Origin of the sequence: Pseudomonas sp. MAG002Y, assembly GCF_019400845.1 — a bacterium.
Taxonomy (GTDB): Bacteria; Pseudomonadota; Gammaproteobacteria; order Pseudomonadales; family Pseudomonadaceae; genus Chryseomonas; species Chryseomonas luteola.
Map to the genome: position 1 here is coordinate 1 of NZ_WOEJ01000001.1, position 56,674 is coordinate 56,674.

The following is a 56,674-nucleotide window of genomic DNA, read 5'->3' on the forward strand; positions in this document are numbered from 1 at the left end:
ACCATGGCTAGCACGGCCGAGGTTCTGAACTCCTTGAGCGGGGCGTAGGCTTTCTCTTCATCAACCATCAGGCCCAGATACCAGTTGACCGATGGCAGACCGGTGACCGGCTTGAAGACCATAAGCTGAGGCTTGCCGTCCAGCTCGACCCGCTTGAGCGCGCCATCCAGTGCAGGCGCACCGGCGGGAAACAGCTCAGCGAGGTTTTTCATCACCTCCTCTTTTCTGGGACTGACCAGTACCTTGCCTTCGCTATTCACCAGAATCGCATGACCGATACCGCCCAGGTCGAGCGAATTGACGATACCCACCATCGTCTGCAGACTCAGATCGCCAGCCAGAACACCCGCCAAGGCGCCGTTCTTCATGACAGGCGTAGCCAGCGTCATTACCAGCTTTCCATTACCCACATCAACATAAGGCTCCGTCAACAAGGATCGGCCCTGCGACTGAGCGGCAACATACCAATCACGGGTACGGGGATCATAACCGGCAGGCATTTCATCGTAAGGACGGATGGAAAATTGACCATCGGCGTGTCCCAGATAGGTGAATTCGAAGCTGGAGAGATAGGCCTTCTGCTCAAGGGTGGAAAACACTCCTTCAGGAGAGGTATTGTTCTGGATAGACTGGGCCTCACCTTCAAGCAGAGTGATTCGGCCATTGAGCCAATTAACGATATTTGCTGATGCGCTGGAGCCCAACTCGTCCAGGCGTGACGACAAATCCTGTGTAATAGCCTTTCGCTGCAGATAATCGTTATAAACCATGAATAATGAAAAGGCGACGATCAGCACAATAGAGGCCGTCGCTAAAATCTTATGGCTAAATTTCAAACGTTGGAGCATAGCGCAGCCTCTGGACAACATATTTGGCAAGCCGTTGAAATGGCATGAATGACCAAATCTTATCGACCGTTATCGTGATAACTTTAAGGGTAAAAAGAGAGCCGGATGCGCCTGCGCTTTAAAGGGAGGGTAAGCCCTGGCGGCCGACAGCGACGTTGAAACCGCCAGGGAGACACTGGAATAACCAGAGCCTATTCAAATGACCACCTCGGCAATGCAAAAAATCCTTTTTTGGTCGCCGTTCATCGCGCTCGTCCATACAACAGGATACAGGCCGCATTTCAGTTATTTAGCGGTTGCTTGCGATCAAGCTCCATATCGTTGTCGATTTTTTGCCTTTCTCGCGCAAGTGGATCGCTTCGGATAGCGCCTTGGTTAACCCTGTTCTCCGGCAGTTCGACGCCTCGCTGACTTTGCTCGGCCTCCTGCACATCGGGTGAAATCACCTCGACATGCCGTGGATCGTGCTCGGCGTCCTGAGGAGTACGGCCTGATTCAGCCGTTTGAGCCATGGCTAGCGGTGACAGTAAAACCAGTGCCATGGAGGTGTTTATCAGCCATTGAAGTTTCATTTCGGCACTCCAATGAAGGGATACCCTCTTTAGGCAATGCGCTACCTATAAAGGTGCATTCATAAGTCCTCGTGATAAGGCTTTCAGCAAATCATTGTCAGCATTGAATTTTTTGTTGACATCATTTTTTAAACCCGTATACTGGCCACATCAGAAGCGGGGTGGAGCAGTCTGGTAGCTCGTCGGGCTCATAACCCGAAGGTCGTAGGTTCAAATCCTGCCCCCGCAACCAAATTTAAAAAGCCACTCAATCGAGTGGCTTTTTTGTTTGTGTCGAATTTTTATTCCTTTTAGCCTTCAATATTCAAAGAGTTTCCATTTTTTTGATACATAGGGCTTGGCAAAAGTCTGTATGTGACTAATCTGACGCGCAGTTTCCCTGAGGGGCTTTCATGAGCGCCAATGATCCTGTAAACAAATCTGCTGTTTCTTCATCCGATTCTTCGTCTTCATCTTCGCCTTCTTCTCCTCCGCAAGCATTGCCCTGGCGCCTGCTAGAGCGCATTACGGCCTATAAAGAACCTCTTGAGCTGGGCCTGACACTGCTCCTGTTTGGCGTCGCCCTGCTTGTGTGCTGGCATCTGGTCAGCAGTATTGATCTACCCTCTCTCCACACTGCACTGCTGGGTATCCCCTCGCACGCTATTATGGGGGCCGTCGCGGCAACGGCTGTGGGCTTTCTCATTCTGCTTGGCTACGAATGGTCTGCCAGTCGCTTCGCCGGCGTTCATCTACCAGGCAAGACCCTGGCGCTGGGTGGACTTACCGCCTTCGCCATTGGTAATGCAGTTGGCCTGTCCATGCTGTCTGGCGGCTCGGTTCGTTATCGTCTCTATGCCCGCCAAGGCCTGAGCGCCATTGAAGTGGCGCAGATGACTTTCTTTGCCAGCCTGTCGCTGGGAACGGCATTGCCCCCTCTGGCTGCGGTTGCAGCATTAAGTGATTTGCCTTCGGCTTCCACAGCCCTGCGTCTTTCACCTACTCTGGTAGCTGGCATTGCAATTGCCATTCTCTCGATCTATGCCATAGGCATTGTATTCCTTCGCAAGCGAGCCCTAGACGAGCAGCCTTCGCCTGATAGTCGCCTGTTCCGCCTGGGCCGTAAGACCCTGCGCTTACCCACCTTCAAGCTAAGCGCCCTGCAGTTGGTGATCACAGCCCTGGACGTCATGGCTGCCGCCACAGTGCTGTATCTATTACTGCCCGAGGCACCACCGCTGGGTGCATTCATGCTGGTGTATCTGCTGGCACTCGCAGCAGGTGTGCTTAGCCATGTTCCGGGCGGCGTTGGGGTATTTGAAGCCGTTTTGCTAGCCGCTTTTTCGGACAAGATCGGGACAGCTCCCCTAGCAGCGGCCCTGCTGCTGTACCGGATCATTTATGTATTGCTTCCCCTGGTCATCGCTTGCCTTGTCCTGCTGCTGACCGAGGGAAAGCGCTTTCTATCTGGCAGCTCGGCCATCCGCGTTGCCTCTGGCCTTGCAGCCCCCGTTCTGTCAGTCCTGGTATTTTTCTCAGGGGTCGTACTGCTCTTTTCAGGCGTTACGCCAGAGATCGATACGCGCCTGAAGGGTATCGGATTCCTGCTGCCACAGCGTCTTATTGAAGCCTCGCATCTGGGAGCAAGCCTGATCGGAGTTGTGTGCCTACTCTTGGCTCAAGGCCTGCGGCGGCGGCTCTCGGCCGCCTGGGTACTGACCCTGGTGCTGCTGCTGGTAGGCTCCCTGCTTTCTCTACTGAAGGGCTTTGACTGGGAGGAGGCATCGATTCTGGCGATTACGGCTGCCCTCCTGGCTACGTTCCGCCGCTCCTTCTACCGCCGGAGCCGCCTGCTAGAGCTGCCCTTTTCACCCCTGTACGTCGTTGCAAGCCTGTGCGTCGTGGCGGCATCTATCTGGTTGCTCCTGTTTGTTTACCAGGATGCGTCCTACGACAACCAGCTCTGGTGGCAATTTACGCTGGAGGAAGGCGCCCCGCGAGGTGCACGAGCAGCCATGGGCAGCGTGGTGCTACTACTGGCCCTGTCACTCGGCTGGCTTTTGCGGGCTGCACCGCCAGAAATTACGCTGCCTACCACAGAAGATCTGCAAAAGGCATTGGACGCCGTCAAAGCATCTGAGCAGCCTGATGGCGGCTTGGCCATGACAGGCGACAAGGCCTTGCTGTTTCATGAAACGGAAAATGCTTTCCTGATGTATGGCCGTCGTGGCCGTAGCATGATCGCCCTGTTTGATCCCATCGGCTCCGCTCAGACACGAGCCGAGTTGATCTGGAAATTCCGCGATCTGTGCGACATGCACCATGCACGACCTGTGTTCTATCAGGTTCGTGCCGAGAACCTGCCTTTCTACATGGACATCGGTCTCACCGCGCTGAAGTTGGGTGAGGAAGCCCGCGTCAATCTCAAGACATTCGATCTGGACAGCAAGGGTAAGAAAGACCTGCGCTACACCTGGAACCGAGGCCAGCGGGATGGACTGCTCATCGAGTTCCATGAGCCGGGTCAGGCACCTCTCGAAGAGCTAAAAGTTATCTCCGATATCTGGCTGGAGAGTAAACATGTCCGCGAGAAGGGCTTTTCGCTTGGCCGTTTTGACCCGGAGTACTTGCAGCACTTCCGCATTGCCGTCGTCCGGTTTCAGGGGAAAGCGGTAGCGTTTGCTAATCTTCTGGAAACCGATCGGCCAGAGCTGGCCAGTATCGACCTGATGCGAGTGGCAGCTGATGCGCCCAAACTGACCATGGAGTTCCTCATGCTCGGCCTTATCCTGCACTTCAAGGAGCGAGGCCTGGAACGCTTCAGCTTGGGGATGGTGCCATTGGCAGGACTGCATCCACGCCGTGGTGCTCCTCTGACCCAGCGTCTAGGGGCCATGGTGTTCCGACGTGGCGAGCAGTTCTATAACTTTCAGGGCTTGAGACGGTTCAAAGATAAGTTCGATCCGGAATGGGAGCCTCGCTATCTGGCCGTTCCAGCAGGACTTGATCCCTTGGTCGCCTTGGCTGACACCGCTGCGTTGATCGCGGGCGGTATTACAGGACTGGTAAAACGTTGATGACTAGACGTAAACGCGGGTTGCTTTTTCTTCTATTGATCATTGTCATTGCCGCAGCGGCACTGTGGTGGTGGTTTCATCGCTGGCCCAGTACCGCCAGCCTTGAGGTACACGTACAGGACGATCAGAGCGTCGTAACCGTCGCAAGGCCTGCCGGCAAGCCACTGGCCCGAGTCGTTGTTGCAAACCCCGCTGAACAGCAGTTATCCGACGCTGACCTGCTAACCCTGGCCAAAAACACCAAGGCCATGCTGGTCCAGTATGAGTTGCCCGAGAGCAAGGCATGTGCCGCGCAACGCGCCAGCCTGGAAGACGCCATCAGCCATCTTGGCGGAGCACCTACCATGGTGGCAGGCATCGATGCGGGTGGATCATTGGCCTGGCGCTGGCTGGCCGGGCAAGAGGATGACAAGGTCAGCGCCCTGTCGGTCGGTACAAAGCTCGACGAGCCCGACTGCTCTGATCCGCTGCCGCAGAAAGCCGAACACGGTAAATGGCATCTGGCCTGGAACGATAACCCAGGCGATGAGACTGCTCGTTTTGTTCGCGGCCAGGACAATGCCGATACCACTATCAGTGATTACGGCACACCGCTGGTTACGCTTTTACGTACTCAGCTTCAACGTCAGCTGCTCGGTCAGGGTGGCGATGTCCCTGTTGTAGAAGTCCCGGCTGAAGAGCCGGCCGCGCACAAGGATACAGTGACGTTTTTTTATTCCGGTGATGGTGGCTGGCGTGATCTTGACCGTGATTCGGCACAGACCATGGCAGAAAACGGGTGGCCTGTTGTAGGTATCGATACCTTGCGCTATTTCTGGGAACACAAAAGCCCGGAACAGGTGGCGACAGACTTGTCCCATCTGATGCAGACATACCGTGAGCGTTGGGGCGCGAAACGCTTCGTCCTGGCCGGCTACTCATTTGGCGCGGATCTGCTTCCGGCGGTCTATAACCGTTTACCTGCAACAGATCAGGAACAGGTATCGGCCATGGTGCTGCTGGCCTTTGCCCGTAGCGGTGATTTTGAAATCCAGGTTGAGGGCTGGCTGGGCAAGGCTGGTGACGAGATGCAAACCGGACCGGAGATGGTCAAGGTGCCTGCCAGCAAGATCTACTGCATTTACGGTGCGGAAGAAAAGGACGAGAGCGGTTGCACGCAGCCTGGAGCCAATTTCGAAAAGCTTGAGTTACCCGGTGGTCACCATTTCGATAATGACTACGACAAGCTTGCACGCCACATGATAAACGCCATCGAGGCTCGTACACGCACACCGTAACCAGGACGCCCAGCCGATGGATCACCTCCGCGGCTGGAGACGAATGGTCGGAAAGAACGCGTGCGATCAATGGTCTACCGGCTCTCAACCTTTGAACGAGGACGCCCATGACCACTCCCCTTTCGCTGGATGCTGCTGAAAAACTGGTTGTAGATGCCTTTACTCCGCTGGGCTGTGTTATTTCAGCCAACCCCCAGGCTGACAGCTTTGGCTTCAGCGTAATCGGGCAAGAAGGAGAGGAGGTCTTGGCAGTCCCTGAGGTGACTGCTGCACAATACAGCGATCCGCTGCAGCTTAAAGGCTTTATCGAGCATGTTCGGCAAGAGCTTTCCCAGCAGGGTCAATCGCTGGACCCATGGGAGATGCCGTTCATTACCGACCCGGATGCCCTGCCTCCACCTGTATTCAACTGATCCCAATAAAAAAGCCGCCCCAAGGCGGCTTTTTTATATCTGCGACTTGGCTGCTAGATCTCGATCTGAGTACCCAGCTCGATTACCCGGTTAACCGGCAGATTGAAGAAACGCAGGCTGCCGCTGGCATTCTTCATAAGGAAGGCAAACAAATTCTCTCGCCAGCGAGCCATTCCCAAGCGATTGTTCGACGCAATGACCGTTTCACGGCTAAGGAAGTACGTCGTCCGCATGGGCGTGAAGTCGAGGTCCTCCAGGTGGCACAATGCGAGCGCAGCCGGCACGTCGGGCTCGTCCATAAAGCCATAATGCAAGAGAACACGGTAGAACCCATCCCCGTAACTGTCCACCTCGAAACGGCGGCTGACAGGAACCCGCGGCGTATCTTCATAGATAACGGTCAGCAGCACTACCTGCTCATGCAATACTTGGTTGTGCAGCATGTTATGAAGCAAAGCGTGTGGAACGGCATCCTGCCGCGCTGTCAGAAAGACGGCTGTCCCCTTGGCACGGAAAGGCGGATTGGAGCGGATGCTGCCGATAAAGATCGGTAGCGGTAGTGCCCCTTCATCCAGCCGTTCGGCCAGGATCTGCCGGCCGCGCTTCCATGTGGTCATCAACGTGAACAGGATGATGCCCGCAATGACGGGAAATGCACCGCCTGCCACGATTTTTGGAACGTTGGCTGCAAAATACAGCGAGTCGACAATGAAGAATCCAATGAGCATCGGAATGGCGAACCAGCGAGGCCATTTCCATAGCAGCAGCGCTACCGAAGATACCAGGCAGGTCGTGATCAGCATCGTTCCCGTGACGGCAATGCCGTAGGCCTCGGCCAGGTTGCCAGAAGATTCGAACCCGATAATCAACAGGATAACGCCTGTCAAAAGGGCCCAGTTCATGGCAGGAATATAAATCTGGCCCTGTTCATGACTTGAGGTATGCAGGATTTGCATACGCGGTACATATCCCAGCTGGATTGCCTGACGGGTAATGGAGAACGCACCTGAGATGACTGCCTGTGAGGCAATGACCGTGGCAAAAGTCGCCAGGACGACCATTGGGATCAATGCCCATTCAGGTGCGAGCAGGTAGAAAGGATTGCGTACGGACTCTGGGTCGATCAGAACCAAGGCACCTTGCCCGTAGTAATTGAGTACCAATCCGGGCAGCACCAGGAAGAGCCAGGCGCGCGCGACAGGTTTGCGGCCGAAATGGCCCATGTCGGCATACAGCGCCTCAGCCCCTGTCAGCGCCAGCACAACAGCGCCCAGAATAGCGATGCCAAGTCCGGGGTGTACAATGAAAAAGTTGAATGCCCACCATGGGTTCAAAGCCTTGAGGACTTCAGGCGCCTGCAGAATACCATAAATACCCAATGCGCCTAGCACGGTGAACCAGAGGACCATAACCGGACCGAACAGCTTGCCAATCTTGGCAGTACCGCCCCGCTGTAGCATGAAGAGTCCGACCAGGATAACGATTGCCGCTGGCACCACAATATGATCAAGCCCGGAAAAGGCTACTTCCAGGCCTTCTACAGCAGACAGTACCGAAATGGCCGGTGTAATCATGCTTTCGCCGTAAAACAGCGAGGCACCAAATAACCCCAGCAGCACCAACACCATTTGCAATTTTGGAAACGGTGCGGACGCCCGCCTTGCCAATGCAGTCAAGGCCATGATGCCGCCCTCGCCCTGGTTATCCGCCCTCAGAACGAAAAAGACATACTTGATCGTCACGACCCAGATCAACGACCAGAAGATCAGGGACAGGATACCCAGGACGCTATCGTGGGTAGGCACCAGGCCATACGTAGGAGAAAACACCTCCTTGAGGGTATACAGCGGGCTGGTACCAATATCGCCATAGACGATACCCGCGGCCGCGATGGCCATACCTATGGCCGAGGCTCCCTTTTCACCATGGGCCTGGGAAGCAGCTTGACTCATGCAAGACTCCGGGTTTATCGAAACGGGCGCATCCTGCTCCGATGTGGCGGCAGGATCAAGTACGGATTGCCAAGAATATGTGTGCACAACGCAACCAAGGCATGGTCATTACCCTACCCGGCGTATTGAATTCTGCTTAAAAGTGTCCACCGATTACCTGACACTTTACTGGAAATATTCTGCGATGCGCTTGCGCATGGACTCATCGGGCAGCTCACCGGTTCCGGCCAGTGCATTTTCCGCCATATGGGCCGGGTTTGAGGTCGCCGGAATGATGCAGGTAACTGCAGGATGCGAAATTGAGTACTTGATCATCAACTGCGCCCAGGAGGTACAGCCGATATCGGACGCGAATGCCGGAAGCTGCTTGCCTGCTACCTGGTTGAACAGACGGCCGTCCAGGAACGGGCGATTGATCATGACCGCCACCCCCTTGTCCTGACACAGAGGCAAGAGCCTTTCTTCGGCTTTGGTATCTTGGGGATTGAGGTTGATCTGAATGAAGTCCATCGGCTCCAAAGCGACTAGGTCAATCATCTGGTCCTGAGCCATTTCTGAGTGATGGGTAATCCCTACATATCGAATCATTTTTTGCTGCTTCATCTCTCGTAGCAACGGGAGCAGCGTCTTGTAATTGATCATGCTATGCACTTGCAGCAGATCGATGGGAGCGCCCTTGAGGTCTGCCATTTCCTGCTGGATCTCTTCGATACTGCTCTCGCGCCCTTCTACCTTGGTAGCCAGAAACGCCTTTTCAGCACGCCCCTGCTGCGCCAGCAGCGTACCAATGACACCCTGGGATTTCTCGTAACTCGGTGCCGTATCAATAACAGTGCCTCCCGCCTGAAATAGACGGTCAAGCACGTCGGCCAACGGTTTCAGAGCGTGTGGAGTGCTTTCGACATTGAAGGAATCGGCGGTTCCCAGGCCAATGACAGGGAGTTGCTCGCCAGTAGAGGGAATCTGCCGCCTCAGCATGCCAGCCTGTGCAAGCACAAGACGAGGCAAAATGGCTTCCAAGAGCAGCGCCGACGAGGCGCACAGGGAATATTGCATGAAGCGGCGGCGAGTCGTCATTGTTTTCTCCGGATTCAAGCAAGAGCCGTCCTAAAGGGACGGCTCTTGTGATTCAGGAGTTCCATCTGCCACGCCTTGTTACGTGGCTGAATGAAACGAAGCCCGTTACTCACCTTTCATGGCTGCAACCATCTTATTGACGTTGTAACGGAACATCTTCAGGTAGGTAGGCGTAGGCCCGTCCGCCTTGGACAGCGACTCGACATATAACTCGCCACCGGCACGAGCCCCGGTTGCCTGGGCAATCTGCTGCACCAGACGCGGATCGTTCGAGTTCTCGATGAAATAAGCCGTGATGTGCTCCTCCTTGATCTGACGGATCAGATTGGCCACTTTTTGGGCAGACGCTTCAGATTCGGTAGAAAGATCCAGGGGAGACAGGAATGTCACACCGTATTCATCACCGAAATAGCCAAACGCGTTATGGGAGGTAAGCACCTTACGCTGCGCCTTCGGCACGGCTTCGATCTGCTGCTTGGTATATGCATCCAGCGCCTTTAGCTGATCGATATAGCGTTGACCATTGGCTTCGTATTGATCAGCGCCTTCGGGGTCTATGCGCTTGAGGGCCTTGATGATGTTTTGAACATAAACAATACCGTTGGCAGCGCTGTTCCAGCTGTGGGGATCCACTACGGTCTTGCCGTTCTTCTGCCGCATACGGGTCTTGATACCGTCCGAAAGCTCGACAGGAGTACCGTTGTATCCTGACGCCTGGATCAGACGATCCATCCAGCCTTCAAGATGAAGTCCATTGATAAATACTACATCGGCAGCTTTGAGTGCCTTGGCATCATCAGGCGTTGGCTCATAGGCATGCGGGTCGCCGTTGGGCCCGATCAATGAGGTGACATGAACCCGCTCGCCCCCTACCTGGTGAACCATATCAGCCAGGATCGTGAATGACGCAACGGCTTCTACCGGCTTGGCTTGGGCAAAACTGGAAAGTGCTGACAACAGCAAGGCAGCAGCCCCGCTCCACAACGTGAGACGCATGACATGACTCCTTTCAACGGGATAGATGGGGTTTAGGGAAGAAACGACGAACGACGCCCAAAGGGCTGAAGATCAACGAGAAGATGTAAAGCGTACTGGCCGTCAAAACGATGGATGGGCCCGAGGCCACGCCCAGGTGGTACGAAACAACCAAGCCGATAAAGCCGGACAGCATGGCAACCAGACTCGCTACCAGCATCAGTCCAGGCAACGAGCGAGCCCAGAAGCGCGCTACGGTGGCGGGCAACATCATCAGGCCGACCGCCATAAGTGTTCCAAGCGCCTGAAAGCCTGCGACCAGGTTGAGCACGACCAGCAGCAGAAACAGGAAGTGATAAAGCGAGCCCTTGCCACCTACGGCCCGCAGGAATCCAGGATCGAAACACTCAAGCACCAGCGGACGATAGATAATGGCCAGCAGGAGAAGCGTCACAGAGGCGATGCCCCCTACGAGATAGAGCGCGGCATCATCAATCGCCAGGATCGTACCGAACAGGACGTGCAACAGGTCGATATTCGAGCCTCTTAGCGAGACGATCAAGACACCCGCGGCGAGAGAGGTCAGGTAGAAGCTCGCAAAACTGGCATCTTCACGTTGCGAAGTAAAACGACTAACCAGCCCAGACAACAGGGCTACGGCCAAGCCGGCTACCAACCCACCCAGGCCCATGGCTGGCAAGGAAAGCCCAGCGACCAGAAAACCGATGGCAGCCCCCGGCAGGACCGCATGACTCATGGCGTCCCCTACCAGACTCATGCGCCTGAGCATGAGCAATACACCGATCGGACCTGAGCCCAGCCCTAGCGCCATGCAGGCGACCAAGGCGCGACGCATGAATCCGAACTCGACAAACGGCTCGAACAAGGCGTGATACAACATCATGCGCGGCGCCTCTCATCACAGACGTCGGCCTGTTCATCCCAGTCCTCAGCCATATTCCGGGCACGCCGCAGATTCTCCTGGGTCAGCACCGTTCGGGTATCCCCCCAGGCAATGGTTTCGCGAGCCAACAGTAATGTACTGGGAAAATGCTGCTTTACCTGCTCAAGATCATGCAGAACAGCGATGACGGTGCGCCCCTCACCATGCCAGCGCCGAACCAGATCAAGCAGATCGCGGGTCGTGCGTGCATCGATGGCATTGAACGGCTCATCCAGAAGGATGACTGACGCATCCTGCAGCAGGAGCCGTGCGAACAGTACGCGCTGGAACTGGCCTGCCGACAGGGAACCGATCAGGCGGTGCCCAAAACCTTCCAGCCCGACGGCAATCAGCGCCTCATGGGCTTGCTGCAGCTGGCCCCGGCTCATTCCACCGAATATGCCGATGCGTCTCCAGGCGCCCATGGCAACCGTGTCGAGAACCGTCAGCGGAAAGGTTCGGTCAATTTCAGCCGCTTGGGGCAGATAGCCGATGGCCGAGGCAGACAAGGCCTTTCGATCGACGCCGCCCCCTACTGGTCGCAGCATGCCGACCATGGCCTTGATCAGAGTCGACTTGCCTGCGCCGTTAGGGCCCACAATAGCGGTCAGGCTGCCCGCTTCAAAGCAACCCGACACATGATGTACGGCGGGATGACGCTCGTAGGCAACCGTTAAGTCATTTAATGAAATACAGGCACTCATGGGATGGACACCGCCCAGTGGATAGCAGCCCATAGCAGTAGAAGCAGCACGATCGACACCCCTAAACGGGCCCAGGCAGACTGGGTCAGAAAGGACGGCTTGAACGTAAGGGAAGGATTCGATGACATATAAACTACCTCGAAATTGTTACTTTATAACATAATAAATACCCTATCACTAGTTATGCCTGTCTAGCGGTTCAGCCTCGGGCAAGCCAAACCCGATAACTGACGAAGCGCAGGTTAATCCGAGTAAAAGCGCCAAATGCCTCTTCTCAGTCCGGGCGCGCACCGCTAAAATCGCGCGTTTTTTGATCATCAGCGCGTTCTGCGCACCTCCTGAGGTTAGCCATGTCCACCCCCGCTACGCCTAAAGTCGGCTTTGTCAGCCTCGGCTGCCCTAAAGCTCTGGTCGACTCCGAACGCATCCTGACCCAGCTTCGCATGGAAGGTTATGAGGTTGTTCCCACGTACGAGGACGCCGACGTGGTGGTGGTCAATACCTGTGGTTTCATTGACAGCGCCAAGGCCGAGTCTCTGGAAGTGATCGGCGAAGCCCTGGCTGAAAATGGCCGGGTCATCGTGACCGGCTGCATGGGGGTGGAAGAATCTGCGATTCGTGATGTACATCCGAGCGTACTGGCGGTAACGGGTCCGCAGCAGTATGAGCAGGTGGTGACCGCGGTCCATGAGGTAGTGCCGCCAAAGCGCGAGCATAATCCGTTGGTCGACCTGGTACCGCCGCAGGGCATCAAGCTCACCCCCCGCCACTACGCCTATCTCAAGATTTCCGAAGGCTGCAACCATCGCTGCAGCTTTTGCATCATCCCGTCCATGCGTGGCGATTTGGTCAGCCGCCCGATCGGCGATGTGCTCGATGAGGCTCAGCGTTTGGTCAAGGCCGGAGTCAAGGAGCTGTTGGTCATCTCCCAGGACACCAGTGCATATGGCGTCGACCTCAAATACCGTACCGGCTTTTGGAATGGCCAGCCGGTCAAGACTCGCATGCTGGAACTATGCGAGGCGTTGAGCAGCATGGGCGTCTGGGTACGTATGCACTACGTCTACCCCTACCCGAACGTGGACGACATCATTCCGCTGATGGCCGAGGGCAAGATCCTGCCCTACCTGGATATCCCCTTCCAGCATGCCAGCCCCAAAGTTCTCAAGGCCATGAAGCGTCCTGCCTTCGAGGACCGCACCCTGGCCCGTATCAAGAAGTGGCGTGAGATCTGTCCGGAGCTGACCATTCGCTCCACATTCATTGTGGGTTTCCCTGGTGAGACGGAGGAGGATTTCCAGTACCTGCTGAATTGGCTGACCGAAGCTCAGTTGGATCGTGTGGGCTGCTTCCAGTATTCCCCTGTGGAAGGCGCACCGGCCAATGAGTTGGAAGGTGCCGTACCGGATGACGTGAAGCAGGATCGCTGGGAGCGCTTCATGGCGCATCAGCAGGCCATTTCTGCGGCTCGCCTGCAATTGAAGGTTGGAAAGGATATTGAAGTGTTGATCGACGAAGTCGACGAACAAGGCGCCATTGGCCGCTCCTATGCCGATGCCCCGGAGATCGACGGCAATGTGTATGTCAATAGCGAACACGACCTGAAGCCAGGCGACAAGGTATGGGTACGCGTAACCGACGCAGACGAATACGACCTGTGGGCCGAGACACTGTAACGCAGCCACAACCTCGAAAAGCCCTGCGATTGCAGGGCTTTTTTATGGGTGCCCTATGCCGACCGGCCTACCCTATCGTCTGTGCACTCCTGGCACATGGTCATGCCCCGCATGGCTACAGGCCTCCTCGATCGCTGAAGGTCCAGCGGGTTGTTGCAGCTCCCGAATGATGCCGCATACATCGCTGGATACCTTGCCTGAGCATTGCTGACGCAACGCCATGAGCTGTCTGCGCAGTTCAGTCAACTCTCGAATGCGCACTTCCACATGATGAATATGGTCCTCGATCAGATCATTGACCCGACAGCAGTCCGGCTCAGGCTGATCCCGCAATTGTAACAGGGAACGGATCTCGTCCTGTGTCATGTCCAAAGAGCGGCAATGCCGAACAAAGGTCAATCGCTCCAGATGGGCCTCGCTGTATTGACGGTAGTTTCCCGCGCTGCGAACAGGCGCTGGCAGCAGTCCCTCACGCTCGTAATACCGAATGGTTTCCACGGAACATCCCGTTCGGCTGGCCAATTCACCTATTTTCATAACGCCTCCTTGACCCTGTAGTAGCTACAGGGTGTGCAATGACAACCCAAACGTCAATGGAGGTTGTCATGGCGCATGATTCATCCTGTTGCGGACCCAAACCATCGTCCTGCTGTGAGCCTCAGGTAAAGACCTGCTGCGACAGTCACACAAAGATTTCGCTTGAGTCCAATCCTCTACCGGGCGTTACCGAGCCCGAGGTGCTTGATCACTCCAAGTGGACAAGCCTGCGTATCGATGCCATGGATTGCCCGACTGAAGAGAAGCTGATCCGTGATGCATTCGCCAAGCTGAAGGCGGTCGAAGCACTGGAATTCAACCTGATTCAGCGCAGCCTACGCGTTCGCCATCGCTACCCCGATGCAGAACCGCTAAAGACCCAGATCAATCGGCTGGGCATGCAGGCTGTTGAACTGAAAGGTGATGAGCAAGCCCCTGCAGTACCAGCGGCAAAACCCTGGTGGCCGCTGGGCCTGGGCTTGGCTACCGCCCTGGCAGCCGAAGTCGGTGAGTGGTTGGGTACTGTGCCTGAGTTCGCTGTAGCATTCCTGGCATTGGCCGCCATTGCCCTGGCTGGTCTACCGGCGTATCGCAAAGGTTGGATCGCTATCAGGCAGCGCACTCTTAACATCAATGCATTGATGAGCATTGCGGTCACCGGCGCCCTGTTAATTGGCCACTGGCCTGAAGCGGCCATGGTCAGCGTACTGTTTGCCATCGCTGAAGTGATCGAGGCACGCTCACTGGACCGTGCCCGCAATGCCATCCAGGGATTACTGGCATTGACACCAGAAAACGCGACCGTACGACAGGCGGATGGTACTTGGGCAACACTGCCAGCCAAACAGGTCCAACCCGGCGCGCTCATCCGGGTAAGACCGGGGGAGCGAATTGCATTGGATGGAGAGGTGGAATCCGGTCAGTCAGGTGTCAACCAGGCGCCTATTACAGGCGAAAGCCTGCCGGTCGACAAGGCTCCCGGCGATACCGTGTTTGCCGGCACCATCAATGGTGAGGGCAGCCTGGAGTATCGTGTTACCCATCGAGCCAACGAAAGTACCCTGGCTCGCATTATCCACGCCGTAGAGCAGGCTCAAGGCGCCCGCGCACCTACCCAACGATTTGTAGATCGCTTTTCCCGCCTGTATACGCCAGCGGTTGTTCTCATTGCCGTTGCGGTTGCCCTGTTGCCTCCCCTGCTGGGTTGGGGAGGTTGGCTGGAGTGGTTATATAAAGGGCTGGTATTGCTTGTTATTGCCTGCCCATGCGCCTTGATCATCTCAACACCGGTTACAATTGTCAGCGGGCTTTCGGCTGCTGCACGACATGGCATCTTGGTGAAAGGTGGGACATTTCTTGAGCAAGGCCGCCAGCTTGAGTGGATTGCCCTCGACAAGACCGGCACGCTTACTGAGGGTAAGCCGCAGTTGGTCGACCGCATCGTACTCACCGGACAGAAGAGTCAGGCGTTGGAATGGGCGGCCAGTTTGTCCTCGCGCTCAGACCATCCCGCTTCACAGGCTCTGAGCCATGCTCTTTTGCAAGAAGGTACTGCCTTAAAGGACGTACAGGATTTCTCGGCCCGGGCAGGACAAGGCGTGCAAGGCCGTATAGAGGATCAGCTCTACTTTCTGGGTAATCGCCGCCTGCTGGAGCGCGAAGGGCTGGCCTCCGAGAATCTACGGCACCGTATCGAATCGCTGGAGCAGACAGGTAAAAGTGTGGTGGCGCTTGCCAGCCAACAGGAGGTACTGGCGCTGTTCATCATTGCTGATCAAGTAAAGGAAACCAGCCAGAGCGCTGTCGCAGCACTTCATGCGTTAGGCATAAAAACCCTGGTGCTCAGTGGCGACAATCCTCACAGCGTAGACCGTATTGCCGGTCAGGTAGGCATCGATGAAGCGCATGGCTCGTTACTGCCCGAGGACAAGCTTGCGATTTTGGAGCAAAAGCAACGGAGCGGTGCTGTAATCGGTATGGTTGGCGATGGCATCAACGACGCCCCTGCTCTGGCTCGGGCTAATATCGGTTTTGCCATGGGCGCCGCCGGTACCGATACGGCTATCGAAACGGCAGACGTGGCGCTGATGGATGACGACCTGCGCAAACTGCCGGACTTCATTCGCCTCTCCCGTAACACGCACCGTATTCTCATGCAGAATATTGCACTAGCCTTGGGAATCAAGGCGATATTCTTGACGTTGACGATCATGGGCGAGGCCACGCTCTGGATGGCTGTCTTCGCCGACATGGGTACAAGCCTGCTTGTGGTTGCAAACGGCCTGCGACTGATTCGACACCATTGATGGATGACCGCCGACACGCTGTTGGAACTCACCTACCGATAGAGCGCTCTGCATAAGGTCTGTCAGCAGGAATGTTTCATGGATTACATCGATTTATTGCAATGGCCAGCCATGGCCGTGACCCTGATCGCGGCGTGGCTGGTTGCTTCCCAACGTGAAAACCGCCGAAACCTTGGATTCTGGTGCTTTCTTGCCAGCAATGGATTATGGATCACCTGGGGCCTGCATACACAGGCGTATGCCTTGATCGTTTTGCAACTGGGGCTGGCATTCATGAATATCCGTGGTGTTCGCCGTAACCAGCTTAATACTTCAAAGGCTATGCGTGAGAGTCATACTTGAGGCAGACAGGCTAAAATAGCCAGCCTGTCTTCCTTATGACGCTCCCCATGACTTATAGCGTTTTCCCTATCGGCCATATCCGCTCTTGTTTCAAGGAGAAGTTCGCCATCCCTCGCCAGCCCCATTTGGCTCCGGCTGCCCGAGGTGTATTGGAGTTTGTGCCGCCGTTCGACCACCCGGATGCTGTACAGGGGCTGGAATACGTCAGTCATGTCTGGCTGCTGTTTCTCTTTCACCAGACATTGGAAGAGAAACCGCGTCTTAAAGTACGTCCTCCCCGCCTGGGCGGGAACCGTTCCCTGGGTGTCTTTGCGACGCGTGCCACTCACCGTCCCAATGGTATTGGGCAATCTGTGGTAACACTGGACGCTATCGAGCCGGGCCGGCTCAGGCTTTCAGGTATCGATCTGCTGGAGGGTACCCCGGTGCTGGACATCAAGCCTTACGTGCCCTACGCCGATGCAATTCCAACTGCCTTTAATACCATAGCCAGTGCACCTCCCGATGGGATTCCGGTCCTCTGGACGCACGAAGCCCGCGTGCAGGCGGAGCAGCATGGAAAGCGTCTGAACGAGCCATTGGCCGCTCTGATTGAGCAATGCCTGACTCAGGACCCTCGTCCGGCCTATCAAGTCCCGCCACCTGAGCGCCGTTATGGTGTTCGCCTATGGGATGTAGACGTCCATTGGCATTATCCGGAGCCCAATGTCATCCGTATTCTGGATATCGAGCGTGCAGATAATGACTGAGTCTGGGTCAAAAGCTTTTCTGCGCCTGATCAGCCCTTACCGTAGACACAAAAAACCCGCCTCCAGGGCGGGTTTCGATAACGCGGGTAACGCTTACTTCTCGACGAACGCGCGCTCGATCAGGTAGTCACCCGGATCACCCATACGTGGAGAGATGGTCAGACCAAACTCGTTCAGCACTTCGCTGGTTTCGTCCAGCATGCTAGGGCTGCCGCAAATCATCGCACGGTCGTCCTGAGGATTGATCGGAGGCAGACCGATATCTTCAAATAACTTGCCGCTGCGCATCAGGTCGGTCTGACGACCCATGTTGCGGAATTCTTCACGCGTCACCAGCGGATAATAGATCAGCTTTTCGCGAACCATATCGCCAAAGTATTCATGCTCAGGCAGTACGTTGGTGATGAAGTCGGCATAGGCCAGTTCATTTACATAACGTACACCGTGAACCAGAATCACCTTATCGAAACGCTCATAGGTTTCCGGATCCTGAATGGTGCTCAGGAACGGCGCCATGCCGGTGCCGGTGGATAGCAGATAAAGGTGCTTGCCAGGCTTCAGGTCGCTCAGAATCAGCGTACCGGTAGGCTTGCGGCTAACCATGAGGTTATCGCCTTCCTTCAGGTGCTGCAGGCGGGAGGTCAGCGGACCATCCGGAACCTTGATGCTGAAAAATTCCAGGTGCTCTTCATAGTTGGGGCTGGCGATACTGTAGGCGCGCATCAGCGGACGGCCGCCTTCGGTTTCCAGTCCGATCATGACGAACTGGCCGTTCTCGAAACGCAGCCCCGGATTACGGGTCGTCTTGAAGCTGAACAGTGTATCGTTCCAGTGGTGAACGCTCAGGACGCGCTCGGTGTACAGATTACTCATGAAAAACTCCTAATCACCTGCCCAAAGACGCTGATGCCCGGCTCTGTCTCGCGGAGGCGGGACTACCTGCACGTGTGACCGCTCTGGATCGGGTTTGACAAAAAGGACGCGACCAAGCGCATTTGCGCGGCATTTTATATAACGCAAGAATATCCGTAAAATGAATAATTCGGATATCGGTTATCCAGTGAGCAGATATGAGATTCACGTTGCGTCAACTCGAAGTCTTCGTCGGCGTCGCCCGCCTGGAAAGTGTTTCCCGCGCGGCAGAGACGCTTGCGCTCTCACAATCGGCAACCAGCACGGCCTTGGGAGAGCTAGAGCGTCAGTTCGACTGCAAACTCTTTGACCGTGCAGGCAAACGGCTGACCCTTAATGCCTTGGGCCGCCAGTTATTGCCCAAGGCAGTTGCCTTGCTCGACCGCAGCGACGAGATCGAGAACCTGCTACGGGGCAAGACTGGATTCGGCTCACTGGAAGTCGGCGCCACGCTCACTATTGGCAACTATCTGGCTACGCTCCTGCTGGGTGATTTCATGCAACGTCATCCCGATTGCCGGGTGCGCCTGCATGTTCATAATACAGCGCATATCGTACAGCGCGTGGCTAACCATGACATTGATCTGGGACTGATTGAGGGGGATTGCCAGGACGCGGATATTGAAGTCCACCCTTGGATTGAAGATGAGCTGGTAATCTTCTGTGCTCCGCAACATCCTTTAGCCAACCATCCAACGGTAGGTCTGGAAGAGTTAATTGATCAGGCCTGGATTCTTCGGGAGCAAGGCTCCGGTACTCGCCTGACGTTCGATCAGGCCATGCGTCATCATGCAGCGCCCCTGAATATTCGCCTGGAGCTGGAGCATACAGAGGCCATTATTCGGGCAGTGGAATCAGGTCTGGGCATCGGTTGCATCTCAAGGCTTGCCCTGCGCGATGCCTTCGAGCGCGGCAGTCTTGTCCCAATCGAAACCCCCAGCCTGGATTTGCGTCGTCAGTTCTGTTTTATCTGGCACCGCCAGAAATACCAGACGGCAGCCATGACCGAATTCCTGGCACTGTGTCGCAAGCTTACCGAGGGTATTGCACGTAGCGACCAGATCTTGCTGGCCCCCTTCAAGGAGCGTGCGACCCCAGCAGAATGATCAACCAGACGGCTGCAATCATCCACATTGCTACGAACTGAGCCGCACTGCCCAGGTCCTTGGCATTCTTGGACAGCTCATGCCATTCCAGCGAGACGCGGTCCACCACGGCTTCGATAGCAGCATTGAACAGCTCGACAATCAGCGAAAGCAGGCAAACCCCCACCATAATCGCCCGCTCGCCTCGCGATACATCCAGCCAAAAGGCCAGCGGGATCAGGATGCAGCTCATCAGCACCAGCGAGCGGAAGGCAGCCTCCCCTTTGAAAGCCACCTTCAGACCGGCCAGGGAATAGCCCGTAGCCTTGACGACACGTTTAAGGCCGGTCTTGCCTTTATAGGGAGATATCACACCAGGCTCCATGCAGCAACTCAATAGAAGACTAGCCTGTAGCGTGTCGAAAAAGCGTGAAAACTCATCAGCCTGGAGTTGATTCGAGCTGTTGCAGCAACAGGGCAGCCTGCGTTCGGGTTCTCACACCCAATTTACGGAAGATCGCCGTTACATGCGCTTTCACTGTGGCTTCCGACACGCTGAGTTCATAGGCAATCTGCTTGTTCAAAAGACCATCGCATACCATGGTCAGCACCCTGAACTGCTGGGGCGTCAGGCTGGATAATCCGGCCTTCGCGGCCTTGGCTTCCTCGCTGAGGTTCGCAGCGCCCTCTCCTTGGGCCGGCCACCAGGTATCACCATCCAGCACAAGGCGTACGGCTTGCTGGATTGTTTCCAGATCGCTGGATTTAGGTATGAAACCACTGGCACCGAACTCCCGAGCGCGCTGCACTACAGCGGCGTCTTCCTGAGCAGAGACCATGACAACAGGAATCTGTGGGTATTGCCCGCGCAGCAGTACCAGTCCGGAAAAACCATAGGCGCCCGGCATGTTGAGGTCGAGCAGGACCAGATCCCAATCAGTCTTGTGCGCCAGCTGAGCCTCGAGTTCGGCGATACTTGCCGCTTCCACCAGCTGTGCCTGCTGCCCCAAGCCAAGCGTCAAGGCTTGCTGCAGGGCGCTACGGAACAGCGGATGATCATCCGCGATGAGGATCTGATAGGCGGCCATCGGTAAATTGGTCCTTATTATGATTCTGTAATTTCAGCGGCTCAGAATGCCGAGCGTCCGACGACGGGTCAAGGCACTTTGCGACCATAATCACAGGGTTCCCAAAGTCACAGCCATCCGGCAGAGTGGCGACTTTTGCCAAGCGAGCCTGTCATGCGTACCCAAGCCCTGCGTGCCGATGTTCTCATGCTGATCACAGCCATGATCTGGGGGAGCGCCTTTATTGCACAGCGCGCCGGCATGGACTCCATCGGTCCGTTCCTCTTTACGGGACTTCGCTTTGCATTGGGTGCACTGACACTGATTCCAGTCCTGCTGGTGCTGCATCGCCGCGCCAGAACACCGATTAGCCTCGACCGTCGCGTAGTGGTCGGCGGCTGCCTGATGGGTCTGCTGCTTTCCATTGGCATCAACTTCCAGCAAGTGGGCCTGCTATTCACATCCGTGACCAACTCCGGTTTCATCACCGGACTCTATGTGATTGTAGTCCCCATTCTGGGTTTGCTGTTTGGCGAACGCACCGGCAGAGGCACTTGGCTAGGTGCCTGCCTGGCGGTGACAGGCATGTGTCTGCTTAGCATAGGCGAGAATTTTAAGGTAGCTTCCGGCGATTGGCTGCAATTGGCCGGCGCCTTTGCCTGGGGAGCGCATGTGCTGGTGGTAGGGCATTTTGCGAGCCGCCATGATCCGATGCTACTGTCCATCCTTCAGTTCGCATTCTGTGCAGCGGTCAGCCTGACGCTGGCATTGCTGTTTGAGCCGATTCAAGCTCAGAACATTATTCAGGCCGTTCCCGCGCTGCTGTATGGCGGTATCATTGCCGCCGGCATCGGTTATACGTTGCAGGTCGTTGCACAGCGCGACGCCATTGCTTCCCATGCGGCAATCATTTTTTCACTTGAAGCCGTCTTTGCGGCCTTTTTTGGCGCCTGGCTGCTGGACGAGTCGCTTACCGCTCGCGGTTATCTGGGCTGCGCGCTCATGTTTACCGGCATGCTGGTTGCGCAGCTCTGGCCCAGAAAGGCCGTGGTCGAGCCCAAGGTGACCAACTGATCAGGAGAATGCGGAAACGAAGGGCTGCAGCCGTTGATGAGCCAGGCTGAGCGGATCCGTCTGGCGATTCTGTTTGGCATTGAGATAACGCTCACTGAATACATCCAGATACGCATCAAGCGCCGCCGCCGCCCTATTCTCACCCGCCAGCTCCAGACAAAGCGCAGCCACTTCTGCCGTACAGAGGTGCTCGCCTCGTGTGGAGCGTCGCAGCCGATACCGGGAAAGCTCTTCAGGGCTTAGGCTGAGTACTGGCAGGCTATCCAAATAAGGACTTTTGCGAAACATCTTTCGTGCCTCCGTCCAGGTAGCATCCAGCAGGACGAATAAAGGTCGCTTGCCCTGAATGGGCTCCACTGTTTGCACGACTCGCTCAGGCGTTGAATACTCGGCCGGAAATACGAGATAAGGTTGCCATTGAGGATCGCCCAGTACGGCCAGTAGTGCGTCATCTACATCCGTTCGCGACCAGCCAAAGGCAAAACTGTCACTGACCACATCGGCAATCAGCCATCCGGTATTGCTTGGCTTGAGCGGCTCTACATCGTGCATGATCAGGCACATGCCTGCCGCGCACTCGACCGCAGGTCGCCATTCACAGAAGCAGTGAGGCAGCGCAAGGCGACACCCCTCACAGCGTTGAATACGGGATCCACGGGCAACAAAAGGTTTGCTGCTACGCGCCAGACGATCATGACGCAGCCGGGCTACGGCATTTGGCGGACTGGAAGAAGAGTTGGCAGAGCGGATATAAGGCATGAGAAGTACTGCGTGATTTACGTGGACAAGTTTAACAAAGGCTGTCCAGAACACATCTGGCATTTTGAAAGCGCCGACCACAGGAGTACCCTTTGCGTACCGCAATTAGCCTTTGCTTGCGAACATCACGGCTGCCCTGCGGTCGAAGCGAGCCTGATCTACGTTGGAGAGTTCAATGCTGCGTTATACTGCCCTCGCCCTTTGCTTCATCCTTCCTGCAGCGGCCCAGGCGGCCTCGCTGAAAGAACAAGAACTGTCGCAGATGCTGCAAAAGGTCGCGAAAGAAAGCAGCGTGGGGACTCCGCGCGCTATCAATGAAGACATTCTTGACCGTGGTTATACCGTTGAAGGGCGCCAGCTCATCAATCATTTGAGTGTACGTGCCAGCCATGCGCATCAGATGGAAGCCAACCCGGCGACGGTACGCACCCAGCTGGCCGCCAGTGTCTGCCGCAACACCGGCTACCGCCAGTTGTTAGCCCGTGGCGCCATGTTGGTGTACAGCTTTACCGAATACCAGAGCAATCGCCCGGTTGCGAACGAGCGCTTCGAAGCAGCCGATTGCGGTCTGAGCAAGTAAGCTTCCTTTGCCATGCCGCGCCTGGCATGGCCATTCAAGACAGGCATTTGCCTTTCTTACTCCGCGCCCGACTATGCTAAAGGCAAGGTAATCGCTGCCTGGAATGGCAGCTTGATTATACAGCAGTGGCTACCAGGAGTATGCAGATGAACCCAGACGCACAAGACGACTATCTGTCTCGTCATGTACAGGTCAGTGCCGAAGACCTTTCCCAAAAGATTGATGAGCTGCTGGCTCATACTGTTCCGGCCAACAGTCCCAATCTGTCTCTGTATCGCGACATGCTGTTGACCGTGGTTCGCATGGCCCAGGCAGACCGCAACCGCTGGGATGCCAAGATCATGATGCAAACCATGCGAGAGATGGAAAATGCCTTTCGTCATCTTGAGCAATACAAGCGGCGGCGCAAGGTAACGGTTTTCGGATCAGCCCGTACGGCCGTGAATCATGAACTCTATGTGCTGGCCCGCACACTCGGCTCAGCCCTCGCTCAGCGGGACATGATGGTCATCACTGGAGCAGGTGGCGGCATCATGGCGGCAGCTCACGAAGGTGCCGGCTTGGACAATAGCCTGGGCTTCAACATTACCCTGCCTTTTGAACAACGGGCCAACCAAACCATGGACGGCACCGATCACCTGCTGTCCTTTCACTTCTTCTACGTACGTAAACTGTTTTTTCTCAAGGAAGCCGATGCACTTGTGCTCTGCCCTGGCGGATTTGGTACCCTGGACGAAACCTTTGAAGTCCTTACGCTGATACAAACCGGCAAAAGCCCTCTCGTACCCGTCGTGCTACTGGATACACCTGAGGGTACGTTCTGGAAGGATGCGGTCAGTTTTCTGAAAAAGAACCTGGCGGATGAGCGCTATATCCTGCCCAAGGACCTGAAGCTGGCAACGCTGGTGCATACTGCGGAAGAGGCAGCAGAGGTCATCAGCCGGTTCTACAGCAACTTTCATTCGACACGCTGGCTGAACGGTCAATTCGTGATGCGTCTGAACCATGCCCTAACATCCGAGGCGCTGGCGCATATCGATACGCACTTTGCGGACCTGTGCAAGAGCGGGCACTTCACTCAGCAAGCCTCGGGCAAAACCAACATCGACGAACCGGAATTTGCTCACCTGAGCCAGCTTTCCTTCAACTTCAATGGCCGCGATTATGGGCGCCTGCGCGAGTTGGTGGATTCACTGAACGATCCACAACATTGGCTACGCTGATCGAGAGGCGTTAGCCGGGCCCGCCCTATCAGTCATCTGGCGCGCCACGCAGCAATCGACTGACGCTGTCGATGGAGAAACCGCGGTAGCTCAAGAAACGTCCCTGCTGTGCGCGTTCCTTAGCGTCAGCGGGGCGCTTGCCTTTGAATTTGCGTTGCCAGACATCACGTAAATGAGCTGACCAGTCTTCCTCACACTCCGATAGCGCCTGTTCGATATCAGCACGGGCAAGACCGCGCTGGGCCAACTCCTCACGGATACGAACAGGTCCATAACCCGCCCGGGCACGACTTGCGATATAGCTACCCAGATAACGTGTCTCGCTCAGCAGCCCCTCTTCGGCCAGGCGATCCAGGGCTGCGTTGATCAGTTCATCCGGTGCCCCCCGCTTACGCAACTTGCGAACCAGCTCTTGTCGGCCATGCTCTCGGCGGGCCAGTAGATCCATGGCTGCCAGGCGAACAGCCGCTGGGGTATCGAGTTCAATAGGCATTCAAACGCCTCGTAAAATTATCAGGCTGAAATAAAAAAGCCCTCGCACAGCGAGGGCTTTTATCAGGCAGAACCTTAGAAGTCAGCGTCAGCGCCCGCTTCGGCTTCTTCAGTGGCCGCCCCTTTAACAGGGGCCTGGCTTAAAAGCTTTTCGCGAATGCTCTTGTCGAGCGCATTACGTACTTCAAGGTTCTCTTCCAGGAACTTGGCCGCGTTAGCCTTACCTTGGCCAATCTTGGTTCCTTGGTAGCTATACCAGGCACCTGACTTTTCAACCAGACCCAGCTGTACGCCCAGATCAATGATCTCGCCGTTACGGTAGATGCCCTTGCCGTACAGGATCTGGAATTCAGCCTGACGGAATGGTGGAGACACCTTGTTCTTGACGACTTTAACGCGGGTCTCGCTACCTACCACCTCGTCCCCTTCCTTCACCGCACCGGTACGGCGGATATCCAGACGGACCGAGGAGTAGAACTTCAACGCGTTACCACCAGTTGTAGTTTCCGGGTTGCCAAACATCACCCCGATCTTCATACGGATCTGGTTGATGAAAATCACCAGGCAGTTGGCGGTCTTGATATTGCCGGTGATCTTGCGCAGCGCCTGAGACATCAGACGCGCCTGCAGACCTACGTGCATGTCACCCATTTCGCCTTCGATTTCGGCCTTGGGCACCAAGGCAGCTACGGAGTCGACGATGATCACGTCTACAGCATTGGAGCGCACCAGCATGTCGGTGATTTCCAGCGCCTGTTCACCGGTATCCGGCTGGGAAACCAGCAGGTCGTCAACATTGACGCCCAGCTTGCTGGCATAATCCGGATCCAGCGCATGCTCTGCGTCAACGAAGGCACAGGTTGCGCCCTGCTTTTGCGCCTCAGCAATGACGGACAGGGTCAGCGTAGTTTTACCCGACGATTCCGGACCGTAGATTTCTACGATACGGCCCTTGGGCAGACCGCCGATCCCTAGGGCGATATCGAGGCCGAGCGAACCGGTGGAAATAGCCGGAATTGCCTGACGCTCATGATCACCCATGCGCATGACTGCGCCTTTGCCAAACTGACGCTCAATTTGACCCAGGGCCGCGGCCAGGGCGCGCTTTTTGTTGTCGTCCATTAAAATCCTCTCGCAAGAAGGTAGGCCAGACGGCCGTGGAAAGCACTGTATATGTGAACAGTATTAAAGCATAAGAAGGGCTCGCTGGCTACCTTTCGATGCGATTTTCTCATGTCGAAATTCGCAATAATCCTTCCAATGCAGCCACAACGGTCTGAGCCCTGACAGCAGCTCTGTCGCCAGGAAAAAGATGTTTCTCGCTATAGATGTCAGAGCCGTTTCCCCACGCCAGCCAGACCGTTCCCACAGGCTTTTCTGGAGAGCCGCCACCCGGGCCTGCGATACCACTGACCGCAACAGCGAACCGGGCCCCGCTGCGTGCCTGCGCCCCACGTACCATGGCCTCGACAACCGCCTGACTGACAGCGCCCACCTCCATGAACAAGTGATCCGGCACATCCAGCTGGGCCGTCTTCTGGGCATTGGAATACGTCACAAATCCCGCTTCGAACCAGGCAGAGCTGCCCGCTACGCGGGTAATGGCTTCGGCAATACCGCCGCCGGTGCAGGACTCGGCAGTTACGACCTGTGCCTTCAATGCCGATAACCGTTTGCCCAGCTCAGCTGATAACTCATCGATAGTCATTGTGTGGCCCTGAGAAGATGGCGAGGCGAAACCTTTATTGTACAAGGTTATGAGCTTTCTATATGAGGGCTGCCGCTCGTCGGTTCAAGCCAGGCGTACTCTTGCCAAGCCACAGAACAAAATGGTTTTCTGAAACCGGTTTCAAAGCCTGTCGTTCCATAGACAAGAACTCCACAATATTAAGGAGCAGGCCCATTGGATATGCCTCTTCAAAGCATGCGTCCGCCGCGTGCCACTATCAATCAGGTCGCTCAGGAAGCAGGCGTTTCCAAGGCGAGCGTTTCTCGCTACATCAGCGGGGATCGGCAGCTATTATCGGATGCGCTGGCTTTGCGCATCGAACGGGCGATCGAAAAGCTTGGCTTTCAGCCCAATCAAATGGCGCGAGGTCTCAAGCGCGGCCGCAGCCGGCTTATCGGCATGCTGGTAGCCGACATGCTCAACCCCTATTCCGTTGCCGTCATGCATGGCGTCGAGACGGCCTGCCGTCGGCATGGCTATTCTCTCATCGTATGTAACACTGATCGAGATGACCTCCAGGAAGAGCGCCACCTGAATGCGCTTCAGTCCTATAACGTGGAAGGCTTGATCGTTAACACGCTGGGTCACCATCCCCGAGAGCTTCAGCAACTGCATCGAGAATTGCCCATGGTATTGCTTGATCGCAAGCTGGATGGTCTGGATGCCGATCTCGTTGGGCTGGATAACACACAGGCCATTCGGTTGGGTCTTGAGCATTTGCTTGAGCGGGGCTACCGCGACCTGCTCATGGTGACCGAAGATCTGGACGGAACCAGTTCACGAGAAGAGCGCGCCCGAACCTTCATTCACTACCTGTCACCCCGCGCGGGTGTGCGAGGGCGCGTCAGCTCCTCCGCCGGTTTCAGCGCTACGCTACTTGAGCAGCTCGCGCATTTTCTCTCCGATACCGATCATGGCCCCAAAGCCATCATGGCGGCGAACGGCATTGCCGCGCTCGCTGTGACAAAAGGCCTCAGGGAATTAGGTTACAGAACGTTTGAATCGGTTGGACTAATCGCCCTGGACGATCTTGACTGGTATCCATTGGTAGGCGACGGCATTACCGCCATTGCTCAACCAACCCATGCGCTGGGCGTAGCCGCATTGGAGTATCTGCTGGAACGCCTGCGAGGCGATGTGTCGAGCTCACGGACGCTGGCATTACCGGCCGAACTGGTGGTACGCGGCTCTACCCCGGCGCGACGTTAAAACAACAATGTGGGGGCGGCACACTGTGCTCGACCTTCAATGAAACCGGTTTCAGGAGGCGTTATGAAACCTGATGTCGTAGTAACTACTTCTGCCTTTGGTGCTGATGCCGTACGCGCTCGCGGTCAGGAAAATTTCCTTCCGCTGATAGCAGGAGCCGGCGCCAGTACCGTCGAGATACGTGACGAACTGTTCGATGACATGCGACCTGAACTATCCGCCCTGGGTAACAGCATAGCTGCACAGGGACTGGAATGCGTCTACTCGGTCCCCATCGAGCTATGGTCACAAGGCGAGCATCAACCCACCCGTGAGTTACAGCCTGCGATGGTACGCGCCGCCCGCCTTGGAGCGCATACGCTCAAGATCTCCCTTGGCCACTTCACACCTTACTGTGACATGGAAGCATTGGGTCACATGCTGGACGCCAGCTCAGTGCGCCTGCTGATTGAAAATGACCAGACTCCGCAAGGGGGTCGACTCAAGGCCTTACAAACGTTTTTTGATGTTGTACAGCGAATGAAACTGCCTATCGGCATGACCTTCGATGTCGGCAACTGGCACTGGCAGAACGAGCAACCAGAAACGGCCGCACAATTACTGGGATGTTACGTGGAGTACATCCATTGCAAGGCTGTTCGCGAGCTCAACGGCCGTCTTCATGCGATGCCCCCTGAAGCCGAGGATCTGAAACGCTGGGCGCGGCTATTTACTCATTTCAAGACAGGACTGCCACGCGCCATCGAATTTCCCCTGCAGGGCGACGTGGTTCGCGAGACCCAGCGTCATGTCGAGGCATTGGGCCGTCTTGGTACCACTCAGCAGGAGATGCACCATGCCTAATTACGACGTGCTGGCCTTTGGCGAGACGATGACAATGTTTGTGGCTGAAGAGCCCGGTGACCTGGCCGACGTCGAGCACTTCGGCAAGCGTATCGCCGGGGCTGACAGCAATGTCGCCATTGGCCTGACCCGTCTGGGTTTGAAAGTGAAATGGTTGTCACGGGTAGGCGATGACTCTCTGGGCCGCTTTATTCGTGCAACGCTCGAGCGCGAGGGGGTCGACTGCAGCCGGGTTGCCATCGACCCCAAGCACACTACGGGCTTTCAGTTCAAATCGAGGGAAATCGATGGCCGTGATCCCATCGTGGAGTACTTTCGCAAGGGGTCAGCCGCCAGCCATCTATCGATAGAGCATGACTTCGATGACGCCCTGCTGGATGTTCGTCACGTGCATGCGACGGGTATTCCACCCGCCCTTTCAGATTCGCTTCGCGAACTGACCTACCACTTGATGAACAGTGCACGCCAGCAGGGCCGTAGTGTGTCCTTTGATCCCAACCTGCGTCCCTCCCTTTGGCCTAGCGAAGCCCGCATGCGTGAGGAGATTAACCGCCTAGCCAGTCTGGCCCACTGGGTACTGCCGGGCTTGGCCGAAGGCAGGTTACTTACCGGCTATGACACTCCCGAAGACATCGCTGCCTTCTATCTGAACCAGGGCGCCCAGGTGGTTGCTATCAAATTGGGACCGGAGGGTTCCTACTACCGCACCCATGAAAGCGAGGGTCACGTTTCTGGCTATCCGGTGGAAAACGTCGTCGATACTGTCGGCGCTGGCGATGGCTTTGCAACCGGTTTTGTCAGTGCCTGCCTCGAGGGCCTGGATGTTTCCGCTGCCGTGGCCCGGGGTAACTGGATCGGTGCAAAGGCCGTACAGGTTATCGGAGATATGGAAGGTCTGCCCTACCGCCACGAGCTGCCATAACACCTGGACACCCCATGGACAACAACAATAAGCCCACAGGTATATCGTCATGAATGCAACCTCCTCCATTGCCACCCGCCGCTGGTGGTACATCATGCCCATCGTGTTTATCACCTACAGCCTAGCCTATCTGGACCGGGCCAACTATGGATTCGCGGCCGCCTCCGGCATGGCTGATGACCTGGCCATTACCCCAGCCATGTCGTCGCTCCTGGGTGCCCTGTTCTTTCTTGGCTATTTCTTCTTTCAGGTGCCTGGCGCGATATACGCTGAAAAGCGCAGCGTAAAAAAGCTGATCTTCTGGAGCCTGATCCTGTGGGGCGGCTGTGCCACATTGACCGGCGTGATTCCAAACGTACAGGCCCTGATTGCGATTCGCTTCCTCCTGGGCGTGGTTGAGGCAGCGGTCATGCCGGCCATGCTGGTTTATCTCTGCCACTGGTTTACCCGTGCGGAGCGCTCCCGGGCCAATACGTTTTTAATCCTGGGTAATCCCGCAACCATTCTTTGGATGTCGGTCGTCTCGGGCTATCTGGTGCATACCCTCAACTGGCGTTGGATGTTTATCATCGAGGGCTTTCCCGCCATTATCTGGGCCTTTATCTGGTGGCGCCTGGCAGACGACCGTCCCGCACAGGCCAAATGGCTGAGCACTCAGGAAAAGCAGGACCTCGAGAGCGCGCTTCAGGCTGAACAAGTGGGTATGAAACCCGTCAAGAATTACCGGGAGGCCTTTCGCTCGCCCAAAGTCATTCTGCTGTCTGCCCAGTATTTCTGCTGGAGTATTGGCGTATATGGTTTCGTGATCTGGCTGCCGTCCATCCTGAAACAGGCCGCTCAGCTGGATATTGTCGAGGCTGGCTGGCTATCCGCTCTGCCTTATCTGATGGCGGTCCTTGCCATGCTGGCGGTCTCCTGGATGTCCGACAAAACCCTCAACCGCAAACGCTTTGTGTGGCCTCCCCTGCTGATCGCCTCCCTCGCTTTTGCAGGGTCGTTCATGCTGGGCACTCAGCATTTCTGGTGGTCCTATACCTTGCTGGTTATCGCAGGTGCCTGCATGTACGCGCCTTACGGTCCGTTCTTCGCCATCGTGCCCGAGATCCTGCCTAGCAATGTGGCGGGTGGGGCCATGGCGCTTATCAACAGCATGGGAGCACTGGGTTCCTTTGTTGGCTCCTACATCGTGGGTTATCTGAACGGTGTTACCGGTACCCCTGCTGCGTCCTATGTCTTCATGGGCAGCGCACTTCTCGTCTCTGCCGTGCTGACTATGCTCCTGCGTTCCGCTCCTACTGCCAGCCAGGAAACAGCCAAGAACGCACAGCCGATGCGTACGGCCACCTCTCACTGAACAGGACTGCTCATGAAAAAGCGTGTCATTGCCTACAAGAAATTCTCACCCGCGCTGACTGCTCGCCTGCAGGAAGCAGCTGAGCTGATCTATGTCGATGTAACCGGTACGCATGGTCTGGCACCGCTGGAAGACGCCTTGCCAGACGCGCACGGCCTGATTGGTTCCAGCGTCAAACTCAACGCTGAACTGCTGGACAAGGCACCTCACCTGGAAGCCATTGCTAGCGTATCGGTAGGCTACGACAACTATGACCTCGATTACCTTACCCGCCGCGGCATTCTCTTGTGCAACACCCCGGATGTACTGACGGAAACAGTCGCTGACACAGCTTTCGCCTTGATCCTGTCGACCGCCAGACGTGTGGTTGAGCTTGCGAACTATGTCAAGGCGGGAGACTGGCAGGCCAGCCTGGGGGAGCCCCTCTTCGGCAGTGATGTTCATGGCAAGACGCTGGGAATAGTGGGAATGGGCCGGATCGGATCGGCGATTGCCCGTCGCGGTCACTTCGGCTTTGGCATGACTATCCTCTACAACAGCCACTCACCCAAGCCGGATATCGAACGGGAGTTCGCCGCACAATACCGCTCCCTGGACCAACTACTGAGCGAGGCGGACTTTATTTGTGTCACCGTACCGCTAAGCCCTGAAACAACGCGGCTTATCGGGGCGCGGGAGTTCGCGTTATTAAAACCGGAAAGCTTTTTCATCAACATCTCCCGAGGCAAGGTGGTGGATGAGAAGGCCCTGATCGACGCGCTTCAAAAGCAGCAGTTCAAAGGTGCCGGTCTGGATGTCTTCGAAAAGGAGCCGCTTCCGGCAGATTCCCCCCTGCTGAACCTGCCCAATGTGGTCGCTACACCCCATATCGGTTCGGCAACCCATGGCACGCGCGAAGGCATGGCACGCTGCGCGGTCGACAATCTGCTGGCTGCCCTGTCAGGTAAGCGCCCGCCTGATCTGGTCAATCGGGAGGCGTGGGAACGACGTAGCCAGTAAAGGTGAATCCACCTCGCGAGCGGCTGTCCAATGTCTGTCGATTACATGAGGGAAACCACCATGGCTGCAAATAAAGAAGAAATTGCCGAACTGCTCCAGCAAGCCCGTATGCAGGCTGGCAAAGCGGCCGATCAAGATCAGCCTGCTTATTACCGGGATGCCTTCGAGGCACTTGCCCAGGCGATTGAAAAGCTGGCAGAGGCTGCAGGCGAGTCCCACCATGACAAAGTGGTTCGCGCCGTTGAAGAGTTTCAAGGAGATGAAGGCATCTGAATACCCTGCCAGACCATCCAAACGCCCGGATCATCCGGGCGTTTCTACATTCGAAACGCACCTTACATCACGCAACCGTCATCCTACTTTCACAGCGTGGCAACCTCTGCGACCTCTCGTCGCACCCATGAAACATAGCGAAGCCTTTCCCTGTCGGACCTTGGGTAGGCACCTTGAATGGGCCTAAGTGAGTTGCTTGAGGGCAACTCACCCTTTCACGTCCCAACAGGAGAATGAAATGGTTGATGTAAACAGCATTAAAGAACACGCCGAAATCGTAGGATCCGATGGCCAGCACGTTGGCACAGTCGATCACCTGGAAGGCACTGATCGTATCAAGCTGACCAAGCAGGATCAGGATGCCAATGGCCAGCACCACTATATTCCGCTGTCTTGGGTGAAGTCTGTTGAAGGCGGCAAGATTCAACTGGTCAAGACGCGTGACGAAGCCGAGCGCTCCTGGCAGGCAGCCTGACCGGGTCATTACCGGTATGAGCGATTGTCGCTCATACCGGCCCCTCGATATTTCTTCCCAAACATGATGATAGGCCGCCTCTAGAGCGGCGAATGGCATACACTTCGGACCGCCACCGACGGACGATCATCATGAATCACAACACCACCCTTGTTTTCATCATTCTGTTTTCAGCCATGCTTATCACAGGCTTCGCCAGAAATCAGCATCCTGTCGGCTTGGCCCTGCTATGGGCAGGCACATTGGGCATGCTGGGCCTGATCATCGCCATCATTACCCGCGCCCTTTCCATTTGCAGCCCCCTTGAAGCTTTTTTCCGCCTCTGTTGAAACGTCCGGCTATCAGGCCACGCGCTCAGGCGACTGATGAGGCTGCAACGGCGGCGTTAATGGAGGCAGGCCATAGGCCGCACGCGCAGCATCGCACCGCTCGTTATGCTCACCATTGATCCATGAGGCTTCGAACTCACGGCAAGGGCTCGGTCGGCTTTCATACATGGTGCAACGCGTACCGCAGCCTACATCGCCCAATAGGCTGACGCAGCGTGCAGGTTTGGTATCAGTACCTACCATCGCAACGTGGTGAGGGGTAACCCCCACCGTCAACTCATCCGGCACCAGACCACCGGCGGACCGGCATTCACCCCAGTAGAACGACACACGAAAAAACGCGCAGCAGGCACCGCAGTTAAGGCAAGGATTATCGGTCGACATGTTTGGCAGAACACCAGAAAAAACCGGACGAATGCCGGCGAGAGAAGCGCCATTTTATTCGCGGCAAAGCCGTTGTGAAGGGGGGTTGAGAGAAAATTTAGTGTCTTCTGGACGATAGACTGATAGCGCCTTTACCCATCAATCATCCGCTTCCGGCTACCGCTTGGGTTTAGCGCCTCAACAGCCTCCTACCCGGTGCTTTTTATCCGACGATACCGACAAATCCGGTAGAATTGCCGACCCTGTAAAACGACCCCGCGAGTGAATGACCTGTATGGAAAGCCTTTCCAACCATACGCCGATGATGCAGCAATACCTGAAGATCAAGCATCAGCACCCTGAGCAGCTGCTCTTCTATCGCATGGGTGATTTTTACGAGCTTTTTTATGATGATGCCAAAAAGGCGTCCAAGCTGCTCGACATCACACTGACTGCCCGTGGCGCGTCGGCAGGCAAGCCTATCCCCATGGCGGGCATCCCCTTTCACTCAGCCGAAGGGTATCTGGCCAAACTGGTCAAACTGGGTGAGTCCGTAGTCATCTGCGAGCAGATCGGCGATCCGGCTACTAGCAAAGGCCCCGTGGAACGTCAGGTCGTCAGGATTCTTACGCCTGGCACAGTCAGTGATGAAGCCCTGCTGGATGAGCGACGCGATAACCTGCTCGCCGCCATTCTAGGCGATCACAAACTGTTCGGTCTTGCGGTCCTAGACATCACCAGTGGACGCTTTGTTGTTCAGGAGCTATCCGGTTGGGAGCCGCTCATGGCCGAGATCGAGCGACTCAACCCGGCCGAGCTGCTTATTCCTGATGACTGGCCGCAGGGTCTACCTATCGAAAAGCGCCGCGGACTTCGCCGTAGGGCACCCTGGGACTTCGACTGCGACACGGCCGTCAAGAGTTTGTGCCAGCAATTCGGTACGCAGGACCTCAAAGGCTTTGGCTGTGACAAGCTCAAACTGGGCATCGGTGCGGCTGGTAGCCTGCTGGCCTATGCCAAAGAGACGCAGCGTACTGCGCTTCATCACCTGCGCAGCCTGCATCACGAGCGCCTGGACGACACGGTCATTCTGGATGGCGCCAGCCGCCGCAACCTGGAACTGGATACCAATCTCTCCGGCGGTCGTGAGAATACACTGCAATCGGTGGTCGATCGCTGCCAAACGGCCATGGGTAGCCGCCTTCTGACTCGCTGGCTCAACCGCCCCCTGCGCAACCGCAGCGTCATCCAGGCGCGCCAAGACGCCATTACCTGCCTGTTGGAGCAATACCGCTTCGAACAGCTGCAACCTCAACTGAAAGAGATCGGCGACATAGAACGTATCCTGGCCCGAATCGGACTGCGTACGGCTCGCCCGCGGGATTTGGCCCGTCTGCGTGACGCGCTCTCGGCGCTCCCCGAATTACAGCACGGCATGCAGGATCTGGTAGCGCCTCATCTCAACGACCTGGCCAAAAGCATCCAGACCTATCCCGAACTGGCGGATACGCTTTCTCGCGCTGTTGTCGACACTCCGCCAGCAGTCATCCGCGATGGCGGCGTCATCAAGCGCGGCTACGATGCCGAGCTGGACGAGCTACAGACTTTGAGCGAGAACGCCGGGCAGTTTCTGATGGATCTCGAAGCACGGGAAAAGGCTCGCACCGGTCTTTCCGGCTTGAAAGTTGGCTACAACCGCGTCCATGGCTACTTTATCGAGCTACCCCGGATGCAGGCTGAGCAGGCACCAGCTGACTATATTCGCCGACAGACGCTCAAAGGGGCCGAGCGCTTCATTACGCCTGAATTGAAAGCGTTCGAAGACAAGGCCTTGTCAGCTCAGAGCCGTGCACTGGCCCGTGAAAAGGTCCTGTATGAAGCCTTGATCGATAGCCTCATCGAACAGCTTGCCCCCCTCCAAGACACCGCGGCGGCCTTGGCCGAGCTTGATGTACTGAGCAACCTGGCCGAACGTGCACTGAACCTCGACCTCAATCGACCGAGTTTTGTCGATGAACCCTGCCTGGAGATATCACAGGGCCGTCACCCCGTTGTGGAGCAGGTGCTGGATACCCCGTTTGTAGCCAACGACCTGAACCTGAATAACGATACGCGGATGCTGATCATTACCGGCCCGAACATGGGCGGTAAATCCACCTATATGCGTCAGACCGCCCTGATCGTTCTCCTGGCACATATCGGTAGCTTCGTACCGGCAGCGGCGTGCCGCCTGTCCCTGGTAGACCGCATCTTTACCCGAATTGGCTCAAGTGATGACCTGGCAGGCGGGCGTTCGACCTTTATGGTCGAAATGAGTGAAACCGCCAACATCCTGCACAATGCCAGCGAGCATAGCTTGGTCCTCATGGATGAAGTCGGGCGAGGCACCAGTACCTTCGACGGCCTGTCATTGGCCTGGGCCGCTGCTGAACAGCTGGCCAAGCTGCGTGCCTACACTCTGTTTGCAACACACTACTTCGAGCTTACGGTTCTGCCAGACAACGAGCCAGTAGTAGCCAACGTGCATCTCAACGCCACTGAGCACAACGACCGGATTGTCTTCCTGCACCATGTTCTGCCCGGCCCGGCCAGCCAGAGCTACGGCCTTGCGGTCGCTCAACTGGCAGGCGTACCTAGTCAGGTCATCCAGCGGGCCCGTGAGCATCTGGCGCATCTGGAAAAGACCAGTCTGTCCCACGAAGCCCCGAAAACGATCAGCCAGGCACCTCAACCCATGCAGGCCGATCTGTTTGCAGCGGCTACGCATCCGCTGTTGGATGAGATGGAAAAACTGAATCCCGACGAGCTGACGCCACTTAAAGCGCTGCAGCTTATCTATGAATGGAAAAAGCGTATCTGACAACCCGATGACGGGGATTGGCCTAATACTGCTAAAATCCCGCGCCTAGCCGCCTGAGGAGTTCTAATAATGACTTTTGTTGTCACCGACAACTGCATCAAATGCAAATATACCGACTGTGTAGAAGTATGCCCGGTGGACTGCTTTTACGAAGGCCCCAACTTTCTGGTCATTCATCCAGATGAGTGCATCGACTGCGCTCTATGCGAGCCGGAATGCCCTGCACAGGCTATCTTCTCTGAAGATGAGGTACCGGAAAACCAGCAGGAATTCATAGAGTTGAACCGTGATCTCTGTGAAGTCTGGCCGAACATCACCGAGAAGAAAGAAGCGCTGGCCGATGCGGAAGAGTGGGACGGCAAGCCTAACAAGTTGCAGTACCTGGAGCGCTGATCAGGGCTTGAACCCAGCTGTTCAGGCGCTGCATTTGTTGCACGCATCTAAAAGGGCGAGTTAACTCGCCCTTTGTCTTTGTTTATTCATCTGCCGCACCACCTTGCAACCCGCTCTCTTTCTCCGCTGCCTAGAGCATTAGAGAACCTCCCGTGACTCACCTCTGCTACCTCGTTATCACGTTGCCGGTGGCTTTCGCGCGCCTATAAAAAAGCCCAACTCAACGTCGGGCTTTAGTGCTAATTAGAAGGCTTATTGAAACAACGAGTCGCTCGACAAACCGTTACGCTCAAAAATCTCGCGCAACCGCTTTAGGGCCTCGACCTGTATCTGCCGTACCCGCTCGCGGGTCAGGTTGATCTCCTGCCCTACTTCTTCAAGCGTACAGCTTTCATGCCCGCGCAAGCCAAAACGCCGGACAACCACCTCACGCTGCTTGTCCGTCAACTCCGACAGCCATTGGTCAATGCTCTGGCTGAGGTCATCATCCTGCAATAGTTCGCACGGGTCGCTTGGCTTATCGTCGGTAAGCGTATCGAGAAGCGTCTTGTCTGAATCAGGCCCCAAAGACACATCAACAGAGCTGATCCGCTCATTAAGTCCCATCATCCGCTTCACCTCTTCCACTGGCTTTTCCAGCAGACAGGCGATCTCTTCCGGCGACGGCTCATGATCAAGCTTTTGCGCCAGTTCACGGGCAGCCCGCAAATACAGATTAAGCTCCTTGACCACATGAATGGGCAGACGAATCGTCCTCGTCTGGTTCATGATGGCACGCTCGATGGTCTGTCGGATCCACCAGGTCGCGTAGGTTGAGAAGCGGAAGCCACGCTCAGGATCGAATTTTTCTACCGCGCGAATCAGCCCCAGGTTGCCTTCCTCGATCAGATCGAGCAGGGACAGCCCCCGATTCACGTAACGGCGAGCAATCTTCACCACAAGACGAAGGTTGCTCTCGATCATACGGCAGCGGCCAGCGGGATCTCCCTTTTGCGCCAATCGCGCAAAATGAACCTCTTCCTCAGGAGAAAGCAGTGGAGAGAAACCGATTTCATTGAGATACAACTGAGTCGCATCGAGCGCCCGGTTGTAATCGATATGCTTGGTTTGCTTGGACGTACGTGATTGAAGTGCTTTAGGCGCATCACCCAGTAGCTGTGATGCATCAAATGACCCTTCTTCGAATGAGACGGAAGTTTCCAGCAGGAGCACTTCGTCACTCATGTCAAACTCGGGTTCTTTTTTATTAAGCGCCATGATCAATGTCCCTTGCTTGAGTTCGACAACAAGCCCGGGCGTGATCAATCCCCCTGATTACGCCTGAACCCGTCCCCCTAGCGCTGGAACGGGTCAGACAACGAGTCAACGATTTGGCAAATATTGCAGAGGATCTACGGGTTTACCCTGCCGGCGAATCTCAAAATGCAGCTTCACCCGGTCGGTTCCTGTAGAACCCATCTCGGCGATTGTTTGCCCGACCTTGACCTGTTGCCCCTCCCGAACCAGAAGCCTGCGATTATGACCGTACGCACTGACGTAGGTTTCGTTGTGCTTGATGATGATCAGCTCACCGTAACCCCTTAACCCATTGCCTGCATACACGACGGTTCCACCGGAAGCCGCCAGAACAGGCTGTCCCAAATCTCCGGCTATATCAATGCCTTTATTCAAACTGCCGTTCGAGGAGTACCGGGAAATCAGTGTGCCCTTAGTGGGCCAGGCCCAGCCTGCAGAAGTCTTGGCAACCTCGACAGTTGGTGTAGTCGCCGGGGGCGCCGTTACCGGCGGAGGCGCAGCTGGAACGCTCTGCGCTACGGGTGGAGAGGCGGGTGCAGGCGTAGCCACAGGCGTGTTCGTACTAGCCGGAGCGGTGGAAACAGGCGCAGACGACACGGTTTGTACGGGTCTTCGAGAGGTAGTTGCGACCGTACTGGAGCTGCTGCCGCCAAAGTTGATTTTTTGGCCAACATGGATGACATACGGTGGAGAAATATCGTTATGAGCAGCAAGGCTTCGCCAATCCCATCCATTACGGGAGGCTATAGCGTAAAGGGTATCCCCCCGCCGAACGGTATATTGTCCTTTTGTAACACGGTATGTATTTGCCGAACCACCGGAGCGATCAACGACCTGTACACCTCGGGATGAGGAGCTGGAGCATCCTGACAAGACGAGACTTAGCATCAGAGCCACTACCAAGCTGATCCCACTACCGTTGCGAATCCCTCGCAGCCGGGCCTTAAGAAGCCTCACTCCTTCCCCCTTAGAAAGCTTGTACGTCAACGCAAGCCGAATTGGCCGCTGTATTGACCATTGCCAATGCTATCGTTCCCTGACGAAGGGGTCAGGCCAACGGTCCATTCAGAAGTGGAACAAAGCGCACAGAATCGAGCACTTGACGTGAAAAACCTTCTTCCTGGCGTTCGATCAACAGTAATTGCTGCTCTTCGCCCCCGCCTACCGGAATCACGAGACGTCCACCCGGTGCCAGCTGATCCAGCAAGGCTTGAGGCACTTCACGAGCCGCCGCTGTTACGATGATGCCGTTATAGGGAGCCAGGGCTGGCCAGCCCTCCCACCCATCTCCCCAACGAAATACGACGTTGCGCACATTGAGTTCGATCAGGCGCTCTTTGGCTCGGTCCTGCAGCGACTGAATACGCTCAACAGAGAACACACGCTCAACCAGTTGGGCCAGCACTGCAGTCTGGTAGCCGGATCCCGTACCGATCTCCATGACCTTGTCCAGCGGACCGGCCGCCAGCAGCAGCTCGGTCATGCGAGCCACCATGTACGGTTGAGAAATGGTCTGGTTATGACCAATGGGCAGTGCCGTATCTTCATAGGCACGGTGCGCCAGGGCTTCGTCGACAAACAGATGACGGGGCGTGCGTCGAATTACTTCCAGCACCTGCGCATTGGACAGGCCTTCCTCATAAAGCCTTTGAATGAGCCGTTCGCGAGTCCGCTGCGAAGTCATGCCGATCCCATGACGCTGCATATGCTCTTGCCCCTGATTCATCGAAACATCTCCTCTAGAACAGCCAGTCCGGCAAACCCTTCATGGAAGGTCCGATCCAACTGTAGCGGCGTAATCGATACGTAACCTTGCATCACCGCATGAAAATCCGTGTCCGGGCCGCTGTCTTCAGCATCACCCGCGACTGCGATCCAGTACCCTTCCTTACCCCTGGGATTAACGTCCCTGACCGGAGGCTTGGCACGTGCACGATGGCCCAGCCGGGTCAGCCGCACCCCTTTAATATGTTCAAGCGGCAGGTTGGGTATGTTGACATTCAGCACCGTACGCGGCGGTAGATCGAACTGCGTATGGGCCTCGACCAGCTGCCGGGCGATTTGCGCGGCCGCCGGAAGATTATCCGGAAGCCGTGACAAGAGCGAGAAGGCAAAAGCCGGACGATCAAGAAAGCGACCTTCCAGTGCCGCTGCCACCGTTCCCGAGTATAGAACGTCATCGCCCAGGTTGGCGCCCAGGTTGATACCTGATACGACCATGTCGGGCGTATGCTCCAGCAGACCGTTGATGCCCAGATGCACACAATCGGTAGGCGTACCGTTTATACCAATATAACCATTAGGCAACCGTTGTGGATGCAAGGGACGATCCAGCGTCAAGGCGCTGCTGATTCCACTCATATCCGTCAATGGCGCTACCACGGTGCACTCGGCATAGTCGTCCAGCGCCGCATGCAAGGCAGCAATGCCGGGTGAAAGAACGCCGTCATCGTTGGCAATCAAAAGTCGCATGGAGTATCCGTCTGTCCTGCCGTGGCCAGCGAGACGAGCTCACGCACTACAACGGTAGCAAAGCAGCCAGCCGGCAAGACGAAATCAAGTTGCAGAATGTCAGGCTCGGGATAATGCCATGACAAACCGTTAATAGGGAGGCGAAGAATGCGCCGTTCATGCCGAAGCCCCGCATCAGCAAGCCAGGCGGGCAATCCGGCCGCATCGGCGGCTACACCCTGTTCTTCCTGTTGGACTGCGCCACTGGCAGGTGAGTCACCTTCTCCCCAGAGCGGGCCGGTAGGGTGAAGGTCAAGGGCCGCCAGCCGGGGGTCGGAGCACTCTGCCTCCCCCGCAGGGAAAAAGCTGCGGCTGTCAGTGAAGGCCAACAGATCGCCAACCCTGGCCACATTCCAGCTTCCGGCGGCAACACGTTGCGCCAATACCTGATTGAACAGGTAGCTACGCGCTGCGGACAGTATGCGGGAACGGCGATTACGCTGTTCGGGCAGCGTGCCCTGCTGTGCGAAATGCCGCGCCTCGTCCAGGTTGCCACCCTCGTACCCGAAGCGTTGCAGTCCGAAATAGTTCGGTACACCTTCAGCGGCTATCTTGCTCAGCCGCTCCTCCAGCTTATCTCTGTCAGCCGCTAGCTCGGTCAGCCTGAGCGTGAATCCATTGGCTGCGTGAGCGCCGCGCTGAAGCTTACGGCGGTGCCTGGCCCGCTTCAGGATGCGCAGGGCATCGCCTTCAGCAGCGCTGAGCTCAGGGTCGGTCTTTCCTGGAAGATGCAGGCTGAACCATTGACGCGTGAGCGCCTGTCGATCCTTGAGCCCTGCATAACTGATGGCCCGTAGCGGAACACCAGCCGCGCGCGCCAAACGACGTGCAGCCTCCTCTGTGTGGAGGCCTCGCTTCTCGACCCAGAGCCAGAGATGTTCACCCTCGCCTTCCAAGGGAATATCGAGCACCTCGTTCACCTGAAAGTCTTCGGCAGTCGCCTTCAATACAGCGGTACCACAGACCGGTCCATGAGCCGGCGGGCCTAGCAGTTCGATTTCAGTCATACCGGAAGCAACAACGCTACTGCATGCACGGCAATGCCTTCCTCACGCCCGACAAATCCCAAGCGTTCTGTGGTGGTTGCCTTTACATTGACCTGATCAAGCTCAACCTGCAGATCTTCTGCAATCACACGACGCATGGCATCGATGTAAGGGGCCATCTTGGGAGCCTGAGCGATAATCGTGGCGTCGACGTTACCAACCTTGAAGCCCTTTTGCTGGACCAGACCCAACACATGACGTAGCAATGCTCGGCTATCGGCACCCTTGAACTGCGGGTCGGTATCTGGGAAGTGCTTACCGATATCGCCCAGTGCAACCGCTCCCAGCAGGGCATCTGCCAAGGCATGCAGAACGACGTCGCCATCCGAGTGAGCAACCAGTCCAGAAGTGTGGGGAATCTGTACACCGCCCAGCGTGATGAAGTTACCTTCACCGAAACGATGGACATCATAGCCGTGGCCAATTCGCATAAATAAAAACGCCCTGAAGGATCAGGGCGTCAATTCTACCGGGGTAATCCGTAAACGTCGCCGTTACCGAACACGCAAGTTCGATCAATCGATCAGCGCGCGGGCATGATGACGCAAATGATCCTCGATAAAGGTGGCAACGAAATAGTAACTATGGTCATAACCTGGCTGCAGACGCAGGGTCAAGGGATGACCGACACGGGTAGCTACCTGCTCCAATGCCTCTGGTTTGAGCTGCTCGGAAAGAAAGCTATCCTGCTCCCCTTGATCCACAAGAACAGGTAGTCGTTCCTGCGCTTTTTCCATCAGTGCACAGGCATCCCACTCAGCCCAGGTGGAACGGTCTTCCCCCAGATAATTGGAAAACGCCTTTTGCCCCCAAGGACAATTCATCGGACTTACGATAGGTGAAAAAGCCGAAACCGAACGATAGCAACCAGGATTACGCAAGGCGCAGACCAAAGCACCATGGCCTCCCATCGAATGGCCGCTTACGCCACGCTTCTCTGACACCGGGAAGTTTGCCTCGATGACAGCAGGCAGCTCCCTCACAACGTAATCATGCATCCGATAGTGTTTGGCCCAGGGCTCGCGAGTGGCATTTAGATAAAAGCCCGCTCCCAGTCCAAAGTCCCAGGCACCTTCAGCATCATCGGGCACGTCCGGACCACGAGGGCTGGTATCCGGTGCTACGAGTAACAGTCCTAACTCAGCAGCTACTCGATGCGCGCCAGCCTTCTGCATGAAGTTCTCATCGGTACAGGTCAATCCTGACAACCAGTACAGGGCTGGCAGCTGTGTTTTCTGCTCAGCTTGAGGAGGCAGATAGACAGCAAAAGTCATCTCACAGCCCAGAACCGTCGACCGATGCTTGTAGCGCTTGTGCCAGCCGCCAAAAGACTTCTGGCATGAGACCAATTCCAGCGTATTGCTCATGGGTAGCTCCTTATGGGCAGAGACAGGCCCGACGTTGCAAGACGCCGGACCCATGCATGATCAATAGTGGATAACCGTACGAATGCTCTTACCTTCATGCATCAGATCAAAGGCATCGTTGATCTTGTCCAGCCCCATGGTGTGGGTAATAAAGGTATCCAGCGGAATTTCGCCCTTCTGGGCCTTATCGACGTAGCCCGGTAGCTCGGTGCGACCTTTGACGCCTCCGAACGCACTGCCCCGCCATACACGCCCCGTAACCAGCTGGAACGGACGTGTACTAATTTCCTGACCAGCGCCAGCGACACCAATAATGACCGACTCACCCCATCCCTTGTGGCAGCATTCCAGTGCAGCACGCATAAGCTTCACGTTACCCACACACTCGAACGAGTAATCCACGCCGCCATCCGTCAGCTCGACTATCACTTCCTGGATAGGCTTGTCGTAGTCGTTGGGGTTGACGAAATCCGTAGCCCCGAGCTGCTTGGCAATTTCAGCCTTGGTAGGGTTGATGTCGATGGCGATGATACGTCCCGCCTTGGCCATGGTCGCACCGATTACCGCTGACAGGCCAATACCACCCAAACCGAAGATGGCTACCGTAGCGCCCTCTTCCACCTTGGCAGTGTTCAGTACTGCACCGATCCCGGTAGTAACACCACAGCCGAGCAGGCAGACTTTCTCCAGAGGCGCTTCCTTGGGAATCTTGGCCAGCGAGATTTCCGGCAATACCGTGTACTCAGAGAACGTGGAAGTCCCCATATAGTGATAGATCGGCTGGCCTTTATAAGAGAAACGGGACGTGCCGTCCGGCATGAGCCCTTTGCCCTGGGTAGCGCGAATGGCTTGGCACAGGTTGGTCTTGCCGGACAGGCAAAACTTGCACTTGCCACATTCCGGAGTATACAGCGGAATGACATGATCACCTACGGCAACGGACGTCACTCCCGGACCAACCGCCTCGACGATACCGCCGCCCTCATGCCCAAGGATCGCAGGAAAAATACCTTCCGGATCAGCGCCGGACAGTGTGTAGGCATCGGTATGGCAGACACCTGTCGCCACGATACGAACCAGCACCTCGCCCTCTTTAGGCGGGGCAACATCTACTTCAACGATTTCAAGGGGCTTGTTAGCCTCAAAAGCAACAGCAGCGCGTGATTTAATCATGGAGGTCGTCATCCATCTGGTGATACGGTACGTCTAGTGTATGAGCTTTGATTCAGTTAATAATCCAACGTACTGCAAAATATTATTGCCATACAGGGATAATCATGAGCGCCTGGGAAGGCTTGGATGAGTTCGTTGCGGTTGCTGAAGCAGGTCATTTCAGCTTGGCCGCCGAACGGCTTGGTGTTTCCTCATCCCATGTCAGCCGACAAATCGCCCGACTGGAAGAACGTCTGCAGACACGCCTGTTCTATCGGAGCACGCGCAGTGTCGTGCTGACCGAGGCCGGACAGACCTTTCTTCAGCATTGCCAACGCCTGCAGGACGCCCGCGAGGAAGCACTTCGGGCCGTCAGTGATCTGTCCAGCGAGCCCAAGGGATTGCTACGCATGACATGTGCAGTGACCTACGGGGAGCGTTTTATCATCCCCCTGGTAAACAGCTTCATGGCACTGCACCCGCAATTACGTCTGGAAATAGAGCTTTCCAACCGCACGCTGGACCTAGTGCAGGAAGGCTTCGATCTGGCAATCCGCCTGGGCCGGCTAAACGATTCTCAACTCATAGCAACCAAGCTTGCGCCTCGCATCATGTACCTTTGCGCTGCGCCACGCTATCTCGAGCGCTTCGGCGCTCCCCATGCCCTGTCAGAACTGGCACGGCATAACTGTCTGATCGGTAATAGCGATGTTTGGACCTTTCAGGAAGATGGACGGGAAATCCCCATCAAGGTTGCAGGAAACTGGCGCTGCAACAGCGGCCAGGCCGTTCTGGATGCGGCACTCAGAGGATTTGGTCTGTGCCAGCTGCCGGATTACTACGTGGCTCCTCACCTGACACGAGGGGAGCTGGTCTCCCTGCTGGAAAACCGGCAACCGCCCAACACAGGCGTATGGGCGCTGTATCCACAGCGGCGCCACTTGTCCCCGAAGGTCAGGCAACTGGTGGACTACCTCAAAAGCAATCTGGTCACCTATCTTCAGAGCTGACGCGAGAGTTGCCAGCAGAGACGCCATACGTCCAACGGTTGGAACCCGCCGTTGCCGGGCTCGTCGTACCTATATGGAACATGAAAGGGTCATGCTCCAAACAGTCGAATCCCAGAGGTCAGAACGGCACCGCATTCTTGAGCATTCTGCATCGATACTTTCAAAGCGATGTGAAACCGAAAGCGGACACGTTCTGCCTTGCCGGATTCAGCGAGGAGCCGGCTCTGCCTGGTCTATACCAGGTGCCACGCTCATTCGTAGTTGACGAACCCTCCATAACCATAGCGAGGAAGCCGCCATGTACGGACCCATCACCAAAGCAACATTGGCTGAACTAATGGAAAAGCATGAGCCGCCATGCCTATCGATTTACATGCCTACCCATCGAAGCTTTCCAGAGCGCACACAGGACCCGATCCGCTTCAAGAATCTGGTCCGCGACCTGAGAGCCTCTCTGGAACAGCAATTCCCCGACGCTCCCAGCGATACGCTACTCAAGCCATTCGATGAATTGGTTGATAACCGCGACTTCTGGAATCACACCCGTGATGGTGTCGCCGTCTTTGGTGGAAAAGACTATTTCATGGTTTATCCGCTGCAGCGCAAGGTGCCCGAAGTGGCCCTCGTCAATTCTCAGCATTATTTGAAGCCCATTCTTCGTATTGCTCAGTCAGCAGATCGTTACCAGATTCTGTGCTTGTCTCGTAATCAGGTACGCCTCTTTGAAGGCAACCGGGACGTATTGGATGAAGTTGAGCTGGCGCCTGAAGTACCCCGCAATCAAGATGAGGCATTAGGTTCAGAACTAACGCCCAAGGATCAGATTGGTAACACCAACGGCTTTGGTGGAGCGAGCGAGCGTGGCGACCCCATGATTCACGGCTCTGGTGGAAGTGGTAAGCAAGAGCAGATCGATATCGACTGTGAGCGCTTTTTTAGAGCTGTCGACCGAGCCATTACTGAACACCACTCCAAACCCTCCGGACTGCCCCTTATTTTGGCTGCGCTCCCGGAAAATCAGACCGTTTTCCGTCATGTCAGTCACAACCAGCAGCTTTTGGAAAAAGGTATTTCTATCGGCCAGGGTGCCTTGGATACAGAAATGCTGCGCCAGGAAAGCTGGAAGCTCATGGAGCCTATGTACTTGAAGCGCCTGAATGGCATTCTTGACCAATACGGCGAATCCCGTGGCCAAGGCTTGGCCTCCGATCAACTGGAAGAAATTGGAAAAGCCACTGCTGAAAGCCGTGTAGCCATGCTGCTGGTAGAGGCTGATCGCCAGATACCCGGGCTGCTTGATCGGGAAAGTGGCGAGCTGCATCCTTCCAAACCCGCTGGAGCTGAAACAGCCGATGTGCTGGATGAGCTGATCACCTACGTCATGGAACATGGCGGCGATGTGGTCGTCGTACCCCGTGAACGTATGCCGTCCAAGACGGGGGCAGCGGCAGTGTATCGCTTCTAAAGGGTCAGGTCGTGGGCGTCGGTTCGTGCCGGCGCTCATGCCAAAGTTGCGTCAGCCAGACCAGATCCTCGGGCCGCGTAATCTTGATGTTATCACTTCGCCCTTCTATCACGCGGGGTCTATAGCCCGCCCACTCCATAGCGGAGGCTTCGTCCGTGATCATGACGCCAGCAGCCAATGCATCACTGAGCGCTTGTCTCAGATGGCCCAATCGAAACATCTGGGGTGTATAGGCCTGCCAGATGACACTACGATCTACTGTCACCTCAACCCGGCCATAGGGGTCGACACGCTTTAACGTATCCTTGACTGGAATAGCCAGTAGTCCTCCGACTTCATCATCAGCCAGCTCCTGCAATAACCGATCAATGTCGCTCTGAGCCAGATTAGGTCTTGCTGCATCATGCACCAATACCCAGTCAAGATCAGATGCACCGCAGGCTTCCAGCCGCATAAGGCCGTTCAGTACAGAGTCGGCACGTTCCCTCCCACCAGCAGCCCGGGTAATCCGATTATCCGTAGCACAGGCAAGATCAGGCCACCATCTGTCATCAACCGCCAGGCTAACGACTATGCCCTGCAGGGAAGCATGATCCAATAACGCAGAAAGCGTGTGCTCAATGACCGTTCGGCCCGCCAGATCCAGATATTGCTTGGGGCGATCCGCTCGCATGCGCGAACCGATACCCGCTGCCGGAATAACGGCCCAGAAAAAAGGTAATGAGGTGTTTATCATTTGGACTGAAGGTAAAGGGTCTCACCCTCTCTAACCATACCGAGCTCATGGCGAGCCCGCTCTTCAACCGTCTCCATGCCCTTTTTCAACTCAGCAACTTCCGCCTCGAGGATCCGGTTGCGTTCAAGCAGCTGCTTATTTTCCTCATCCTGACTGGAAATCTGCTCACGCAGCTCTTTTACCTGCGCCAAACTGCCATCACCTACCCACAGGCGATACTGCAGGCCGGCTAATGCAATGATCAGGACAGGAAACAACCAGTAAGGGCTACGCATTGGCTTTACGGTTCAAAGCAACAAGTTAAGTGAGCTAATGAGAACATACTTAAAACAAGAGCAGGAAGGAAATGATGCCTATATCGATAAGCGACACTTCAATCCTGCTCTTTTAACACATCATTTCGCAACAGCGGAGCGGCTTGCGCCGCTCACTGTGAACTCAGCTACGAAATTCGGCACGTCCACGGTAAGGTGCTTTTGCACCAAGCTGCTCTTCGATACGAAGCAGCTGATTGTACTTGGAGACCCGGTCTGAACGGCACAGTGAGCCGGTCTTGATCTGCCCTGCCGCAGTACCCACGGCAAGATCAGCAATCGTTGCGTCTTCGGTCTCACCCGAGCGGTGAGAAATAACTGCTGTATAACCAGCAGCCTTGGCCATCTGGATGGCTTCCAGCGTCTCGGTCAGAGAACCGATCTGGTTGAACTTGATGAGGATGGAGTTACCGATACCTTTCTCGATCCCTTCCTTGAGAATCTTGGTATTGGTCACGAACAGATCGTCACCTACCAGCTGCACCTTGTTGCCGATCTTATCAGTCAACGCCTTCCAGCCAGCCCAGTCGGACTCATCCATACCATCTTCGATAGAGATGATCGGGAAACGCTCGCTCAGACCCGCAAGATAATCGGCAAAACCAGGAGCATCGAATGTCTTGCCTTCGCCAGACAAACTGTACTGACCGTTTTCATAGAACTCGCTGGAGGCGCAGTCCAAGGCCAGAGTTACATCCGTGCCCAGCTTGTATCCGGCCTTTTCAACCGCTTCGGCAATAGCGCCTAGGGCATCTTCGTTGGAGGACAGGTTCGGGGCAAAGCCACCTTCATCGCCCACGGCAGTATTCAGGCCACGCGCCTTGAGAACCGCCTTCAGGTGATGGAATATCTCAGCACCCATGCGCAGGGCATCAGCGAAGCTTTTTGCGCCAACCGGCTGAACCATGAACTCCTGGATGTCGACATTGTTATCGGCATGCTCGCCGCCGTTGATGATATTCATCATCGGAACCGGCATGGAGTACTGACCGGGCGTGCCGTTCAGCTCTGCGATATGGGCATACAAGGGCAGATCTTTATCCTCGGCAGCCGCCTTGGCAGCTGCCAGGGATACCGCCAAAATGGCGTTGGCGCCCAGCTTGGACTTGTTCTCAGTACCATCGAGCTCGATCATCGCTTTGTCGAGCGCTTTCTGATCCGATGGGTCCTTGCCAATAAGAAGATCACGGATCGGGCCGTTTACATTACCAACGGCTGTCAGAACACCCTTGCCCAGGTAACGGCTCTTGTCGCCATCACGCAGTTCCAATGCCTCGCGGGATCCTGTGGATGCACCAGAGGGCGCACAAGCCCTGCCGACGATACCGTTATCAAGAATCACCTCGGCTTCCACGGTAGGGTTACCGCGGGAATCCAGAATTTCCCGGCCTTTTATGTCGACGATCTTTGCCATTGTTATACGCTCTCCATGGTTCTGGTCAGGTGCAAACTGCACCTTCGGCTTCTTATTTGGAACTAAGTTCAGCGGAGCATCAGGCGGTTTCGATTGGAGTGAACGACTTCACCAGTTCATCCAGTGCCTTTAGCTGAGCCAGGAAGGGCTCCAGCTTGTTCAATCGAAGTGCGCAAGGGCCATCGCACTTGGCACTGTCAGGATCAGGATGTGCCTCCAGGAACAGACCTGCCAGTCCCTGACTCAAACCGGCCTTGGCCAGATCGGTAACCTGTGCACGACGACCACCTGCGGAATCGCTGCGACCGCCAGGCATCTGCAGGGCATGGGTCACGTCAAAAATGATCGGGTAGTCGAATTGCTTCATGATGCCGAAGCCCAGCATGTCGACTACCAGATTGTTATAACCAAAGGACGTGCCACGCTCGCACAGGATCAACTGATCATTACCCACTTCCTCACATTTCTTCAGGATATGCTTCATTTCCTGAGGCGCGAGGAACTGGGCTTTCTTGATATTTATAACGGCATTGGTCTTAGCCATGGCGACTACCAGATCCGTCTGCCGGGACAGGAAAGCCGGCAGCTGGATGATGTCGCATACTTCTGCAACCGGTGCCGCCTGATAGGGCTCATGGACGTCCGTGATAACCGGTACATTGAAGGTCTTCTTGATCTCTTCAAAGATCTTCATGCCCTCTTCCAGGCCTGGGCCACGGAAAGAGTTGACCGAAGAACGGTTGGCCTTGTCGAAGCTGGCCTTGAAGATATAAGGGATACCCAGCTTCTGCGTTACCTTCACGTACTCTTCGCAGATCTGCATCGCCAGATCGCGAGACTCAAGCACGTTCATTCCGCCAAACAGCACGAACGGCTTGTCGTTAGCCACTTCGATAGTACCGACACGAATCGTTTTCTGAGCCATAGTCATCAAGCCTTATTAGCGTATTTCAGAGCCGCATTCACGAAACCGCTGAAGAGCGGATGACCATCACGCGGGGTAGAGGTGAATTCCGGATGGAACTGGCACGCCACAAACCAGGGATGATCCGGCGCCTCGACGACCTCCACCAATGCACCGTCGCCGGAACGGCCAGTGACCTTCAGGCCCGCCGCCATGATTTCGGGCAGCAGGTTGTTGTTCACTTCGTAACGGTGACGGTGACGCTCAACGATTACGTCTTGCCGGTAGCAATCATGTACCAGTGTACCTGAAGACAATTGGCACTCCTGAGCTCCCAGGCGCATGGTGCCGCCCAGATCCGAAGCTTCTGTACGGATCTCGGTAGCGCCGGACGCATCCTGCCACTCGGTAATCAAACCAACCACCGGGTGCTGACCAGACTTGTCAAATTCGGTGGAGTTGGCATCGGTCCAGCCTAATACGTTACGGGCGAACTCGATTACCGCTACCTGCATGCCCAGGCAGATACCCAGGTACGGAATCTTGTTCTCACGTGCATACTGAACCGTGCGAATCTTGCCTTCTACACCGCGCAGACCAAAACCACCCGGCACAAGGATCGCATCAACGCCCTTGAGCAGATGGGTACCCTGCTGCTCGATATCTTCCGAATCGATATAGCGCAGATTGACCTTTGTACGGCTCTGGATACCGGCATGCGTCATCGCCTCGATAAGCGACTTGTATGCATCCAGAAGCTCCATGTACTTGCCAACCATGGCGATAGTTACTTCACGCTCTGGGTTGAGCTTGGCATCGACCACACGATCCCACTCGCTCAGGTCAGCCTGACCGCATTCGAGGCCAAAGCGCTCTACCACGAAATCGTCCAGACCCTGCGCATGCAGAACGGAAGGAATACGATAAATCGTATCCACGTCTTCCAGAGAGATGACGGCACGCTCTTCCACGTTAGTGAACAGCGCAATCTTGCGGCGGGAAGAACTGTCTACCGGATGATCGGAGCGGCAGATCAAAACATCAGGCTGCAGGCCGATGGAGCGCAATTCCTTTACCGAGTGCTGAGTCGGCTTGGTCTTGGTTTCACCCGCGGTTGCAATATAGGGCACCAACGTCAGATGCATTAACATGGCACGGCGAGCGCCGATTTCCACGCGCAACTGGCGTATGGCTTCCAGGAAGGGTTGGGACTCGATGTCACCTACGGTACCGCCGATTTCGACCAGCGCCACATCCGCATCACCTGCGCCCTTGATAATACGGCGCTTGATTTCATCGGTAATGTGAGGGATGACCTGAACGGTCGCGCCCAGGTAATCGCCGCGACGCTCCTTGCGCAGCACATCCATGTAGATGCGGCCGGTCGTGAAGTTGTTGTCCTGAGTCACTGTAGTGCGAATAAAACGCTCATAGTGACCCAGGTCGAGATCGGTCTCGGCACCGTCATGGGTGACAAACACTTCGCCGTGCTGGAATGGGCTCATGGTACCTGGATCGACGTTGATATAGGGATCCAGCTTGAGCATGGTGACCTTCAAGCCCCTCGCTTCCAGAATGGCGCCCAAGGAAGCCGAGGCAATGCCTTTCCCCAATGAAGAAACAACACCGCCCGTGACGAAGATGTAGCGCGTCATGAATTTTCCTAGAAATCTGTAGTTAGGCGGAAAACCGCCGGGAAGCGAGGGAGGCCTAGAGGCCTCGGTTGAGCACGGTAATACTTCATGCCCAACGCACACCGGTTGTTACGTAAACAACAAGTGCGGTACAAGACGGGAGCGTAGTCTACAACAAAGTGCCTTTCAGCTCAAACGCTGGCCGCTCGTCGCAGGAACCCACTCGAACCGCCAGTGCTGATCGGCTGGACCACTGAGTCCAGACAGATTCGCAATGGCTATCAACTGCCCGTTACAAAACAGCAGCGGCAATCTGCCGCGCAAGAACGTCGGCACATGATGCTCATTCAGGAGCCGTTTGAGATCTCTGTGCCCACGCCCAGGGACAGCCATGATTTCTCCTCCCTGACGATAGCGGACTTCAAGTGATCCCGAGGGCCGCTGACCAACGATATACACTTGTCCATTGCCACCCAACGCCACCTCCGACCCCTTTTCAGGCCACTGACAAGGCATACAGGCGGCGCCCAACCACTGATGCGATAACCACCAGAGCCGTCCCGCCCCCCGATGTATCTCACCGCTTTCCAGCACCCAGACGGGACTGGCCGAGGGACTGGCATCCCGCAATGCAGCCCAGCCCACCCAATGATCAGTATCTGGCATACGGCTATATCGATCTAACCAGTGGCGAAGTGCGTTGCGCTGACGGTGCTCGCTCAGCTGCCTGATAATCTCAAGTTCGAGACTTGGAAGCGGCAACCAAGGAAATGCAGTAGCTGTCTGTGCGGCAGACAAGTCCATGGCAGCGCACTCTTCAAGAATAGCCAGCGCCTCGGCCATATGCCCTGCACTGCGGGCAACGCTGGCTGAAGCCTGCGGCCATCGTAAGCGCAGTCGAGTGAGAATCTCATGGCGCAGGAAGTTACGATCCTGAACAACCTGTATGTTACTAGGATCTTCCACCCACTCCAGCTTTTCCGCTAAGGCATAACGTGACAGTTCAGCCCGAGGAACAGACAGGAAGGGTCTTACCAGGCGCCCCTCAGCCATTGCACGCGAGGTCGCCATGGCAGACAAACCCTTTACCCCAGCTCCACGCAGCAGTCTTAGCAGCAGAGTCTCCGCCTGATCGTCCTGATGCTGAGCCACTAGCAGAACTTCCTGCTCTCTAACGTGCCGAGCAAAGGCGGCATAGCGTGCATCCCGGGCCGCTCGCTCCAGGCTTGAATTCTGATCCACTTGTACATGCTCGACGCTCAAGGGAACCTGGAGCAGGTCACACATCTGCCGACAATGCTCCACCCACTCGTCAGCCTCTTTGAGAAGACCATGGTGCACATGAATCGCATGTAGCGACGGCACCTGCCTGTAGAAGGACAGCCGCGATAAAACATGCAGAAGAACCGAAGAATCCATGCCGCCTGAAAATGCGATATGCCATCGCTTGGCATGCAGATAGGGCGTCAAGACCTTCAGGACGTTGTCAGCCAGAGGGGGAAGCGAGACATCAGAAAGGGACATGGCTGCCCATCAATGAATACACATTATTCATGTAAACAGCTTAAGCGTATGTCCGGCATGGGCCGGACATACGTGGAGACAGATCAGGAAATACCGTAGCTCATCAGACGCTCGTAACGACGCGCCAACAACTCTTCGTTAGAGAACTTCTTGAGCATGTCAAGCTGATCTACCAGAGCTTCACGAATGGAAGCAGAAATTACAGCGGGATCACGATGGGCACCACCCAGTGGCTCATCGATAACGGTATCTACAATACCCAGCCCCTTTAAACGCTCCGCAGTAATGCCCATGGCTTCAGCCGCATCAGGTGCCTTCTCGGCAGTTTTCCAGAGAATCGAGGCGCAGCCTTCAGGCGAAATCACAGAGTAAGTCGAATGTTGAAGCATGTTCAGCTGGTCGCACACGCCAATTGCCAGGGCGCCACCAGAACCACCCTCGCCGATCACGGTTGCGATGATAGGCGTTTTCAAACGCGACATGACACGCAGATTCCAGGCAATCGCCTCACTTTGTCCACGCTCTTCGGCATCGATCCCCGGATAAGCACCGGGAGTATCGATAAACGTCAGAATCGGCATCTTGAAACGCTCGGCCATTTCCATCAGACGGCAGGCTTTACGGTAACCTTCCGGGCGAGGCATACCAAAATTACGACGTACCTTTTCACGCACCTCACGCCCCTTCTGATGACCAATGACCATGACGGGTTGATCATCCAGCCGAGCGATACCGCCAACGATGGCTGGATCATCGGCGAAATGACGGTCGCCATGAAGCTCTTCGAAATCAACGAAAAGATGGCTGATATAGTCCAGCGTGTAGGGCCGCAAGGGGTGACGCGCCAGACGAGCCACTTGCCAGCTGCTCAGACTACCGAAAATACTTTTGGTCAGTGCCTGGCTCTTTTCCTGCAGCCGGGCAATCTCGTCACTGATGTTCAGCGAATTGTCATTACCAACCAAGCGAAGCTCTTCAATCTTGGCCTGGAGGTCAGCGATCGGCTGTTCGAAATCGAGATAGTTCGGGTTCATGAGTATCCGTCTTGCAATCTTGAGCCAGCGGCCGGGTCGCCTACCTTAAAAGATCAGGCGGATCAGGTCGAGGCCGGCAGATCAATTATCGAGATCGCCGCCTCAACCCTAGAGGCCATTGGCATGGTTTGGTCGAATGAGCGGCACTTGCGCCGCTCGGATCAACGGTAGTTCAGGAAGACGTTTTCTCTTCCAAACTGGTCACGTAGTGCCTGTATCAGGCCATCACCAGGATCGATTCTCCACTGCTCGCCAAATTGCAGCAGGGCCCTGGCATCCTGGCTTCGATAATCCAGCGTAACCGGGCAAGCGCCCCGATGCTTGGTACAGAGGTCGGCCAACCACCGAAGACGGTCGCCTTTCAATGCATCGCTTGCAACCGAGATGCGCAGACTTTCAGCCAATGCGGTGCGAGCCTCTTCCAGGCCCAGCACGCGCTTGGCGCGCAGTCTCAAGCCGCCCGAGAAATCATCCTGGCTGACTTCGCCCTCAACAATGACCAAGGCGTCAGTCTGCAACAAAGACTGAGCAGCATGAAATGCTTCGGCAAACAGCGAAGCCTCAATCCGGCCCGAGCGATCATCCAGTGTAACAAACCCCATCTTATCGCCGCGCTTGTTTTTCATCACACGCAGATTAACGATAAGGCCGGCAACTGTCTGGGTTTCACGAGAGGGCTTGAGGTCCACGATACGCTGGCGAGCCAGTCGCCGTACTTCACCCTCATACTCATCGATCGGATGCCCCGTCAGGTACAGGCCGAGGGTTTCCTTCTCTCCCCGCAGACGCTCCTTGAGCGTCAGCGCTCGTGCCTTGTAATGATTAACGTAGACATCGGCTTCCGGCTCGGCAAATACACCCCCGAATAAATCCATATGCCCACTGTTATTGCTCCGTGCCGTTTGCTCGGCTGCCGCAATCGCCTCTTCCATTGCGGCCAACAGCACTGAGCGATTCTGATCGATAGTCGCCTGGTAGGCCTTGAGCTCGTCATGATAATGCGGCCCCAGGCGATCCAGCGCTCCCGAGCGAATAAGCGCTTCAAGGGTACGTTTGTTGATGCGCTTGAGATCGACACGGTCGCAGAAATCGAACAGATCCTTGAAAGGCCCCTCCTGGCGCGCTTCCACAATCGCCTCTACCGGACCCTCACCAACCCCCTTGATAGCACCAAGACCGTAAACGATGCGTCCACCTTCATTTACAGTGAACTTGAAGTCAGAGATATTCACATCCGGCGCATCGATCCGCAGTTTCATATGGCGGCATTCCTCAATGAGGATTACCACCTTGTCGGTGTTGTGCATATCCGCTGACAACACCGCAGCCATGAACGGCGCAGGGAAATGCGCTTTCAGCCAGGCAGTTTGATAGGACACCAGACCATAGGCAGCCGAGTGGGACTTGTTGAAGCCATAACCCGCAAATTTCTCTACCAGATCAAAGATGTTACCGGCAAGCTCAGCATCGATGCCATTATTGGCACAACCTTCAATAAAGCCGCCCCGCTGCTTGGCCATTTCCTCCGGTTTTTTCTTACCCATGGCGCGACGCAGCATGTCGGCCTGACCCAGGGTATAGCCCCCCATGACCTGGGCAATCTGCATAACCTGCTCTTGATACAGGATGATGCCATAGGTGGGAGCCAGGACAGGCTTGAGCCCTTCATACTGATAATCGGGGTGGGGATAGGCCAGCTCGGCACGGCCGTGCTTTCGGTTGATGAAGTCATCTACCATGCCTGACTGCAGCGGCCCCGGACGGAACAAGGCCACCAATGCAATCAGGTCTTCTAGGCAGTCGGGCTTGAGCTTTTTGATCAGCTCTTTCATGCCGCGGGATTCCAGCTGGAACACGGCCGTCGTCTCCGCCTTCTGCAAGAGATCGTAGGTCTTCTTGTCATCTAGCGGGATAAAGTCGATGTTAACTGGGTCGAGCCCTTTTGCAGCGTGCTCCCGGTTGATCGTTTCCATTGCCCATTTGATGATGGTCAACGTTCGCAAACCCAGAAAGTCGAACTTCACCAGGCCCGCTTGCTCTACATCGTCCTTATCGAACTGGGTAACCAGTCCGTTACCGTCCTCATCGCAAGAAACGGGAGAGAAGTCTGTCAGTTTGGTAGGTGCGATTACCACACCACCCGCATGCTTACCGGTTCCCCGAGTAATCCCCTCCAGTTTGAGCGCCATGTCCCAGATTTCCTGGGCCTCTTCGTCGACCTTGAGGAAGTCACGAAGCATCTCCTCCTGCTCATAGGCTTTCTGAAGCGTCATGCCTACTTCGAAGGGGATCATCTTGGACAATCTGTCGGCCAGACCATAAGACTTACCCTGCACACGAGCAACGTCACGAACCACCGCCTTTGCCGCCATGGTGCCAAAGGTGATGATCTGACTGACCGCGTTACGCCCATAGGCACCCGCAACATAATCAATTACGCGGTCACGACCATCCATGCAGAAATCGACATCGAAGTCAGGCATGGAAATACGTTCAGGGTTAAGGAAGCGCTCGAACAGCAGATCATAGGCTAGTGGATCCAGATCCGTAATTTTCAGCACATACGCGACCAGCGAGCCAGCACCCGACCCACGACCCGGCCCCACCGGGACGCCATTGTTCTTCGCCCACTGAATGAAGTCCATTACGATGAGGAAGTAGCCAGGAAACCCCATCTGAATGATGATATTCAGCTCGAAGTTCAAGCGATCCACATAGACCTGCCGCTTGGCCTCGTAATCCGGCGTTTCCTTAGGCAGGAGTACCGCTAGGCGCTCTTCCAATCCGTCAAACGATACCTTTCGCAGATAATCGTCAATGGTCATGCCTTCGGGAATGGGGAAATTAGGCAAGAAATATTTGCCAAGCTGCACTTCAATGTTGCAGCGCTTGGCGATTT

The 56,674-nt window shown here is 55.9% G+C and carries 56 protein-coding genes and 1 tRNA gene (1 of these 57 cut by a window edge); 24 read left to right on the top strand and 33 right to left on the bottom strand.

Going from position 1 to position 56,674, the window contains the following annotated elements:
* Together GM154_RS00005 and GM154_RS00010 are read right to left on the bottom strand one after the other, a co-directional pair.
* Positions 1-848: cache domain-containing protein (locus tag GM154_RS00005; protein ID WP_219650545.1), on the bottom strand; the 848-nt coding region annotated here is incomplete at its 3' end.
* A gap of 281 nt (positions 849-1,129) precedes the next feature.
* Positions 1,130-1,420, bottom strand: coding sequence for a hypothetical protein (locus GM154_RS00010; protein ID WP_219650546.1), 291 nt, complete (start codon positions 1,418-1,420; stop codon positions 1,130-1,132).
* A 155-nt stretch (positions 1,421-1,575) separates the two neighbouring features.
* Here GM154_RS00010 and GM154_RS00015 point away from each other — a divergent pair.
* The 4 genes from GM154_RS00015 to GM154_RS00030 all read left to right on the top strand — a co-directional run bounded on the left by GM154_RS00015 (position 1,576) and on the right by GM154_RS00030 (position 6,166).
* A tRNA-Met gene (locus tag GM154_RS00015) sits at positions 1,576-1,652 on the top strand.
* A gap of 160 nt (positions 1,653-1,812) precedes the next feature.
* Positions 1,813-4,476 carry a bifunctional lysylphosphatidylglycerol flippase/synthetase MprF gene (gene mprF / locus GM154_RS00020; RefSeq protein ID WP_219650547.1) on the top strand — a complete coding sequence of 888 codons (2,664 nt, stop codon included), beginning with the start codon at positions 1,813-1,815 and terminating at the stop codon, positions 4,474-4,476.
* On the top strand, positions 4,476-5,753 hold the full coding sequence (locus tag GM154_RS00025; protein ID WP_219650548.1) for a virulence factor family protein: 1,278 nt from the start codon (positions 4,476-4,478) through the stop codon (positions 5,751-5,753). The genes mprF and GM154_RS00025 overlap by 1 nt, the downstream gene beginning before the upstream one ends.
* 107 nt (positions 5,754-5,860) lie before the next feature.
* Complete coding sequence (locus GM154_RS00030; protein ID WP_219650549.1) at positions 5,861-6,166, top strand: hypothetical protein; 306 nt, start codon at positions 5,861-5,863, stop codon at positions 6,164-6,166.
* Between the two features lie 53 nt (positions 6,167-6,219).
* Here GM154_RS00030 and GM154_RS00035 read toward each other — a convergent pair whose 3' ends face one another.
* The 6 genes from GM154_RS00035 to GM154_RS25555 all read right to left on the bottom strand — a co-directional run bounded on the left by GM154_RS00035 (position 6,220) and on the right by GM154_RS25555 (position 11,945).
* Positions 6,220-8,118: a potassium transporter Kup gene (locus GM154_RS00035; RefSeq protein WP_122043222.1), complete on the bottom strand. Its 1,899-nt coding sequence runs from the start codon at positions 8,116-8,118 to the stop codon at positions 6,220-6,222.
* A 165-nt stretch (positions 8,119-8,283) separates the two neighbouring features.
* Complete coding sequence (locus GM154_RS00040; RefSeq protein WP_219650550.1) at positions 8,284-9,195, bottom strand: aldo/keto reductase; 912 nt, start codon at positions 9,193-9,195, stop codon at positions 8,284-8,286.
* 105 nt (positions 9,196-9,300) lie between these two features.
* Positions 9,301-10,191, bottom strand: coding sequence for a metal ABC transporter substrate-binding protein (locus GM154_RS00045; RefSeq protein ID WP_219650551.1), 891 nt, complete (start codon positions 10,189-10,191; stop codon positions 9,301-9,303).
* Positions 10,192-10,204: 13 nt separating this feature from the next.
* Entirely contained in the window at positions 10,205-11,074 is an 870-nt protein-coding gene (locus GM154_RS00050) for a metal ABC transporter permease (RefSeq protein WP_219650553.1), read from the bottom strand.
* Positions 11,071-11,817 carry a metal ABC transporter ATP-binding protein gene (locus GM154_RS00055; RefSeq protein WP_010797441.1) on the bottom strand — a complete coding sequence of 249 codons (747 nt, stop codon included), beginning with the start codon at positions 11,815-11,817 and terminating at the stop codon, positions 11,071-11,073. The genes GM154_RS00050 and GM154_RS00055 overlap by 4 nt, the downstream gene beginning before the upstream one ends.
* Entirely contained in the window at positions 11,814-11,945 is a 132-nt protein-coding gene (locus GM154_RS25555) for a hypothetical protein (RefSeq protein ID WP_258019663.1), read from the bottom strand. The genes GM154_RS00055 and GM154_RS25555 overlap by 4 nt, the downstream gene beginning before the upstream one ends.
* A 222-nt stretch (positions 11,946-12,167) precedes the next feature.
* Between GM154_RS25555 and rimO the strand changes: the two genes are divergently transcribed.
* Positions 12,168-13,493 carry a 30S ribosomal protein S12 methylthiotransferase RimO gene (gene rimO / locus GM154_RS00060; RefSeq protein WP_010797439.1) on the top strand — a complete coding sequence of 442 codons (1,326 nt, stop codon included), beginning with the start codon at positions 12,168-12,170 and terminating at the stop codon, positions 13,491-13,493.
* A 72-nt stretch (positions 13,494-13,565) separates the two neighbouring features.
* Here rimO and cadR read toward each other — a convergent pair whose 3' ends face one another.
* Positions 13,566-14,030 (bottom strand): Cd(II)/Pb(II)-responsive transcriptional regulator, encoded by a 465-nt coding sequence (gene cadR, locus GM154_RS00065; protein ID WP_019364477.1) that lies wholly within the window; start codon positions 14,028-14,030, stop codon positions 13,566-13,568.
* Positions 14,031-14,098: 68 nt separating this feature from the next.
* Here cadR and GM154_RS00070 point away from each other — a divergent pair, with 68 nt between their 5' ends.
* From GM154_RS00070 to tsaA, 3 genes are all read left to right on the top strand, one after another.
* Entirely contained in the window at positions 14,099-16,336 is a 2,238-nt protein-coding gene (locus GM154_RS00070) for a heavy metal translocating P-type ATPase (RefSeq protein WP_258019664.1), read from the top strand.
* Positions 16,337-16,414: 78 nt separating this feature from the next.
* The gene (locus GM154_RS00075; protein WP_010797436.1) at positions 16,415-16,678 is read left to right on the top strand and encodes a hypothetical protein; all 264 of its coding nucleotides are present in this window, start codon (positions 16,415-16,417) and stop codon (positions 16,676-16,678) included.
* A gap of 47 nt (positions 16,679-16,725) precedes the next feature.
* A complete protein-coding gene (gene tsaA, locus GM154_RS00080; RefSeq protein ID WP_219650554.1) occupies positions 16,726-17,427 on the top strand; it encodes a tRNA (N6-threonylcarbamoyladenosine(37)-N6)-methyltransferase TrmO in 702 nt (233 codons plus the stop codon).
* 93 nt (positions 17,428-17,520) lie between these two features.
* Here the strand turns inward: tsaA and fpr are convergent, their stop codons facing one another.
* Positions 17,521-18,300 (bottom strand): ferredoxin-NADP reductase, encoded by a 780-nt coding sequence (gene fpr / locus GM154_RS00085; protein WP_122043228.1) that lies wholly within the window; start codon positions 18,298-18,300, stop codon positions 17,521-17,523.
* 197 nt (positions 18,301-18,497) lie between these two features.
* On the opposite strand from fpr, the gene GM154_RS00090 reads away from it, so the two are divergent.
* Positions 18,498-19,445, top strand: coding sequence for a LysR family transcriptional regulator (locus GM154_RS00090; protein ID WP_010797433.1), 948 nt, complete (start codon positions 18,498-18,500; stop codon positions 19,443-19,445).
* Here GM154_RS00090 and GM154_RS00095 read toward each other — a convergent pair.
* Together GM154_RS00095 and erdR are read right to left on the bottom strand one after the other, a co-directional pair.
* On the bottom strand, positions 19,417-19,809 hold the full coding sequence (locus GM154_RS00095) for a diacylglycerol kinase (RefSeq protein ID WP_083397956.1): 393 nt from the start codon (positions 19,807-19,809) through the stop codon (positions 19,417-19,419). The genes GM154_RS00090 and GM154_RS00095 overlap by 29 nt on opposite strands.
* Positions 19,810-19,864: 55 nt before the next feature.
* The gene (gene erdR / locus GM154_RS00100; protein ID WP_010797431.1) at positions 19,865-20,512 is read right to left on the bottom strand and encodes a response regulator transcription factor ErdR; all 648 of its coding nucleotides are present in this window, start codon (positions 20,510-20,512) and stop codon (positions 19,865-19,867) included.
* 153 nt (positions 20,513-20,665) lie between these two features.
* Between erdR and GM154_RS00105 the strand changes: the two genes are divergently transcribed.
* A complete protein-coding gene (locus tag GM154_RS00105; RefSeq protein WP_219650555.1) occupies positions 20,666-21,565 on the top strand; it encodes a DMT family transporter in 900 nt (299 codons plus the stop codon).
* Here the strand turns inward: GM154_RS00105 and GM154_RS00110 are convergent, their stop codons facing one another.
* Positions 21,566-22,324, bottom strand: a complete 759-nt coding sequence (locus tag GM154_RS00110) for a tRNA-uridine aminocarboxypropyltransferase (RefSeq protein WP_074828215.1) — start codon at positions 22,322-22,324, stop codon at positions 21,566-21,568.
* 175 nt (positions 22,325-22,499) lie between these two features.
* Here GM154_RS00110 and GM154_RS00115 point away from each other — a divergent pair, with 175 nt between their 5' ends.
* Both GM154_RS00115 and GM154_RS00120 read left to right on the top strand, forming a co-directional pair.
* Positions 22,500-22,904, top strand: a complete 405-nt coding sequence (locus GM154_RS00115) for a quorum-sensing-regulated virulence factor family protein (protein WP_010797428.1) — start codon at positions 22,500-22,502, stop codon at positions 22,902-22,904.
* 146 nt (positions 22,905-23,050) lie between these two features.
* Entirely contained in the window at positions 23,051-24,127 is a 1,077-nt protein-coding gene (locus tag GM154_RS00120) for a TIGR00730 family Rossman fold protein (protein ID WP_083397955.1), read from the top strand.
* 28 nt (positions 24,128-24,155) lie between these two features.
* On the opposite strand, the gene recX is transcribed toward GM154_RS00120, so the two are convergent.
* The 3 genes from recX to GM154_RS00135 all read right to left on the bottom strand — a co-directional run bounded on the left by recX (position 24,156) and on the right by GM154_RS00135 (position 26,327).
* Positions 24,156-24,620 (bottom strand): recombination regulator RecX, encoded by a 465-nt coding sequence (recX, locus tag GM154_RS00125; protein ID WP_010797426.1) that lies wholly within the window; start codon positions 24,618-24,620, stop codon positions 24,156-24,158.
* A gap of 74 nt (positions 24,621-24,694) precedes the next feature.
* Positions 24,695-25,741, bottom strand: a complete 1,047-nt coding sequence (gene recA, locus GM154_RS00130; protein WP_010797425.1) for a recombinase RecA — start codon at positions 25,739-25,741, stop codon at positions 24,695-24,697.
* A 109-nt stretch (positions 25,742-25,850) separates the two neighbouring features.
* On the bottom strand, positions 25,851-26,327 hold the full coding sequence (locus tag GM154_RS00135) for a CinA family protein (RefSeq protein WP_019364467.1): 477 nt from the start codon (positions 26,325-26,327) through the stop codon (positions 25,851-25,853).
* Between the two features lie 201 nt (positions 26,328-26,528).
* Here GM154_RS00135 and GM154_RS00140 point away from each other — a divergent pair, with 201 nt between their 5' ends.
* The 8 genes from GM154_RS00140 to GM154_RS00175 all read left to right on the top strand — a co-directional run bounded on the left by GM154_RS00140 (position 26,529) and on the right by GM154_RS00175 (position 32,752).
* A complete protein-coding gene (locus tag GM154_RS00140) occupies positions 26,529-27,557 on the top strand; it encodes a LacI family DNA-binding transcriptional regulator (protein WP_074828148.1) in 1,029 nt (342 codons plus the stop codon).
* Between the two features lie 63 nt (positions 27,558-27,620).
* Positions 27,621-28,400 (top strand): sugar phosphate isomerase/epimerase, encoded by a 780-nt coding sequence (locus tag GM154_RS00145; protein WP_074828145.1) that lies wholly within the window; start codon positions 27,621-27,623, stop codon positions 28,398-28,400.
* Positions 28,393-29,322 (top strand): sugar kinase, encoded by a 930-nt coding sequence (locus tag GM154_RS00150; RefSeq protein ID WP_074828141.1) that lies wholly within the window; start codon positions 28,393-28,395, stop codon positions 29,320-29,322. Before GM154_RS00145 ends, GM154_RS00150 begins: the two co-directional genes overlap by 8 nt.
* Positions 29,323-29,371: 49 nt before the next feature.
* The gene (locus GM154_RS00155) at positions 29,372-30,676 is read left to right on the top strand and encodes an MFS transporter (protein WP_074828137.1); all 1,305 of its coding nucleotides are present in this window, start codon (positions 29,372-29,374) and stop codon (positions 30,674-30,676) included.
* A 12-nt stretch (positions 30,677-30,688) separates the two neighbouring features.
* Complete coding sequence (locus GM154_RS00160; RefSeq protein ID WP_219650556.1) at positions 30,689-31,675, top strand: D-glycerate dehydrogenase; 987 nt, start codon at positions 30,689-30,691, stop codon at positions 31,673-31,675.
* A 60-nt stretch (positions 31,676-31,735) separates the two neighbouring features.
* Positions 31,736-31,948, top strand: a complete 213-nt coding sequence (locus GM154_RS00165) for a hypothetical protein (RefSeq protein ID WP_010797417.1) — start codon at positions 31,736-31,738, stop codon at positions 31,946-31,948.
* A 238-nt stretch (positions 31,949-32,186) separates the two neighbouring features.
* A complete protein-coding gene (locus GM154_RS00170) occupies positions 32,187-32,423 on the top strand; it encodes a DUF2171 domain-containing protein (RefSeq protein ID WP_010797416.1) in 237 nt (78 codons plus the stop codon).
* Between the two features lie 131 nt (positions 32,424-32,554).
* A complete protein-coding gene (locus GM154_RS00175) occupies positions 32,555-32,752 on the top strand; it encodes a hypothetical protein (protein WP_010797415.1) in 198 nt (65 codons plus the stop codon).
* A gap of 12 nt (positions 32,753-32,764) precedes the next feature.
* Here the strand turns inward: GM154_RS00175 and GM154_RS00180 are convergent, their stop codons facing one another.
* Positions 32,765-33,136, bottom strand: coding sequence for a YkgJ family cysteine cluster protein (locus GM154_RS00180; protein ID WP_010797414.1), 372 nt, complete (start codon positions 33,134-33,136; stop codon positions 32,765-32,767).
* 274 nt (positions 33,137-33,410) lie between these two features.
* Here GM154_RS00180 and mutS point away from each other — a divergent pair, with 274 nt between their 5' ends.
* A complete protein-coding gene (mutS, locus tag GM154_RS00185) occupies positions 33,411-35,975 on the top strand; it encodes a DNA mismatch repair protein MutS (protein WP_019364460.1) in 2,565 nt (854 codons plus the stop codon).
* A gap of 69 nt (positions 35,976-36,044) precedes the next feature.
* Entirely contained in the window at positions 36,045-36,368 is a 324-nt protein-coding gene (fdxA, locus tag GM154_RS00190; RefSeq protein ID WP_010797412.1) for a ferredoxin FdxA, read from the top strand.
* A gap of 252 nt (positions 36,369-36,620) precedes the next feature.
* Here fdxA and rpoS read toward each other — a convergent pair whose 3' ends face one another.
* The 8 genes from rpoS to GM154_RS00230 all read right to left on the bottom strand — a co-directional run bounded on the left by rpoS (position 36,621) and on the right by GM154_RS00230 (position 43,761).
* Positions 36,621-37,625, bottom strand: a complete 1,005-nt coding sequence (gene rpoS / locus GM154_RS00195) for an RNA polymerase sigma factor RpoS (RefSeq protein ID WP_219650557.1) — start codon at positions 37,623-37,625, stop codon at positions 36,621-36,623.
* 105 nt (positions 37,626-37,730) lie between these two features.
* A complete protein-coding gene (locus GM154_RS00200) occupies positions 37,731-38,552 on the bottom strand; it encodes a peptidoglycan DD-metalloendopeptidase family protein (RefSeq protein ID WP_219650928.1) in 822 nt (273 codons plus the stop codon).
* A gap of 160 nt (positions 38,553-38,712) precedes the next feature.
* Entirely contained in the window at positions 38,713-39,348 is a 636-nt protein-coding gene (locus GM154_RS00205) for a protein-L-isoaspartate(D-aspartate) O-methyltransferase (RefSeq protein WP_219650929.1), read from the bottom strand.
* Positions 39,349-39,386: 38 nt separating this feature from the next.
* On the bottom strand, positions 39,387-40,136 hold the full coding sequence (surE, locus tag GM154_RS00210) for a 5'/3'-nucleotidase SurE (RefSeq protein ID WP_010797406.1): 750 nt from the start codon (positions 40,134-40,136) through the stop codon (positions 39,387-39,389).
* Entirely contained in the window at positions 40,124-41,182 is a 1,059-nt protein-coding gene (gene truD / locus GM154_RS00215) for a tRNA pseudouridine(13) synthase TruD (RefSeq protein ID WP_219650558.1), read from the bottom strand. The genes surE and truD overlap by 13 nt, the downstream gene beginning before the upstream one ends.
* Positions 41,179-41,652 carry a 2-C-methyl-D-erythritol 2,4-cyclodiphosphate synthase gene (gene ispF / locus GM154_RS00220; protein WP_219650559.1) on the bottom strand — a complete coding sequence of 158 codons (474 nt, stop codon included), beginning with the start codon at positions 41,650-41,652 and terminating at the stop codon, positions 41,179-41,181. The genes truD and ispF overlap by 4 nt, the downstream gene beginning before the upstream one ends.
* A gap of 84 nt (positions 41,653-41,736) precedes the next feature.
* Positions 41,737-42,588 carry an S-formylglutathione hydrolase gene (fghA, locus tag GM154_RS00225; RefSeq protein WP_219650560.1) on the bottom strand — a complete coding sequence of 284 codons (852 nt, stop codon included), beginning with the start codon at positions 42,586-42,588 and terminating at the stop codon, positions 41,737-41,739.
* Positions 42,589-42,648: 60 nt separating this feature from the next.
* Entirely contained in the window at positions 42,649-43,761 is a 1,113-nt protein-coding gene (locus GM154_RS00230) for an S-(hydroxymethyl)glutathione dehydrogenase/class III alcohol dehydrogenase (RefSeq protein ID WP_019364454.1), read from the bottom strand.
* A gap of 104 nt (positions 43,762-43,865) precedes the next feature.
* Here GM154_RS00230 and GM154_RS00235 point away from each other — a divergent pair, with 104 nt between their 5' ends.
* Positions 43,866-44,750, top strand: a complete 885-nt coding sequence (locus GM154_RS00235; protein ID WP_083397954.1) for a LysR substrate-binding domain-containing protein — start codon at positions 43,866-43,868, stop codon at positions 44,748-44,750.
* A gap of 298 nt (positions 44,751-45,048) precedes the next feature.
* On the top strand, positions 45,049-46,215 hold the full coding sequence (locus GM154_RS00240; protein WP_010797400.1) for a hypothetical protein: 1,167 nt from the start codon (positions 45,049-45,051) through the stop codon (positions 46,213-46,215).
* 4 nt (positions 46,216-46,219) lie between these two features.
* Here the strand turns inward: GM154_RS00240 and ispD are convergent, their stop codons facing one another.
* The 8 genes from ispD to dnaE all read right to left on the bottom strand — a co-directional run.
* The gene (ispD, locus tag GM154_RS00245) at positions 46,220-46,951 is read right to left on the bottom strand and encodes a 2-C-methyl-D-erythritol 4-phosphate cytidylyltransferase (protein ID WP_219650562.1); all 732 of its coding nucleotides are present in this window, start codon (positions 46,949-46,951) and stop codon (positions 46,220-46,222) included.
* Complete coding sequence (locus tag GM154_RS00250; RefSeq protein WP_010797398.1) at positions 46,948-47,226, bottom strand: septum formation initiator family protein; 279 nt, start codon at positions 47,224-47,226, stop codon at positions 46,948-46,950. Before GM154_RS00250 ends, ispD begins: the two co-directional genes overlap by 4 nt.
* 163 nt (positions 47,227-47,389) lie before the next feature.
* Positions 47,390-48,679 (bottom strand): phosphopyruvate hydratase, encoded by a 1,290-nt coding sequence (gene eno, locus GM154_RS00255; RefSeq protein WP_010797397.1) that lies wholly within the window; start codon positions 48,677-48,679, stop codon positions 47,390-47,392.
* Positions 48,680-48,758: 79 nt separating this feature from the next.
* The gene (kdsA, locus tag GM154_RS00260; RefSeq protein ID WP_019364450.1) at positions 48,759-49,604 is read right to left on the bottom strand and encodes a 3-deoxy-8-phosphooctulonate synthase; all 846 of its coding nucleotides are present in this window, start codon (positions 49,602-49,604) and stop codon (positions 48,759-48,761) included.
* A gap of 5 nt (positions 49,605-49,609) precedes the next feature.
* Positions 49,610-51,238, bottom strand: coding sequence for a CTP synthase (locus GM154_RS00265; protein ID WP_219650563.1), 1,629 nt, complete (start codon positions 51,236-51,238; stop codon positions 49,610-49,612).
* Positions 51,239-51,403: 165 nt separating this feature from the next.
* Positions 51,404-52,741, bottom strand: coding sequence for a tRNA lysidine(34) synthetase TilS (tilS, locus tag GM154_RS00270; RefSeq protein WP_219650565.1), 1,338 nt, complete (start codon positions 52,739-52,741; stop codon positions 51,404-51,406).
* Positions 52,742-52,824: 83 nt separating this feature from the next.
* Positions 52,825-53,775: an acetyl-CoA carboxylase carboxyltransferase subunit alpha gene (locus tag GM154_RS00275; RefSeq protein WP_219650568.1), complete on the bottom strand. Its 951-nt coding sequence runs from the start codon at positions 53,773-53,775 to the stop codon at positions 52,825-52,827.
* 161 nt (positions 53,776-53,936) lie between these two features.
* On the bottom strand, positions 53,937-56,674 hold the 3' portion of the coding sequence (gene dnaE, locus GM154_RS00280) for a DNA polymerase III subunit alpha (protein ID WP_019364446.1). The gene runs 781 nt beyond the window's last position; the window shows 2,738 of its 3,519 coding nt (coding positions 782-3,519); its start codon lies off the right edge, out of view — the gene reads right to left on this strand; the stop codon is at positions 53,937-53,939.

Coding starts and splice junctions, on each gene's coding strand:
- GM154_RS00155 (WP_074828137.1), top strand. CDS start 29,372: ATGAATGCAACCTCCTCCATTGCCACCCGCCGCTGGTGGTACATCATG.
- GM154_RS00075 (WP_010797436.1), top strand. CDS start 16,415: ATGGATTACATCGATTTATTGCAATGGCCAGCCATGGCCGTGACCCTG.
- fghA (WP_219650560.1), bottom strand. CDS start 42,588: ATGAGCAATACGCTGGAATTGGTCTCATGCCAGAAGTCTTTTGGCGGC.
- GM154_RS00265 (WP_219650563.1), bottom strand. CDS start 51,238: ATGACGCGCTACATCTTCGTCACGGGCGGTGTTGTTTCTTCATTGGGG.
- ispD (WP_219650562.1), bottom strand. CDS start 46,951: ATGATAAACACCTCATTACCTTTTTTCTGGGCCGTTATTCCGGCAGCG.
- GM154_RS00010 (WP_219650546.1), bottom strand. CDS start 1,420: ATGAAACTTCAATGGCTGATAAACACCTCCATGGCACTGGTTTTACTG.
- GM154_RS00160 (WP_219650556.1), top strand. CDS start 30,689: ATGAAAAAGCGTGTCATTGCCTACAAGAAATTCTCACCCGCGCTGACT.
- fdxA (WP_010797412.1), top strand. CDS start 36,045: ATGACTTTTGTTGTCACCGACAACTGCATCAAATGCAAATATACCGAC.
- GM154_RS00250 (WP_010797398.1), bottom strand. CDS start 47,226: ATGCGTAGCCCTTACTGGTTGTTTCCTGTCCTGATCATTGCATTAGCC.
- GM154_RS00105 (WP_219650555.1), top strand. CDS start 20,666: ATGCGTACCCAAGCCCTGCGTGCCGATGTTCTCATGCTGATCACAGCC.
- mprF (WP_219650547.1), top strand. CDS start 1,813: ATGAGCGCCAATGATCCTGTAAACAAATCTGCTGTTTCTTCATCCGAT.
- GM154_RS00200 (WP_219650928.1), bottom strand. CDS start 38,552: ATGCTAAGTCTCGTCTTGTCAGGATGCTCCAGCTCCTCATCCCGAGGT.
- GM154_RS00180 (WP_010797414.1), bottom strand. CDS start 33,136: ATGTCGACCGATAATCCTTGCCTTAACTGCGGTGCCTGCTGCGCGTTT.
- GM154_RS00040 (WP_219650550.1), bottom strand. CDS start 9,195: ATGACGACTCGCCGCCGCTTCATGCAATATTCCCTGTGCGCCTCGTCG.
- recX (WP_010797426.1), bottom strand. CDS start 24,620: ATGCCTATTGAACTCGATACCCCAGCGGCTGTTCGCCTGGCAGCCATG.
- GM154_RS00090 (WP_010797433.1), top strand. CDS start 18,498: ATGAGATTCACGTTGCGTCAACTCGAAGTCTTCGTCGGCGTCGCCCGC.
- tsaA (WP_219650554.1), top strand. CDS start 16,726: ATGACTTATAGCGTTTTCCCTATCGGCCATATCCGCTCTTGTTTCAAG.
- GM154_RS00230 (WP_019364454.1), bottom strand. CDS start 43,761: ATGATTAAATCACGCGCTGCTGTTGCTTTTGAGGCTAACAAGCCCCTT.
- cadR (WP_019364477.1), bottom strand. CDS start 14,030: ATGAAAATAGGTGAATTGGCCAGCCGAACGGGATGTTCCGTGGAAACC.
- GM154_RS00235 (WP_083397954.1), top strand. CDS start 43,866: ATGAGCGCCTGGGAAGGCTTGGATGAGTTCGTTGCGGTTGCTGAAGCA.
- rimO (WP_010797439.1), top strand. CDS start 12,168: ATGTCCACCCCCGCTACGCCTAAAGTCGGCTTTGTCAGCCTCGGCTGC.
- GM154_RS00070 (WP_258019664.1), top strand. CDS start 14,099: ATGGCGCATGATTCATCCTGTTGCGGACCCAAACCATCGTCCTGCTGT.
- truD (WP_219650558.1), bottom strand. CDS start 41,182: ATGACTGAAATCGAACTGCTAGGCCCGCCGGCTCATGGACCGGTCTGT.
- GM154_RS00275 (WP_219650568.1), bottom strand. CDS start 53,775: ATGAACCCGAACTATCTCGATTTCGAACAGCCGATCGCTGACCTCCAG.
- GM154_RS00175 (WP_010797415.1), top strand. CDS start 32,555: ATGAATCACAACACCACCCTTGTTTTCATCATTCTGTTTTCAGCCATG.
- GM154_RS00170 (WP_010797416.1), top strand. CDS start 32,187: ATGGTTGATGTAAACAGCATTAAAGAACACGCCGAAATCGTAGGATCC.
- mutS (WP_019364460.1), top strand. CDS start 33,411: ATGGAAAGCCTTTCCAACCATACGCCGATGATGCAGCAATACCTGAAG.
- GM154_RS00035 (WP_122043222.1), bottom strand. CDS start 8,118: ATGAGTCAAGCTGCTTCCCAGGCCCATGGTGAAAAGGGAGCCTCGGCC.
- GM154_RS00150 (WP_074828141.1), top strand. CDS start 28,393: ATGCCTAATTACGACGTGCTGGCCTTTGGCGAGACGATGACAATGTTT.
- rpoS (WP_219650557.1), bottom strand. CDS start 37,625: ATGGCGCTTAATAAAAAAGAACCCGAGTTTGACATGAGTGACGAAGTG.
- GM154_RS25555 (WP_258019663.1), bottom strand. CDS start 11,945: ATGTCATCGAATCCTTCCCTTACGTTCAAGCCGTCCTTTCTGACCCAG.
- ispF (WP_219650559.1), bottom strand. CDS start 41,652: ATGCGAATTGGCCACGGCTATGATGTCCATCGTTTCGGTGAAGGTAAC.
- tilS (WP_219650565.1), bottom strand. CDS start 52,741: ATGTCCCTTTCTGATGTCTCGCTTCCCCCTCTGGCTGACAACGTCCTG.
- recA (WP_010797425.1), bottom strand. CDS start 25,741: ATGGACGACAACAAAAAGCGCGCCCTGGCCGCGGCCCTGGGTCAAATT.
- GM154_RS00095 (WP_083397956.1), bottom strand. CDS start 19,809: ATGGAGCCTGGTGTGATATCTCCCTATAAAGGCAAGACCGGCCTTAAA.
- GM154_RS00145 (WP_074828145.1), top strand. CDS start 27,621: ATGAAACCTGATGTCGTAGTAACTACTTCTGCCTTTGGTGCTGATGCC.
- GM154_RS00025 (WP_219650548.1), top strand. CDS start 4,476: ATGACTAGACGTAAACGCGGGTTGCTTTTTCTTCTATTGATCATTGTC.
- GM154_RS00205 (WP_219650929.1), bottom strand. CDS start 39,348: ATGACTTCGCAGCGGACTCGCGAACGGCTCATTCAAAGGCTTTATGAG.
- GM154_RS00240 (WP_010797400.1), top strand. CDS start 45,049: ATGTACGGACCCATCACCAAAGCAACATTGGCTGAACTAATGGAAAAG.
- eno (WP_010797397.1), bottom strand. CDS start 48,679: ATGGCAAAGATCGTCGACATAAAAGGCCGGGAAATTCTGGATTCCCGC.
- GM154_RS00135 (WP_019364467.1), bottom strand. CDS start 26,327: ATGACTATCGATGAGTTATCAGCTGAGCTGGGCAAACGGTTATCGGCA.
- GM154_RS00115 (WP_010797428.1), top strand. CDS start 22,500: ATGCTGCGTTATACTGCCCTCGCCCTTTGCTTCATCCTTCCTGCAGCG.
- GM154_RS00120 (WP_083397955.1), top strand. CDS start 23,051: ATGAACCCAGACGCACAAGACGACTATCTGTCTCGTCATGTACAGGTC.
- surE (WP_010797406.1), bottom strand. CDS start 40,136: ATGCGACTTTTGATTGCCAACGATGACGGCGTTCTTTCACCCGGCATT.
- kdsA (WP_019364450.1), bottom strand. CDS start 49,604: ATGGCTCAGAAAACGATTCGTGTCGGTACTATCGAAGTGGCTAACGAC.
- GM154_RS00055 (WP_010797441.1), bottom strand. CDS start 11,817: ATGAGTGCCTGTATTTCATTAAATGACTTAACGGTTGCCTACGAGCGT.
- GM154_RS00140 (WP_074828148.1), top strand. CDS start 26,529: ATGCCTCTTCAAAGCATGCGTCCGCCGCGTGCCACTATCAATCAGGTC.
- erdR (WP_010797431.1), bottom strand. CDS start 20,512: ATGGCCGCCTATCAGATCCTCATCGCGGATGATCATCCGCTGTTCCGT.
- GM154_RS00165 (WP_010797417.1), top strand. CDS start 31,736: ATGGCTGCAAATAAAGAAGAAATTGCCGAACTGCTCCAGCAAGCCCGT.
- GM154_RS00045 (WP_219650551.1), bottom strand. CDS start 10,191: ATGCGTCTCACGTTGTGGAGCGGGGCTGCTGCCTTGCTGTTGTCAGCA.
- GM154_RS00030 (WP_219650549.1), top strand. CDS start 5,861: ATGACCACTCCCCTTTCGCTGGATGCTGCTGAAAAACTGGTTGTAGAT.
- fpr (WP_122043228.1), bottom strand. CDS start 18,300: ATGAGTAATCTGTACACCGAGCGCGTCCTGAGCGTTCACCACTGGAAC.
- GM154_RS00050 (WP_219650553.1), bottom strand. CDS start 11,074: ATGATGTTGTATCACGCCTTGTTCGAGCCGTTTGTCGAGTTCGGATTC.
- GM154_RS00110 (WP_074828215.1), bottom strand. CDS start 22,324: ATGCCTTATATCCGCTCTGCCAACTCTTCTTCCAGTCCGCCAAATGCC.